This window comes from Burkholderia sp. ABCPW 14, assembly GCF_001523835.1.
Lineage (GTDB): Bacteria > Pseudomonadota > Gammaproteobacteria > Burkholderiales > Burkholderiaceae > Burkholderia > Burkholderia mayonis.
Genome location: NZ_LOVS01000055.1, coordinates 1 through 57,117, shown reverse-complemented (window position 1 = coordinate 57,117; position 57,117 = coordinate 1). Strand labels below are relative to the sequence as shown.

The window sequence follows — 57,117 nt, the reverse complement described above, 5'->3', positions numbered from 1 at the left end:
ATCTCAAACTGGAAAGCGCATACGAGCCCATCTACGACGTGTCGATGCCGGGCGCGCCGCAATCGACGTCGCTCACCGACGCGATCGAGCGCTTCGGCGACGAACTCGGCTTCCAGGCGATCACGCACGTGGGCTGCGCGCCGTTCGATCCGATCGACGCCGTCGCCGACGATCAGGAACTCGTCGCGCTCGACCGGCTCGCGCGCAGCCTGCACGCGATCAACTTCTTCGGCGCGCAGCGGCACGGACTGCTGTTCCTGCGAGTGCACGAACGGCTGCTGAAGAGCGTCAAGTACGACCACGGCAAGCACTTCTCGAGCGTGCTCAAGGGGTTCGGGCTGTCGCCCGAGCGCGTCGTGATCGAACTGCCGGCCGCGGCCGTCGCGCACAAGACGTTCCTCGGCTATCTGACGAAGAGTTATCAGCACTACGGCTTCAAGGTCGCTGACAAGCTGCCCGATCCGGGGCGGATCCTCGCCGTCGAATCGGACATGGCGCGGCCCGACTACATCAAGATGGACGCCGCGATCGCGCTGCGGGAAGGGATGGTGAAGGCGCTCGTCGGCTATGCGCATCGCGTGCGCATTCCGCTCATCTTCGATCACGTCGTCGACGAGACGCAGTTCGAGCTGCTGCGTCAGTACGACGTGCGGCTCGTGCAAGGGCCGGTGTTCTCGCAGCCGGCCGCGGTTTGACGGATCGGGGAATGCTGGGCGCACGGTGCGTCGAGCGGGACGAACGCGATGTGCCGCGCGACTTGCGCGACGCCGCGCAGCGCTGAGCAACGTCGCGCATGAAAAATCGGAACCGTCGTAATCACTGATCGCGCCTCGCGCCGGCTACCCTCGCCGTGCCTGACGCGCTCGATCCACGTGCTGCATGCCCGACACGATGCAGCGCCGGAAAGCGCCTGCATCGCCTCACCGCCCGGCTACGTCCGCGCGACGTCAGGTCAGTCGCCGCCGTCGCCGAACACCGGCAGATCGCCCGCCACGTCGAGACCGGGAATGCGGCTCGCGTACCACGTGTGCGCTTTCGGCCGGATCGCCGACGGATCGTCGAGCGTCGCGTAATTAACCTCGACTGTCGCGGGCGCGTTCGACAGCCGGTATTCGAGCTGCGCGCCGCACCGCGGGCAGAAGCGCCGCTCGCCCCATGCGCTCGACGCGTACACGCGCGGCTCGCCCTTCACATACTCGAACGCGCCGATCGGCACCGTTGCCCACGGGAGCACGGCGGCGCCCGTCGTCCGCTGGCACAGCCTGCAATGGCAGAAACCCGCGTGGGTGGGCGCGCCGACGATCCGGTAACGAATCGCGCCGCACGCGCACCCGCCCTCCAACAATTCCGAGCCCGACATCGTGGACCTCCTGTTCACGTTGCGCATGGATGCTGCGGTGGGAAGCGCTGTCTACGATACAACCGATTGCGGTCGACTGCTGCGTTGCATCGCAGCGTGGAGCGGTGCATCGGATTGCGCCGGGTTGGATGGATCGTGTTGGAACTTACGTGCCGGATCACGTGTGCCGAGTTGCGGGTGCCGGGTTGCGTTCGCCGGGTTGCGTTCGCCGGGTTGCATTCGCCGGGTTGCATTCGCCGGGTTGCATTCGCCGGGTTGCATTCGCCGGGTTGCGGGTGCCGGGTTGCGGGTGCCGGGTTGCGGGCGCCGAGTTGCGAGCGCCGGATTCCGAACGGCAAGCTGCAGTGTTGCCCGCGAGCCGCCGTCGCACGCCCCCGTCTGCAAAGCGAAGGGGCCACGTCGCGTCGAGACGTTCACGCGCGCGATGCCGACACGCCCCACAAGACGCGGCCGTGCCCGCAAGCGACACGGCGTGCCGCTCGCGCGAGCGGCCCCTTGCGGCATCGACAATATTGGCCCGCTCCGCCACGGCCGGCACGTCGAATTTCACGCGTCGGACGACGAAGATGAGCGCGACGCCGACCGGCGGCACTCGCCGCACGCAACACGCCGACAACTTGCATCGACAACAATGCCGACGTCGTTGCCGATTCATGCCGTTGCGGACTCGGCAACGTGCTATGGCCGATCGCGCAGGCTACTTGCTACTTGCTACTTGCTACCTGCGACCGGCAACTGCGACAGCGACAACAACAGCAACAAACCACCGGCGAAAGCCGCAACGCTGAACGATGACAAGCCACCAGCCGCCGCTCGCGCATGACCGCCGGCATTCCGGCCTACGCCGGCTGCCCGAGCCGCCGCGCGAGCGCCTTCAGCTTCGGACCGATCTTGTTGCGAAACACGTCCTCGCCCATCGACGACGCGGGCCCGCTGCAGCTGAGAATCAGCCAGCGCCCCTCGCGCGGCTCGCGAAACGGCACCGCGATCGCATTCACGTCCTCGTGCCAGTCGCGAAACGAATAGCAGCAGCCGTCGGCGGCGAATTCCTCGACCGCGCGCCCCGCCGCCGCGACGAGCGCGGCGCCCGCCCGCCCCTTCCCCGCTGTCTTGCGCAGCTCCGCGAATAGCGCCGCGCGCGCATCCGGTGGCTGCACGGCGAGATACGCGCGCCCCATCGAGCTCGTCAGCATCGACAGCCGCGACCCGGACGCAAGCCCGAGCGTCAGCGCCGTCTCGCTGCGGATCGTCTCCAGGTAGATCATGTCGAGCCCGTCGCGGCAGCCGAGCGACACCGCCGCGCCGATCTCGCGCGCGAGCGCCTGCATGTGCGGCCGCGCGAGCGCGAGCGTGTCGGAGCCCGCGAGCAGCGCATAGCCGAGCGACAGCACGCCCGCGTCGAGCGCGTACTTGCCGAGCGCGTCGTCGTAGCGCAGATAGCCGAGCACGGTGAGCGTGTACGCGAGCCGGTTGACAGTCGCCTTCGGCAGCCCGGTGCGCTCGACGAAATCGCGATTGCCGAGCATCGTCTCGCCGGGCCGGAACGCGCGCAGCAGATCGAGCCCCCGTGCGAGGGCGACGACGAACTTGCGTTCGTCGAGCGTGTCGGCGTCGATGGTCGAAAAATTCATGTGGTGATACACTGGGTTCAATTTGCAAAACATTGTTCCGCATAGCGGAACTATAGTCAAGTGAGGAGATGACGCGATGGCTGCCGCAACCTTTCATTGGGACGATCCGCTGCTGCTCGACCAGCAGCTCGCCGACGACGAGCGCATGGTGCGCGACGCCGCGAACGCTTACGCGCTGGGTAAGCTCGCGCCGCGCGTGACGCAGGCGTTCCGCCACGAAACCACCGACACGACGATCTTCCGCGAAATGGGCGAGCTCGGCCTCCTCGGCCCGACGATCCCCGAGCAGTACGGCGGCCCAGGCCTCGGCTACGTGAGCTACGGGCTCATCGCGCGCGAGGTCGAACGCGTCGATTCGGGCTATCGGTCGATGATGTCGGTGCAGTCGTCGCTCGTGATGGTGCCGATCTTCGAGTTCGGCTCCGACCCACAGAAGGAGAAATACCTGCCGAAGCTCGCGACGGGCGAATGGATCGGCTGCTTCGGCCTGACCGAGCCGAATCACGGCTCCGATCCGGGCAGCATGGTCACGCGCGCGAAGAAGGTGCCGGGCGGCTACTCGCTGTCGGGTTCGAAGATGTGGATCACGAATTCACCGATCGCCGACGTGTTCGTGGTCTGGGCGAAGCTCGACGAGGACGGCCGCGACGAGATCCGCGGCTTCATCCTCGAGAAGGGCTGGAAAGGTCTGTCGGCGCCGGCGATCCACGGCAAGGTGGGCCTGCGCGCGTCGATCACGGGCGAGATCGTGCTCGACGACGTGTTCGTGCCCGAAGAGAACATCATGCCGGACGTGAAAGGCCTGCGCGGGCCGTTCACGTGCCTGAACTCGGCGCGCTACGGCATCGCGTGGGGCGCGCTCGGCGCGGCCGAATCGTGCTGGCACACCGCGCGCCAGTACGTGCTCGACCGCAAGCAATTCGGCCGTCCGCTCGCAGCCAACCAGTTGATCCAGAAGAAGCTCGCCGACATGCAGACCGAGATCACGCTCGGCCTGCAAGGCGTGCTGCGGCTCGGCCGGATGAAGGACGAAGGCACGGCGGCCGTCGAGATCACGTCGATCATGAAGCGCAATTCGTGCGGCAAGGCGCTCGACATCGCCCGCCTCGCCCGCGACATGCTGGGCGGCAACGGCATCTCGGACGAATTCGGCGTCGCGCGCCATCTCGTGAATCTCGAAGTGGTGAACACGTACGAGGGCACGCACGACATCCACGCGCTGATCCTCGGCCGCGCGCAGACGGGGATTCAGGCGTTCTTCTGATGCGACATCCGCGCCGCCGCGGCCTGCGCGCGACGCACCGCGGCGGCGGCACGACTGTACAGCCCCCCGACGCAGCCGCAAACGAAAAAGCCCCGGCACGAACGCCGGGGCTTTTTCGTCATATGACAGCCGCGCCGCGAAGCCGCGCGGCGCGCACGCCGCTCACTTGTTCGGCTGCGGCGTCAGACGCAGGTACGGACGCACCGCGTTGAAACCCTTCGGGAAGCGCTGCTTCAGCTCTTCCGGATCCTGCAGCGACGGCACGATCACGACGTCGTCGCCGTCCTTCCAGTTGCCGGGCGTCGCGACCTTGTAGTTGTCGGTCAATTGCAGCGAATCGATGACGCGCAGCACTTCGTCGAAATTGCGGCCGGTGCTCGCCGGATAGGTGATGACGAGACGCACCTTCTTGTTCGGATCGATCACGAACAGCGAACGCACGGTCAGCGTCTCGTTCGCGTTCGGATGGATCATGTCGTACAGCTCGGAGACCTTGCGGTCACCGTCCGCGATGATCGGAAAACCGACGCTCGTCGCTTGCGTCTCGTTGATGTCGTCGATCCAGCCCTTGTGCGACTCGACGCTGTCGACCGACAGCGCGATCACCTTCACGTTGCGCTTCTCGAATTCGCCCTTGAGCTTCGCGGTCAGGCCGAGCTCCGTCGTGCAGACGGGCGTGTAGTCGGCCGGATGTGAGAACAGGACGCCCCAACTGTTGCCGAGCCATTCATGGAATTTGATGCGGCCGAGGCTCGAATCCTGTTCGAAATCCGGCGCGATGTCGCCAAGACGTAGACTCATGTTGCAGCTCCTTGAACTTGCATGGGTTGGGTGCCCGAGCGCACGGTGCACAAGGGCCAGCTTTTAGCTTAAGTGATCCGGCGGCCGGCGCGAACGATTATTCCGTCAGATATTCATGCCTTTTTATCATTTTCGCCGGCCCCAACTTGACAATCCTGGAAACTTTTTCGTTCCGGATCGGCTCTCTATTGTCATTGCAACTCGTTTACCATGCTACTCAAGCGCGATCTTGCGCCGCCTGCGCGCCGTGCCGCCGCGCTCGCCCGCAGGCACGGGTTTCGCTACGATGTTCGTAGGACAACCCGCTTCGGCAAGAAGGGAGTCGCAATGTCTGAAGTCAACAAGGAGAAACTGATGTCGGATATCAAAACTGTTCTCGCGGACGCGGAAGATCTGCTGAAACAGGCCGCGAGCACCACGGGCGACCGTGCGACCGAACTGCGCGAGAAGGCGCTCTCGCGCCTGAAGCAGGCAAGGGAGAAAGCGGCCGACGTTCAGGTAGTCGTGGTCGAGAAAGGCAAGAAGGCGGCACGCGCCACCGACGACTACGTGCACGAGCATCCGTGGACGTCGATCGGCGTCGCGGCCGGCGTCGGCGTGCTGATCGGTCTCTTGATCAACCGCAAGTAACGCGGCACGCCGCCGCGAGAGACAGCCCCCGGCCCGCCGCATCCGCGCGACGGCCGGGACCATGCGCACCGGCCCGTCGCGGCGCCGGCCGCTCTCCGCGCGCAAGCGCCTCATCCATGACGACAGAAACCTCATCGCACCAGTCCGCGCACGGACCGCTGCGCCGCCTGCTCGGCTCCGTGTTCGCGCTCCTGCAGACCCGGCTGGAACTCGTCGGCATCGAGCTCGCCGAGGAGAAGGAACGCCTGATGGGCGTGCTCTTTCTCGGACTCGCGGCGATGATGCTCGCGACGATGGCGCTCATCAGCCTCACGGTGCTCGTCGCCATCGCGTTCTGGGACACCTACCGCTGGCAGTCGCTCGCCGTCATCACCGCGCTCTATGCGCTCGGCGCGCTCGCCTGCGGGCTGAAGGCGCGCTCGGGATTACGCGACGCGCCCGTCGTGTTCGAAGCAACGCTGAACGAACTGGAAAAGGACCGCGAGCTGTTCCGCGGCAAATCATGAACGCGCGGCCGCGTTCCTCCTCTTCTCGCCAACCTCCCGTCGACGCGCCATGAGTTACTCCGCTCCGGAACAACGATTCCGCACCGCTTCGCAGAAGCGGCACATGAGCGCGGCCCAGTACCGCGCGCTGCGCAAGGAACTGCTGATCCTGCGCTCCGACGTCGAGCGCCTGGAGCTCGCGCAGGCGGGCGCCGAGTTGCGCCAGTCCGTCACGCATTTCAGATGGCTGAAGTTCCTCGTGCCAGGGGTGTCGGGCGGGTCGCTCGGCAAGTCGGCGAGGAGCGTGAACGCGACACTCGGCACGCTCGTCAGCCAGTATCCGCTGTTGAGCTCGCTCGCGTCCGTCGTGCTCGCGAAGCCCATGCGTGCGCTGCTGCGCGCGAGCGCACGCCCTGCGCTCAAATGGGGCGCCGTCGGCTTCGCCGTCTGGGAGGCCTATCAGATATGGAAGCAGGCAAAGAGCAGCGATGACGCGTCCGACGCGCAGGCGCGGCGCGATGAGCGGGCGTGAAGGCGGGTAATACAGACAGATGAATGGCTGTTGACCAGCCCGCTGGCCGACGCGTGCCTACCCCGTTCGCCAACACACGTCGGCATTCGGCGCGTGTCCGTTGAGGGCGGCGCTTCCGGCCACGCGATTCTCCCGCGTGCCGTCCGCATGCAGTACATACACGCCGCAGTTGTCGTCCCGCATCGCGCCATCGACAGTCGGGCTTGCCTCCAGTGCGTATCCGCCGCGCGCGTCGTTGAACATGATCCGCAGCGCATAGACGGCCATGCCGGAATCGGGCGCTCGGCTCATCTCTTCCGGCAATGCGGCAGGCGGCATCTCGCCGAATGCCTCGACATACTGCGCGGCGCGATACAGTGCAGCCATCGCACTCAACCGATGCCCTCGTTCGACATGGCCCCGGTACGACGGCACCGCGAATGCCGCGAACACGCCCACGATCGCAAGCGCAACGAGCACTTCGATCAACGTGAAACCTCGTCGATCCGAATTGCGTTCAGTTTCAGCACATGACATCGCCGCGTCCTCCTCCAACTATGTCGGCCGTCCCACGACCCGGCGCCAGCGGCGCTCGACGCCTCCGCGCTCGACGGCAATCTGCAGTTGCAGCCACTCGACCGTATCGTTCGTCGCACCCACGCCGCGTGCCGTCACGAGGTAGGCGCGTGCGTCGGGGCGCGCCGGCAGCTTCCACGCTTCGATCACGCAGCTCGGCCCTTGCGCCGCGCCCGGCCATCCCGCATACGGCCTGAACGCGCCGCCGCCGTCGAACACGTCCGGTTGCCGCCAACCGGCCGGCTCGCGCGCCGACGCGATATCGCCGCCCGCCGCGGCATAGGGCGCCGCGCCGCTCAGCAACGCATCGGTACAGGCTTCGAGTGCGGCATCCGCTGCACGAAACGCGACCGATCGGCTCGCGACGTTCGACATGCGCCGCATCTCCGTCGTCGCGATCTCGAACCACGCGGACGACATCACGATCAGCGAGGCCGTTACGGCAAGCACCCCCGGCAGCGCGACGCCGGGCGAACCGGGCATCGCCCGCTCGCGTCGCCGCATCACTTTGCGCAGCGCCAAACGCTTTCGGACTATCCGCGCTCGATCTGCCTCCAACACGGCTGCCTGACGCGTCATGCGCGCTCCTGATTGCGAACCGCGACATACCGTCGCAGCGCGAGCCGCGCGCGGGTATCCACGGCGCTCGTCATTCGCCCTTCGCAGTCGACGTAGCGTACCGGGCGCCCCGTCCGCATGCCTCGCACTTGTACGCAAACTGCCACAGCGGCGACGCTGGCCCAGTCCGATGCGGACAACGCCGACGCATCGTTCCACTGCACGGCCCCGCGCAGCCGATAGCGCAGGCGCACGCGCTCGACGCCTTCGACGAGAGGCTGCGCGATGCCAGGTCTGCCGCTGCCTTCGCAATACAGCTCCGGCTCGCCCGTCGATGCACTGACGCGAGCGTAAAAGCGATTGACGATCCGCGGCTGCGCGTCGGCCGCGCCGACGCCCTGCCCGAGGCAATCCGTCGCCTGCCCGCCGGTCGTCGGCCACGTGGAAACGCCATCGCCGACATAGCGAACGACGAGTCCGTCGGAACCGCTCGCCAGCGGATCGCATGCCAGTTGCACGTCGGCTCCGACGGGTCGTCCCGCCGTACAACCGAACAGACCCGGTGCTGGCGGCGCATCGTGCGAGTCGAGAGGAACGAAGCCCGCGATCTGGATCTGCTGCGTGACCAGCGCGAGCGACGCCTGCGCCGCGTCGCGCAAGCGCGCGGCATCGGCCGCCGCCGAATAGGCTGCCCGCTGTACGCGATAGAGCGAAATCGCGGCAAGCAGGATCAGCAAGCCGAGCGCCATGGCGATCATCACCTCGATCAGCGTGTGCGCGCGCCAACGTATCGCTCGCATCATCGGCCGTCCGTTATCGCATACGCGAGCGTCACGCATTGCTTGTCGCCGTCACGCGCAGCCACGGTAGCGCCTTCGCAGCGCGACGGGCTCGCAGCAGCCGCCCCGGCCCGCTCCCATTCGATGCGCACGGTCGACATGCCCGCATCTCCGCCCGTCACGACGAGCTTTCCGCGACGCAGCCCGGACACCGACGCGTTCCAATCGACGCCCACCGGCCCGCCGGCGCGCGCCATCTCGGCCCACGAATCTGCGGCGAGCAGCGCCTGCTCGCGCGTCGCAGCATCGCGCTCGCCTCGTATCGTCGCGAGCAATGCGGCGATCACGCCGAGCGCCGCGATCGCAAGCAGCGCACACGCGATCGCCGTCTCCAGCAACGAGCTCCCTCGCATCGACCGAACGCGCATCATGTCGACGCCCCGCAGCCGCCTTCGACGAACCGCACGCGACCACCCGCCGCGATCCGCAGGCAACGTCGCCAGCGCTGGCCGCGCCACGCATCGGACGCGTCGTTCGGCGCGAATTCGAAACTTCGGAAGCCGCCGATCACCTGACCCGCTGGCGGCGTAAACACCACGTCGCCGCCCGCGCCCGCTACGGCCACTTGTGCATCGTGCGCAACGCGTCGCAACACCCGCGTACCGCGCTCGCCGTCCGCGACGACCACCGCCCAGCCGCATGACCAGTCGATCGCACCGCCGTCACAGGGCCGCCCTGCGACGATGCATCTGGCGGCCGCGTCGCTGCGGCACAGCGTCACGCGCGCGCCGAGTCTGGCAGCCTCCCCACGCGCATACGCCAGCGATGCTCCGAACACCCGAGCACGTGCGTCGACCCGATCGCGCATCCGCGCGCCTGCGAGCGTCGGCGCGGCCAGCGTCGCGGCAAGCGCGACCAGCACGAGTGCGACCATCAATTCGACGAGCATGAAGCCCGTCATCGCTTGCCTGCCGCCTTCCGTTCGCATCGCCAATCTCCGTGACCGATGCGCCGACTCTACCGGGACGGACGAACGCGCACCATCGGCCAAACGGCCGAATCGCACGCTGCAGCCGAACGCACGACAATCGCCCAGGCGAGCACGAACACCGCGCTACGCGGGAGAAACGAATGGAATACGAAACGGAACGGGAAATGGAATGCGCAAGCTCAGCGCTTGCGCGCCGGCTTCGCGGGTGCCGCGCGGCGGAACTCTTCGATCACGTCCGCGAATTCGGACACATCTTCGAACCGGCGGTAGACGGACGCGAAACGCACGTAGGCGATCGTGTCGAGCTGGCGCAGCTCGTTCATCACGAGTTCGCCGAGCTTTTCGCTGCGGACTTCACGCTCGCCGGATGCGAGCAACTGATATTCGATGCGGGCGACCGCCGCATCGATCGCATCGGCCGCAACCGGGCGCTTGCGGAGCGCCAGTTGCATGCTCGCGACAATCTTGCGGCGGTCGAATTCGGTGCGGCTGCCGTCCTTCTTCACGACGGCCGGCAACGCCAGCTCGACCCGCTCATACGTCGTGAAACGCTTGTCGCAGGCCGAGCAGCGGCGGCGCCGGCGGATCGCGGCGCCGTCTTCCGACACGCGCGAATCCACCACTTGCGTATCGTCGTGCCGGCAGAACGGGCAGCGCATGGCCGATCAGCGATAGACCGGGAAGCGCTTCGTCAGCTCGGCGACCTGCGCGCGCACGCGCTCGATCGTCGCCGCGTCTTCCGGATGCTCGAGCACGTCGGCAATCAGGTTGCCGACGAATTCAGCTTCCGGCATGCCGAAGCCGCGCGTCGTCATTGCCGGCGAGCCGAGACGGATGCCGCTCGTCACGAACGGCTTTTCCGGATCATTCGGGATCGCGTTCTTGTTGACGGTGATGTGCGCATTGCCGAGCGCCGCTTCCGCCGCCTTGCCGGTGATGTTCTTCGCGCGCAGGTCGACGAGCATCACGTGGCTCTCGGTACGGCCCGACACGATGCGCAGACCGCGCTTGACGAGCGTCTCGGCCAGCACGCGCGCGTTCTCGACGACCTTCTGCTGGTATTCCTTGAATTCCGGCGACAGCGCTTCCTTGAACGCAACCGCCTTCGCGGCGATCACGTGCATCAGCGGACCGCCTTGGATGCCCGGGAAGATCGCCGAGTTGATCGGCTTCTCGTACTCGGCCTTCATCAGGATCACGCCGCCGCGCGGGCCGCGCAGGCTCTTGTGCGTCGTCGTCGTGACGAAATCGGCGTGCGGCACCGGGTTCGGATAGACGCCCGCGGCGATGAGGCCCGCATAGTGCGCCATGTCGACCATCAGGTACGCGCCGACCGCCTTCGCGATCTTCGCGAGACGCTCGAAATCGATCTTCAGCGCGAACGCCGACGCGCCCGCGACGATCAGCTTCGGCTTGTGTTCGTGCGCGAGCTTCTCGGCGGCTTCGTAATCGATGTCTTCGTTTTCGTTCAGGCCGTAGCTGACGACGTTGAACCACTTGCCCGACATGTTGACGGGCGAGCCGTGCGTCAGGTGGCCGCCGTGTGCGAGGCTCATGCCCATGATCGTGTCGCCCGGCTTCAGCATCGCGAAGAACACGCCCTGGTTCGCCTGCGAACCCGAGTTCGGCTGCACGTTCGCGGCTTCGGCGCCGAACAGTTCCTTGACGCGCTCGATCGCGAGCCGTTCGACGATGTCGACGTACTCGCAGCCGCCGTAATAGCGCTTGCCCGGATAGCCTTCCGCGTACTTGTTCGTGAGCTGCGAGCCTTGCGCCGCCATCACCGCCGGGCTCGTGTAGTTTTCCGACGCGATCAGCTCGATATGCTCTTCCTGGCGGACATTTTCTTGCTGGATCGCTTGCCAGATCTCGGGATCGACGTTCGCAATGGTGCTTTGGGCTCTGTCAAACATACGGTTTCCGTTAAGTGTGTACAGGTTGACCGAAGTGGCCGAGTGCGTCGCGCGGCCGGCGGCGCAGCCGGCTCGACGTGGCGGAGGATTCCGTGGAACGCGAGGCAGGGCAGCCACCGGCAGCGCACGCAACGCGGCGCACAACGGCTGCCCAGGCGAACGGCAAAAGCGACGCCCTGCGCTTCACGGTGGGACGCTCCACCTTTGACCCCGAAAGGTCTTATCGCCAGTCACGCAGGGGATATTGAGCGCGTTAGTGTATTGGATGCGCGATGAATAGGCAACCGCGCCCGGAGCCCGCTTCATATTAAGGGCCAAGTCTCTCGACACCACCGGCGCAGGCATCCGCCGCAGATATCGGGAGCGCGCGCCGCCGCGCCTTGCCGCACCGCCGCAATGCCAGTAGGCTAGCGAGTTCTCCCCAGCAAGCCTCGTTTAAGGAGCAGCAGCAATGATCGTGTTCGTCACCGGCGCGTCGGCAGGTTTCGGCGCCGCCATCGCCCGCGTCTTCGTGAAAGGCGGCCACCGCGTCGTCGCCACCGCGCGCCGCAAGGACCGCCTCGACGCGCTCGCCGCCGAACTCGGCAGCGCCTTGTTGCCGATCGAGCTCGACGTGCGCGACCGCGCGGCCGTCGAGGCCGTGCCGGCCGCACTGCCCGCGGAGTTTGCCGCGATCGACGTGCTCGTCAACAACGCGGGCCTCGCGCTCGGCGTCGAGCCGGCGCACAAGGCGAGCCTCGACGAATGGCAAACGATGATCGACACCAACTGCTCCGGCCTCGTCACGGTCACGCGCACGCTGCTGCCCGGCATGGTCGAGCGCGGCCGCGGCCACGTCTTCAACCTCGGCTCGGTCGCGGGCAGCTATCCGTACCCGGGCGGCAACGTCTACGGCGCGACCAAGGCGTTCGTGCGCCAGTTCAGCCTGAACCTGCGCGCGGACCTCGTCGGCACGCCGCTGCGCGTCACCGACATCGAGCCGGGCCTCTGCGGCGGCACCGAATTCTCGAACGTGCGCTATCGCGGCGACGACGCGAAAGCGGCGGGCGTCTACGTGAACGTCCAGCCGCTCACCGCCGAGGACATCGCCGACACGATCCACTGGATCGCCACCCGCCCCGCGCACGTGAACATCAACACGATCGAGATGATGCCCGTCGCGCAGGCGCCCGCCGGACTGACCGTCCACCGCGGCTGAGCGTGCCGCCGCCGGGCCGCCCGCACGGCTCGACGGGCGGCCCGGCAAAGGCAACATTCCGTTACGAATCAGGGGAATCGGGGTCGTCCGTTCCGGTAGAATGCGCGCCATGACTGAACCCAGCCGACAGCCCGACGCGGCGCCCGATTTCGCGTGGCCGGTCCGCGTGTACTACGAAGATACCGACGCCGGCGGCGTCGTCTACTACGCGAACTACCTGAGGTTCTTCGAGCGTGCGCGCACCGAGTGGTTGCGCGCGTGCGGGATAGACCAGAGCCGGGTTGCCGACGAGACGGGCGCGATCTTCATCGTCCGCCGCGCGGAGCTCGATTACCGCGCACCCGCGCGGCTCGACGACGCGCTGGAAATCGTCTGCAGAATCGCCCGACTCGGCCGCGCGACGGTGGAATTCGAACAACAGGCGTGGCGAGGCGACACGCTGCTCGTCGCGGCCGACGTCCGGATCGGCTGCGTCGACCGCTCGGCGTTCAAGCCGACCGCGATCCCGCCCTCCGTCCTCGCCGCGCTCGAGCGCGGACCGGCCGCGACACGGCCGGCGAGCCGTGTCAACGGCGTACGCGTGAGTGCCGTTTAGACAGAGCCGATGAACTCGACCCCATGATCCGCCACTAAGCAAGGTCCGTCGGAAAGCTTCCGGCGGTCGCCGCCAGAGCGTGCGGCGCTCGGCCGAACGCCCGCCGGACGCGCCGCCGGAGCGCGCCGGGCACATCCTGGCCAGGCCTCCCCGAAGGGACGTTACACAAACCTCTATGAACACTTCTCAAGACCTGTCGATCATTTCCCTCGTCCTCAATGCGAGCGTGCTCGCCCAGGCGGTGATGGGGCTCCTTCTCATCCTGTCGCTGATGTCGTGGACGTTCATCTTCCGCAAATGGTTCGCGATCCGCCGCGCCCGCGCGCAAACCGAGCGCTTCGAGCGCGACTTCTGGTCGGGCGGCGACCTGCAGGCGCTGTACCAGAGCGCAGCGAACAATCGCCACACGATCGGCGCGCTTGAGCGGATCTTCGAGTCAGGGATGCGCGAATTCCTGAAGGCGAAGGAAAAACGTCTGAACGATCCGGCCCTGCTTCTCGATGGCGCGCGCCGCGCAATGCGCGCATCATTCCAGCGTGAGATGGACGTCCTCGAGTCGAATCTGTCGTTCCTCGCGTCCGTCGGCTCGGTGAGCCCGTATATCGGTCTGTTCGGCACGGTCTGGGGGATCATGAACTCGTTCCGCGGCCTCGCGAACGTCCAGCAGGCAACGCTCGCGAACGTCGCGCCGGGCATCGCCGAAGCGCTCGTCGCGACCGCCATCGGCCTGTTCGCCGCGATCCCTGCCGTCGTCGCATACAACCGCTACGCGCACGACATCGACCGTCTCGCGATCCGCTTCGAAACGTTCATCGAAGAGTTCTCGAACATCCTGCAGCGCCAGGCGCAATAAGGAGCACGCGATGGCCGGCACCCCCATTCGTTCCAGCATGCGCGGCGGCCGCTCGCGCCGCTCGATGGCCGACATCAACGTCGTGCCCTACATCGACGTGATGCTCGTGCTGCTCGTCATCTTCATGGTGACGGCGCCGCTCGTCGCGCCGTCGATCGTCAATCTGCCGACCGTCGGCAACGCCGCGCCGCAGGAGCAGACGCCGCCCGTCGTCGTCAACATCCGGGCCGACGGCAAGATCAGTGTCCGCTACAAGGGCGACTCGGGCGCGTCGCAGGAAGACACGATGACGAAGGCCGAGCTCGACAGCTTCATCGCGGCGCGCCAGGCCGACCACCCGGATCAGCCGGTCGTGATCGCGGCCGACAAGACGGTTCAATATGACTCGGTGATGACCGTGATGTCCGATCTGAAGGCGCGCGGCGTGAAGCGCGTCGGTCTCCTCGTCAAGTCGCAATGAAGCCTCGCCAGTCGCGCACCGCCGCCTATCCGCCTCGGCCGCCGCGCGAGCGCGGCACAGGACGCGCGTTCCTGCTTGCCGCGCTGATCCACGTGCTGCTCGCGCTCTTCCTGTATCACGGCGTTCATTGGCAGAACAGCACGCCGGCAGGCGCTGAAGCCGAGCTGTGGACATCGGTGCCGGACACGTCGACGCCGCAGCCGGTGCCGACGCCACCCGTGAAAGTGGCTCCTCCCCCGCCGCCCGTCAAGAACGAGGAGGCGGACATCGCGCTGCAACAGAAGCGGCGCGAACAGCAAGCCGCGGCCGCTCGCGAGGCGCAGCTCGAAGAGCAGCGCCGGCAGCAACAGTTGAAGGCGCAGCAACTCGCCGCGCAGCAGGCCGCCCAGCTCGCCGCGCAAAAAGCCGCCGAGCGCGAAAAGCAGAAGCAGGCCGAGAAACTCAAGCAGCAGCAGCTCGCGGAACAGCAGCGCAAAGTCGAACAGCAGAAGCTCGAGCAACAAAAGCTCGAACAGCAGAAGAAACAGGAACAGCTCGCCGCGCAGAAGAAGGCCAACGCCGAAAAGGCCGAGAAAGCAGCCAAGGCCGCCGCGGCCGCCAAGGCGAACGCCGCCGCGAATGCGAAGCTCGACAAGGAACGCCAGGCCCGCCTCGCGCAACTGCAAGGGATTGCAGGCGGCGGCTCGGGCAGCGGCGAAGGGCTCGCGAGCGGTACGGGCACGGGCTCGGGCGGCAACGCGGCGTCGCCGGGCTATGCCGACAAAGTCCGTCGGCGCGTGAAGCCGAACATCGTGTGGGCGGGCGAGCGCGACAGCCTCGTGACCGTCGTCGCGATCCGCTGCACGCCGTCGGGCGACGTGCTGAGCACGTCGATCCGCCGGTCGAGCGGCAATTCGGGGTGGGATCAGGCGGTGATCAGCGCGATCCAGGCATCGGTGCCGTTACCGCCCGATACCAACGGCCGTACCCCGCCCGAGATTACGATTACCTTCAAGGCGGCGGAATGAGCGCATTTGCGCTTACACTCCCGCCGTCGCACCGGGAACGAATCGGGTATTTTTGAGTCTCTGCGGTTGCGCAGCGTACATACGGGAACAAGAAGCATGAGTTTGATGACGAAGCTAGGTTTCAGGGCACTCGTGGCCTCGTGTTTGATTGCCGTGGGCGGCGGCGCCCACGCGCAGGTGAACGTACTGATCACGGGCGTCGGCTCCACCCAGTTTCCGATCGCCACCGCGAATTTCGTCAATGAAGCGAGCCTGCCCCAGCAGGTCACGTCGGTCGTGCGCGGCGACCTCGCGAGAAGCGGCAAGTTCTCCAACGTCGACGCGGGCAGCACGCCCGTGCCGGAGACGGCGTCGGTCGATTTCGGCGCGTGGAAGGCGAAAGGCGCGAACGCGTTCGTCGCGGGCAGCGTGAACCGCGAACCGAACGGCCAGTACAAGGTCAACTTCATCCTCTACGACACCGTCAAGCAGCAAAGCCTGGGCGGCCTGTCGCTCACGACGTCGAACGACAACGAGGGGATGCGCAAGACCGGCCACAAGATCGCCGATTACATCTACCAGAAGCTGCTCGGCGTGCGCGGCGTCTTCAACACGCGCCTGTCGTACGTGCAGCGCACGGGCAATGTGTACAAGCTGCTGATCTCCGATTCGGACGGCCAGAACGCGATTCCCGCGCTGACGAGCAAGGAGCCGATCATTTCGCCCGCATGGTCGCCGAGCGGGACGAAGGTTGCGTACGTATCGTTCGAGCTGAAGAAGCCGGTCGTGTACATCCACGATCTGCCGACGGGCCGCCGCTACGTGATTTCGAATCAGAAAGGCAACAACAGCGCGCCCGCATGGTCACCCGACGGCCAGATGCTCTCCGTCGCGCTGTCGCTCTCGGGCAATACGCAGATTTATTCCGTCAGTTCGACGGGCACCGGGCTGCGTCGCCTCACGCGCAGCAGCTCGATCGACACTGAGCCGTTCTACTCTCCTGACGGCAAGTGGATCTATTTCACGAGCGATCGAGGCGGTGCGCCGCAAATCTACCGGATGCCCGCCGAAGGCGAGAGCGCCGGCGCCGCTCAGCGCGTGACGTTTACCGGCAGCTACAATACGAGTCCGCGCATCAGCCCGGACGGCAAGCTGCTCGCGTACATCTCGCGCACGGGCGGGGGCTTCAAGCTGTATGTTCAGGATCTGCAAACGGGTGCGGCGAACGCCGTCACCAACACGACGCGCGACGAGTCGCCGAGCTTCGCGGCGAACGGTCAGTACATTCTGTACGCTACGCAATCAGGGGGCCGCGGGGTGCTGGCTGCCGTTCCGTCCGACGGCGGCGCGCCGCCGCAGATCCTGTCCGTTCAGGGCGGCGCGATTCGCGAGCCGTCCTGGGGGCCCTTCATGCAATGACCACAAGGAGAGTAACCATGATGTCGAAGAAACTTCGTCTGGCGTTCGCAGTGCTGATGATCGGTGCGCTCGCCGCATGTAAGTCGGGCGTGAAGCTCGACGAGCATGCGAACCAGGGCGGCGCGGTCAGCACGCAGCCGAATCCCGAAAACGTCGCGCAAGTGACCGTCGATCCGCTGAACGATCCGAACAGCCCGCTCGCGAAGCGCAGCGTCTATTTCGATTTCGACAGCTACTCGGTGCAGGACCAATACCAGGCGCTGCTGCAGCAACACGCGCAGTACCTGAAGAGCCATCCGCAGCGCCACATCCTGATCCAGGGCAACACCGACGAACGCGGCACGAGCGAGTACAACCTCGCGCTCGGCCAAAAGCGTGCGGAAGCCGTGCGTCGCGCGCTGTCGCTGCTCGGCGTCACGGATTCGCAAATGGAAGCCGTGAGCCTCGGCAAGGAAAAGCCGGTCGCGCTCGGCCACGACGAAGCGTCGTGGGCGCAGAACCGCCGCGCGGATCTCGTCTATCAACAGTAAGTAACGGAAGAATCGCTGTATGACGCACCGTTTTTTCTGGCTACGCACGGCCGCCGCGCTGTGCGTGGCAGGTGCGGCCCTCGCGGCCGCGCCGGCGCACGCGGGCCTCTTCGATGACGACGAGGCGCGCCGTGCAGTGCTCGACTTGCGCAGCAAGTCCGACAGCCTGTCGAACCAGCTCGCCGCCGCACAACGGACGATCCTCGACCAGACCAGCCGCCTCGACCAGCTCAACCAGCAGGTCGCGACGCTGCGCGGCGAGAACGAGGATCTGACGAACCGTCTGACGACGCTCGAGCGTCAGCAGAAGGAGTACTACACCGATCTCGATGCGCGTCTCAAGAAGTTCGAGCCGCAGAAGACGACGGTGGACGGCGTCGAAGGCACGGTGCAGCCGGGTGAGACGGACGCGTTCAACGCGGCGTCGCAGCAGTTCCGCAACGGCAACTTCAAGGGCGCCGCGGCTTCGTTCCGCGCGTTCATCGCGAAGTATCCGCAAAGCCCCTATCAGCCGACCGCTCAATACTGGCTCGGCAACGCGCAGTACGCGCTGCGCGACTACAAGGGGTCGACGGCGACATGGCAAGGCCTCGTGAAAAACTATCCGCAGCATCCTCGTGCGGCGGATGCGCTGATCGCGATAGGCACGAACCAGCTCGAGCAAGGCCAGAAGGCGGCCGCGAAGAAGACGTTCGAGCAGGTCGTGTCGCAGTTCCCCGGCTCGAATGCGGCGGAAACGGCGCAGAGCAAGCTGGATGCGATCAAGTGACGGCGAACGGCGCGGCTCATCGACGGGTTGACAAGCCCGCCGAGCGGTCGATATAATTTTGCCTCTTTGGGTCGTTAGCTCAGCTGGTAGAGCAGCGGACTTTTAATCCGTTGGTCACTGGTTCGAATCCAGTACGGCCTACCAAAGAATTCAAGGGCTTAGCAGTAATGCTAAGCCCTTTTTTATTCCGCAATTTCAGTTATGTTCCGCAAAAACACGTTTCGGCGTGCTCTCGGACACCATTCACTCCCCATCCGGAATCACCGCGTCACCCCCGATCGTCGACGTCAGCGCGTCGTCGCAGTGCCCGCGCTTGAACCTGTCGAGCGCGCGACAGAGCATGCAGCCCCACCAGCGCCCGGCGTTGCGCGCCTTCGCGGCGCGCTCACTGATCGTCTCGTTCGGAGACCCGCCGAATAGCGTGTTTGGCTCCGGCCAAGTCTCTTCCTCGTTCGGTCCGCAAGTGGCTCGTCGCATGCGCGCTGCAACGCAGATCACGACGCTCGATCTGCGCCTCACCGCAGCGCTTCGTTCCGCTCGGGTGTGTTGTCGAAACTGCGGCGCATCACGCGCGGCGAGCGCGCTTCTCACGCCCGCCCGGGCATCGCATCCAGACGAAATCGGCAAACGAGCTCGCCGCCTTCAGCGAGCCGTTCGAGTTGAGCACGCGTCATCGCGACAAGACGCGCCGCCAGTTCGTCCGATATGCCCAGCATCGCCTGGCCTCGCTCGCCGTTCTCGCTCAGCAGACGCTGCGCGAGCCGGAGATACCGCTGATTGAATTCCGCGATCTCTTCGAGCACGTCCTTTTTTCCTTCCATGCCTGCCCCGTTTCGATGATGAACGCGCGCGACGCCGCAAACGTTCGCGCAGACGCGATGGTTTATCCGATGCACGTCCGCAAGCGCAGGCTAACGCATGCCGATCGCGGCCATCCGACAAAATACCGCCGCATTCCGCCAAATGACGAGCCACAAGCGCATGCGCGCAACGCATCCGGGACGCCACGGCGTCGCACGGGCCGCCCGAAGACGGCATCGATACGATGTGCGCCGCGCATCGGCATGCCGTCCGCCACCGACTTGCAGTAGCCATCGGTCAATTGCTACGCCGGATCGGACAGATCGATAGGCGCGCTTGCGCGTCCACCGCCATACTCGCCCCCGGCCAGCCGCTCCCCCGGGCGGCGAGCCTTCCGATCGTTCGGAATTGGCCTGCCTGCACGCGCCGTTGCAGGCGGGCCTTTTTTCCCGCTCGCATCGAGCCGCACACTTCGCGACACCCTCGCGCCGAACGCACACATCGCACACGCCGTTGTTTCCCACAACGTTTCGCTTCGCAAACCCCTTCGCAACTTTGATTGAATCGACTTCGCGAGAAGTCTGTCCGATTGAACCTATATTTAGCGTAACCAAACAATTCAAACGGCCCTACCATCGCTTTACCGCGCACGCATCGTCGGCGTCGTTCGCAAGAGCGTCCCGCCGGCTCGCGCGCAAACGTTTAACTTCTTCGATGGAAGGTTCGACGCTCAATGCTGAAAGTCACAAAAGCCGTATTTCCCGTTGCCGGCCTCGGCACCCGCTTTCTGCCCGCGACGAAAGCGAGTCCGAAGGAAATGTTGCCCGTCGTCGACAAACCCCTGATTCAATACGCGGTCGAGGAAGCGATCGCGGCCGGCATCACCGAGATGATCTTCGTCACCGGCCGCAGCAAGCGCGCAATCGAGGATCACTTCGACAAGTCGTACGAGATCGAGGCAGAACTCGAAGCGCGGAGCAAAGAGAAGCTGCTGTCGCTCGTGCGCAGCATCAAGCCGCGTCACGTCGACTGCTTCTACGTGCGCCAGGCCGAAGCGCTCGGGCTCGGCCATGCTGTGCTGTGCGCGGAGAAGCTCGTCGGCGACAGTCCGTTCGCCGTCGTGCTCGCGGACGATCTGCTCGACGGCCGCCCGCCCGTGCTGCGGCAGATGATCGACGTGTTCAATCACTATCACACGTCGGTCGTCGGCGTCGAAGAGATCGCGCCGCAACAGTCGAAATCGTATGGCGTGATCGACGGCAAGCGTTGGGAAGACGACCTCTTCAAGCTGTCGGGGATCGTCGAAAAACCCGAGCCGGCGATTGCGCCGTCGAACTTCGGCGTCGTCGGGCGCTACGTGCTGAAGCCGCGGATCTTCGATCATCTGCGCGCGCTCACGCCCGGCGCCGGCGGAGAGCTGCAGTTGACCGACGCGCTTCAGTCGCTGCTGAAGGACGAGCAGGTGCTCGCGTATCGGTACGACGGCACGCGCTTCGATTGCGGCAGCAAGATCGGCTATCTGAAGGCGACCGTCGAATTCGCGCTGCGTCATCCGGAAGTCGCGACCGAATTCCAGCAGTATCTGAGCGAGCGCTTTCCGGAGCGCGTCGCGGCGTAACGCGTTGCGCTCGCTGCGCGCGAGCGGCGGATGCGGCGCGACGGTGCGCCGTATGTGCCGTATGTGCCGTATGTGCCGTATGTGCCGTATGTGCCGTATGTGCCGTATGTGCCGTATGTGCCGTATGTGCCGTATGTGCCGTATGTGCCGTATGTGCCGTATGTGCCGCTCGTCGGCGGCTCGCAACCGAAGCGCGCGCATCCGTTGCAGCGAAGACGTTCGACGAACAAACCGCGGCTTCCTGCATGAGCAAGTTCTGCGTCGCTCATGCATTCATCGTTCCGTGCAGCGCCGGACATTTCATATGGATCGCGAAATGTCCGGCCATTGCCCGTGAATTTCGCTACTTCTTGAACACGCCGACGACGTCGTCGCCGTCGAACACGAGCAGCGCGTTGATGTGCCGCGCCTCCATCAGCAGCAATGCGTCCTCGACGCGCGTGCCGACGCGCACCATCGCCGGATCGGCCGACATCAGATCCGCCGCGACACGGCGAAACAGCGCATCGCCATGTGTCTCGACCGCGCGCCGGATGTCGCCGTCGGTGATGATCCCCCAAGCCCGTTTCGCATCGAACGATCGCAAGCCCGAGCCGGCCTCGCGTCATCGCCTGCAGCACGTCGATCGCCTGCGCGTCCGCGTCGACGAACGGCAAATCGTGCGCGGCCATTTCGTCGTCGACCTTCGACAGCAGGCGGCGGCCAAGCGAGCCGCCCGGATGAAAGCGCGCGAAGTTCTCCGGCCGAAAGCCGCGCGCCTTCATCAGCGTGACGGCCAGTGCGTCGCCCATCGCGAGCGCCGCCGTGGTCGACGACGTCGGCGCGAGCTGAAGCGGACACGCCTCCTGCTCGACGCTGACGTCGAGATGGCTGTGCGCCGCCTTCGCGAGCGTCGATCGCGCGTTGCCCGTCAACGCGACGAGATGGTTGCGGTTGTTCTTCAGAAACGGAATCAGCTTGATCACTTCGTCGGTCTCGCCCGAATACGAGATCGCGAGAAACGTGTCGGCCGACGTCACCATGCCGAGGTCGCCGTGATACGCCTCCCCCGGATGCATGAAGAAGCTCGGCGTGCCGGTGCTCGCGAGCGTCGCCGCGATCTTGCGCCCGATGATTCCGGATTTGCCCATCCCGCACACGACTACGCGGCCGCTGGAATGCAGGATCGCGTCGACTGCGTCGCCGAACGACTCGTCGATGCGAGCGGACAAGCCCGCGAGCGCCCGCGATTCGATGTCGAAGACTTGTCGCGCGGAATCAAGATAATTGTGATGGTTCATCGCAGAGCAATCGAAGGCCATGAGCCGTGTTGTTGGATGTATTCGCGCGCGCCCGCATTCGTGGGCCTCGCGCAGCACACCGGAGCGGCGACGTACCGCACCGCGAGATCATTGAACGACATCATGCATTCCCCATCGATCCAGCAGCGGCCGATACGCTTCGTCGAGCGACAATCCCGAACGCAGCAGCACGTGCTCGGCCACTTCGCGCGCAACGCCCTCGCCGCCCGCTCGCGAGACAACGTAGTCGACGCGCCGCTTGACGAGCGCGTGCGCGTCGGCGGGCGCATACGAAACGCCGACCGACGCGATCACCGGCAAATCGTTCACGTCGTCGCCGGCAAAAGCGATCGCATCGTCGGCGAGCGCATGCTCCGCCTTGATGCGCACGTAGCCCGCGCGCTTGTCGTCGCAACCCGACACGAACACGTCGAAGCCGAGCTGCTGCGCGCGCCACGCGAGCGGCGCGCTGTGGCGCGCCCGACAGAATGCCGCTGCGAATGCCGTGCGCGCGCAGCAGCGCGACGGCGATGCCGTCCTTCGCATGAAAGCTCTTGATGAACTCGCCATCGCCCGTCACGTGCAGCCGGCCGTCGGTCAGCACGCCATCGACATCGAACAGCACGAGCCGGATCGCGCCGCGATACGCGGGCGCGCTCATCGGATCTCGAGCGCCGGCATGCGCTTGACGAGATCGTCGATCGCCTTCATCTGCGACAGGAAGCCTTCGAGCAGATGCAGCGGCAGCGCGCTCGGCCCATCGCAGCGCGCGCGATCCGGATCGGGATGCGCTTCGAGAAAAAGCCCGGCGATGCCGACCGCCATGCCCGCGCGCGCGAGATCGAGCACTTGCCGGCGTCGGCCGCCCGACGCGTCGCCGAGCGGATCGCGGCATTGCAGGCTATGCGTGACGTCGAAGATCACGGGGCAGTCCGTCGTCTCCGCCATCTGCCGGAAGCCGAGCATATCGACAACGAGATTGTCGTAGCCGAACGAGCTGCCGCGCTCGCACACAATCACCTGATCGTTGCCGACCTCCCGGCATTTCGTCACCACGTGCTTCAGTTGCGCCGGGCTCATGAACTGCGGCTTCTTCACGTTCACCGGCTTGCCGGTCGTCGCGATCGCGACGACGAGATCGGTCTGGCGCGCGAGGAACGCGGGCACCTGCAGCACGTCCGCGACCTCGGCGACCGGCGCGGCCTGCTCGATTTCGTGGACGTCGGTAATCACCGGCACGCCGAAGCGTTCCTTCACCTCGGCGAAGATCTTGAGGCCCTCGTCGAGCCCGACGCCGCGATATGAATGGATCGACGAACGGTTCGCCTTGTCGAACGACGCCTTGAACACGAATGGGATTCCGAGCTTGCGCGTGAGCGCGACGTACTCGTTGCACACGTCGAGCGTGAAGTCGAGACTCTCGAGCACGTTGATCCCGCCGAACAGCACGAAAGGCAGGTCGTTACCGGCCGTCACGCCGGGACTGATTGCTACGTTCATAGGTCAATTCTCCGAATAAATCGTCCCGTACACGCTGCACGGCGATTTCGCGCGGCAGGCCCGCGTTCGGGACGGCGAATCATCGAGACGCGCGCGCAAGATGCGCCGCATAGACCGGTGCCAGTTGCCGGAAAAAGCGTTCGTCGCCGAAGCGCTCGCGGGCTTCGCGTCGCGCCGCGACGGCAAGGCGCGCGCGCAGCGCCGCATCGCGCTCGACCGACGCGAGCAGTTCGCCCGCATCTTCGGCGCCGCGAAATATCACGCCAGTTTGCAAATGCCGTATGACATCGACGTTTCCCGCGCATGCCGACGCGACGACGGGCAAGCCGAGCAGCATCGCTTCGATGACCGACACGGGCATGCCCTCCCATGACGACGTCGACAAATATACGTCCACGCACCGCAATCGTGCGACGACTTCCGCTCGGCCGAGCCAGCCGGTGACCTCGACACCGGCGTCGCGCAGTTCCGCCTTGAGCGCGGCGTCGCCGTCGCCGATCCAGATGAAACGCATGCGCGGATCTTGCATGCAACGCGCGATCTCGGCGAACAGCCGCGGATTCTTCTGCGGGCGGATGCCGCCGACCGTCGCGACCCGCATCACCGGCTCGCACGGATCGCACGGATCGGCCGGCTCGGCGTTCGCGGGCGACGGCATTGCGCCGACCGCGTTCTCGACCACCACGACCGGCTGCCGCAAGTGCGCGCGAATCGCATCGCGTTCGCTGTCCGAGCAAGCGATATACAGGCACCGCTTCACGCACGCGATCCGCTCGAGCGCGACGAACGCCAGCCGCTTCAGCGCCGAAATGTCGCGGCGCATGAACGAGATGCAGTGCGGGCTATAGAAGAACGCCGCCTGTCGCAACGCGAACAGCGACGCGATTCGCCCGAGGAATCCCGCGAACGAAGAATGCAGATGCACGACGTCCGGCCCGATGCCGATCAGCGTGCGCCGGAGTTCGAGCAATGCCGGCAGCAGCGGCACACCCTTCATCTGGATGTGGCGCAGCTTGACCGTCTCGTCGAACAGCGCATGAAAATCCGCGGGCGTGTCGGGCCGGATCGAATAGACGACGTGCACGTCGTGCCCCTCGCGCGCGAGGCGGTTCGCGATCAGGCACACCATCGACAACGTGCCCGTCGCGCTCGATTCGAGGACCTGAACGATTTTCATCCGGGCGCGCCCGCTTCCCGTTGCGCCGTCTTTCGGCAACGTTACACGTTGTCGCGGTTTGGCGGTGTCGACCGTCATTGCGCACCTCGCATCGAAGACACCGCGTCGAGATGCGCGGACACGCCCGATTGCGCGATCACCGCTGTCCATCCGAGCCGCTTCAGCCGCGCGGGATCGTTGCGCTGCGCATGGAGCTGCGCCAGCGGCAGCAACTCGTCGAATATCGATGCACCCGTGACGTGAGACCGGATGCCGAGCGCCTTCACCGCCTCGACATTGGACGGCGCATCGTTGCAGACGATCTTCTTGCCAAGCGCCGCGTATTCGAGCAGCTTCGTCGGCGTCTGATAGCAGTGCGGACGATGATACGGGAAATAGCAGACCGCATATTCGGAACGCTGCACGATCTTGAGCGCATCGCGCTGCGGCACGCGGCCGACGAACTCGATGCCTTCGACGTGCCGGAACGCGTCGTAAATTTCCGGCTCCGGCTGGCCGACCAGCACGAGCGTGTCGCGCGCCGTGCGCGGCGCGTCGCGATACGCGGCCAGCACCTCGTGAAAGCCGCGTTCGCGGCTCATCTCGCCGATGTAGCAGAAGCGTCCGGCCGGGCCGTCGCCCGCCGGTTCGTTCGCGATCCCGAAGATCCAGTCCGGCACGCCCATCGGCAGCAGCAGCGACGGCACGTCGTCACGAAACGCCATCGCGTCGCGCATCCGCTCGTTCTGGAAGATTCGCAGATCCGGCTTCGCGTTCAATGCGCGCTTGACCGCGTCCTTGACGGCCGCGAGCCGGCCGACCGACAGCGACCGGTAGTCGTGAATCACGAACCGTGCGGGCGGCAGCGAACGATAGAAGCCCATGATGCACCACAGGATGCCGTTGCTTCGGTGGCCGAACTGCGCATACGCGTTCGCATCGCCGTCGTGCACGTCGAATCCGCGCTGGCCGAGATAATCCCGGTACGCGGCGATTTCCGGGTAGTTCGCCTTTCCCGGGTGGAGGATGAATACCTTCATGCTGCGCTCTTCTCCTTCTCGAGCACGCGCGCCGGCACGCCCACCGCGACGCCGCCGTCCGGCACGTCCCGCAGCACGACGGCGCCTGCGCCGACGCGCGCGCGGTTGCCGATCCGAATCGCGCCGAGCGCGATGCTGTGCGCGCCGAACTCGACGTCGTCGCCGACAGTCGGCACGCCGCTGTACGTGCCGTCGGGCCGCAGCGTGTTGCCGATCGTCACGCCGTGCCGCATCACGCAGCGCTCGCCGATCTTGCAATAGCCGTTGATGACGAGCCCCGTGCCGTGATACAGCGTGAAGCCCTTGCCGATCTTCGTCTTGACCGGGATCTCGATACCCATGATCCAGTCGCAGACGACGATGTAGAGCGCGATCACCGGCGCGCCGATCACGAGTGTCAGCTTGCTGCGGCACGCGAGATAGTTCGCGATCCGGAAGAACACGACGACGCAACGCGTCTTGAAGAACGCGTTGCGCCGGCAATCGTCGACGATTGCCTCGATCATCTGTTTCAAGGACGTGCGCATGTCAGTGCCTCATCGAAAACACATTCCTCGCCGCACGCGGCGCGATCTCGCCCGTGCCGAAGTAATCGATGCCGTCGATCAGGAACGAATGAATGTACTTGAGGAGCCGCGCGCGATCGAATTCCTTGTAGAAGCAGCGGCCGAGCGACACGACCGGCTTGCCGTACAGGAGCGCCTCGAGTCCGACCGTCGAATTGATCGTGACGACCGAATGCGCGTGCTTGATGAGATCGGTGGTCGGCGACGTGACGAGGTCAAAGTGATAGACGCACTGCATGCGCACCACTTCGTCGATCACGGCGGTGTCGCACTCGGCCGGATGCAGCTTGACGATCAGATCCACGCTCTCGTTCGCCGCGTGCTCGAACGCGAGCCGAATCGCCTTCAGGTTGTCGACATCCGAATGCAGCTTGATCTGCGTATCGCCGGACACCTGCAGCGGCAGGAACACGTAGCGCAACGCCGACAACTCCTTCACCGTCAGCGCTTTCGCCTGAGTCGGCGCAACCGTCCCATTGGTCGCGCGCACCGTGTTCAAACGTTTGCGCGCGACGCCGCGCGTTGCGAGCTTCAACGCATGGTTGACGGCCGACATCGCCTTGCGCTTCCACGACGTGCGCGCCTGCGGCAGCGGCCTGGCCTTATACCGTTCATAGCGCGCGAGCCAGCGGCGATGCGCGTCTTCGGTCGGCATCGGCAGCGCGTCGATCACAGCCGGATTGCGGCTGATCGACGACAGCGCGTTGACGCCGAGCCGGTCGACGAACAGCTTGTCCGGCAGATTCGAGATTTCGACGAACTTCGCCGGAATCCCGTGCGCCGCGCACGCATGCGCGACCGCTCGGCAGACGAGCTGCTGACCGTTCCACATCAGGCACTGCGAAATCAGATGGCGGCGGAATAGGCCGGACATCGCCGCGAAGATCGCCGTCGCGTCGGCGCGTGCGAGCTCGGGCGTCATCTGCCCGTTCAGCACTTCGATCGACGCGTCGGAACGGATCGCGCCTGCGGCATCGCGCGCGGCGGATGCCTGCGCGCCGCGCCGCAAATAGACCGACCGGAATCCCGCACCCAGCGCCATCAGATGCGCGACCGGCTCGCTCGTCGCGAACAGAAAATCGAACTCCTTTCTGATCGACTTCACGAGCCGCGCGGTGAAGTAATAACGCTCCATGGAATCGACGACGACGACAATCATGATCTGCGCTCAACAAAAAAATGGAAGAAACGTCATGCGCCGGCACGCCGACGCGACACGCTGCCGTTCATCACGCTGAACGTCAGCGCGATGCCGGCGATCATCAGCACGGCGCCGGAAAACGAGAACAGGCGCACGCTCGCGAGCACCGGCAGGTTCGCGAGCTTCGCCGTACACAGCGCGCCGGCGAGCACGGCGCCGGACCCGAGCTGAAACAGGAAATCGATGCGCTGCGCGCGCGCCGCGAGGAAGATCTGCGACAGCGGCACGTAAATCATCTGGAATGCAAAGAGCGGGATCATGCATTGAAACAATGCGATCGCGCCGCTCCAGCGCGCGCCGAAAAAAAGTTCGACGAGCGGGCCGAACAAGAGCGCGCCGCCTGCCGCATAGCCCGCCGCGAGCAGCGCGAGCGACCGCGCATATGCGCCGAACACTTTCGGCACCATCGCATGTGCGTCGTCTCGCGCCATCGCGGCCATTGCGTCGCGCCGGAACACGCCGCCGAGGCTCTGCGCGATCAGCGACACGGGAAAGAAGCCGAGCCGATACGCGGCCGCGAAATAACCGGCGCTCTGCGCATCGAACCAATGTGGAATCACGATCGCGAGCGCATAGGTCAGCACCGAACCGCAGAGCGTCGAAGGCAGGATGTACTTCGCGAACCGGCTGTGCTCGACGAAGAACGCGCGCGTCACGGCAAACGAATAGCCGCGCCGCTTGCCGTGCAGCGCGACCGCGATCAGCAGCAGCAGCGCGACGAGCGCCGTCACCGCCGTATATGCGCCGAATGCGTCGATCGGCCCGAGCGTCGGCATGAACACCATGGCTGCGATGCAGACGAGAAACGATCCGTTCACGGCAATCCGGCTCGCGGCGATCCAGCCATAGCGTCTCAGGCTGTTCAGATAGCCGCCCGCCGCCAGTTGGACGAACACCGCGAAACCGTAAGCGGCGGCGACGTACAGCTCCGTGCGACCCGTGATGAAGATCGCCGCACAGCCGAGCGCGACGAGCGCGATGCTCAGCGCCATCACGTTGACGAACGCGTTGAACGAATCGGCCGGGCTGTCGCTCACGCAGGCGAGCTCGTAGCGGCACGCGAGCAGCGTGCCGGCGAACGTCGCCAGCGCGAGCAGATAGTTGAAGTGGCCGAGCGCCTCCGGCCCCTGAAAGCGCCCGATCAGCGAGATGCAGCCGAAGAGCGCGATCTGCCCGGCGACGACGCCGCACAGCGACACGATCGAATCGCGGACGCGGATCATCTGCGCGTCCCCGCGTTCGAATACGCGCGCGATGCGCACGCGGTTCCGATCCGACGGCGACCGGCATCGCATCCGCTTGCCCGCATGTCGGCGTCACGCATCCTGCTTCGCTCCGTATTCGTACGCGACGTAGCGATAGCCGCCGTACTTCGATCCGTACCCGTACTGGCCGAGGCGCGGATTGATCCCGTTGAACACGACGCCGCTCAGGCGCACGCCGTTCTGCGCGAGCCGCTTCGCCGATTCGGAGATCTCGCCGAGCTTCGTCGAGCCGGCGAGCGCGACGAGGAACGCGGTGCCCGCCGTCGCGGCGAGGATGCCCGTATCGGCCACAGCGAGCACGGGCGGCGAGTCGATCACGACGACGTCGTAGCGCTTCGAGAACGCATCGATCAACACCGGCACGCGCGCGTTGAGCAGCAGTTCCGCCGGATTCTTCGGCATCGTGCCCGTCGAGATGAAATCGAGTCCGTCGATTACGTCGCGATGCAGCACGTCGTCGAGCTGCACGGTATCCGCGATCAGCTCCGAAAAGCCCTTGCCGCGCGCGAGGCCGAGATAGTCGTTCAGATGCCCCTTGCGGATGTCGCCGTCGATCAGCAGGACGCGCTTGCCCGCCATCGTCAGGACGGCGGCAAGATTCGCCGATACGAACGACTTGCCGACGCCGGGCGCAGGACCCGCGATCACGACGACGTTGTTCTTCGCGTCGAGCATCGCGAACTGCAGCGCCGTGCGCAGGCTGCGCAGGCTTTCGACGGCCGGCTCGTCCGGATGCACGACGGACAGCAGCGACATCGCGCGCTCCCTGCGCTTCGCGCGCTCGGTCAGCACCCGCTGCTGTTCGCTGCGCGGCACGGTCGCATAGACGTTCAGACCCAGGCGGCGCTCGATCTCGTTCGGATCGGAGATGCCATGGAACAGCATCGACCGGCCGACCGCCGTCCCGCAGCCGGCGAGCACGCCGAGCAGCAGCGACGCGAGCGCGACGAGCGCCTTCTTCGGCTTGACGGGCACTTCGGGCACTGCGGCCGTATCGACGAGCCGCACGTTGCCGACCTTGCCCGCGCGCACGAGCTGCAACTGCTGCATGTTGTTCAGCAGCGCCGTGTAGAGATCGGTGTTGACCTTCACGTCGAGCATCAGCCGCACGATCTGCTGCTGCAGGTCCGGCAGACGCCTGATCTGCTGCTCGGCCGTGCCGCGATAGCCGTCGAGCGCCGCGATCTGCCGATTGATCGCGACGACGCCCGGGTGTTTCGGCGTGAAGCGCGACAGCAGCTCGTGCCGCTTCTGCTGCAACTCGAGCAGGCGCGTCTTCGCATCGGCGGATTGCGCGAGCGCGAGCTTCGCCTCTTCGGTCAGATCTACGGTGCCGTGCTCGTCGCGCAATTTCGTCAGGCGTGCTTCGGAATCGGTGAGTTGCCGCTTGAGCGTCGGCAACTGCCCGTTGAGGAACTCGAGCGATTGCGCGGCTTCCGCCGACTTGCGCTGGATGTTCTGCGCGATGTATTGCCGCCCGATCTCGTTGAGCGCGCTGCTGACGAGCTCGGGATCGGTGTCGCGCAGGCTCGCGACAACGACGTCCGATTGCTTGACGCGCTCCTGCACGTCGAGGTTGTCCTGCAGATCCTCGATCGTGCGCAACCGCGAGTTGCGCACGAGCCTGAACGTCGCGCCCGGCTGCGCGGCGACCGAATCGACGCGCAGCGCGATCGTCCCCCCGGCTGCCGGAAAGCGTTCGAGCTTGCCGACGACGCCTTCGACGCCGCGCTCGAGATCTCCGCCGTCGAGCCGATAGCGGCGCGCATCGAGCAGCGTCAGCTCGAACGCATCGCCTTCGAGCGAGCGCGGCACGTCGAACACCGCGACGTCGATGCGCTCCCGGCCCCACGCATAGCCGCCAAAGCCGGCGAAGCCCGGATTCGACAGTCCTTCGTTTCGGCGTGCGAGCCAGTTGCCGATGACGGGAAAGCGCTTCGGCTTCGCATCGATGAAGAGCGTCAGGTTGTCGACCGCGCGCGATACGACGAGCCGCGACGCGAGAATCTGCGTCTCGGCCGCCGCCGACGATTTCACGTCGAAGAGCGACGACACGTCGCCGAGCAGGCTTTTCGCGGCGGACGTGTCGGGGCTGTCCTCGACCTGGATCAGGATGTCCGCCTGATAGACCGGCTTGCTGAGCACCGCATACGCGCCGCCGATGACGAGACAGCCGAACGCGATCGCGGCGATCAGCCATCGGCTTTCGATCAGGATGTCGAGAATGGCGATGAAATCCGTATCGCCGTCGCCCTCGGCGGGCGCTTGTGTACCGGATGGATTGGAATTCATGTATCGGGATCTTGGGGATTCGGTTCCGCGCGTGCGCGCGGTCGTTCACACGAGCCGCAGCCGCGACAGCCAGCCGTTCACGCCGAGCTCGATGAGCCGTGCGGAACGCTCGAACACGAAGCGCGGTTGACGATAGGGATCGTGTACATCGAAGTTCTCGTGCTCGCCGATGCGAAACACCTTGCCGCGCGCGAGCGGATATTGATCCTCGACGAGCCGGCGCTGAGCGCGGTCCATCACGAGAATCAGGTCCGCCGACGCGCACTGCGCGCGGCCGAGCTGCTGCGCGCGATGCGCGGAGAGGTCGATGCCCCGCTCGCGCATCACGTCCTGCGCGAGCGGCGCGGCCGGCATGCCGACGAGCGCGTTGAAGCCCGCCGACGTGACCGTGCGGCCCGGCAACGCTGCGGCAAAGAACGCGGCCGCCATCGGGCTGCGACAGAGGTTGCCTTCGCAGACGACGAGAATCGATTCGATCATTTGGTCACGACCGCCGCGGTCAGGCCGGCGTTGATCGCCGGCAGCAGCAGGCTGAGCACGCGGCTGAACCGCACGAGAGCGTTGCCGTCGACGTAGACGATGTCCTTCGGCTCCAGCTCGAACTGGTTCGCGAGCACCATCGCGACGGGCGAACTCGCGTCGAGCCGGTAGACGTGCGGCTTCGCATCAAGCGAGCCGCGGATCACGTACATCTGCGCCGCATCGGCCGTCGACGCGTTCAGGCTGCCCGCCTGCGACAGCGCCTCGCTCAGCGTCAGCCGGCCGTTGCGCATCGGCAGCGCGGTAACCGGCTTGTTGACCTCGCCCATCACGAACACGCCGCTCTCGTCGCGCGGCGCGATGCGAAGCAGGTCGCCGTCCTTGAGGACGACTCGCGACGCATGGGTCCCTTGCGCGGCGCCCGACAGATCGATCCGCTGCTCGACGCCGTTGCGCACAAGGATCACGCGGCTCTGGTCCGCGCTCGCCGAGAAGCCGCCGGCGCGGCCCACTGCATCGTACAGCGTCATCGGAATGTCGTTGAGCGGCTGCGAGCCGGGCGTACGCACTTCGCCTTCGATGTAGACCTGCTTCGCGCGGAACGACGCGATGCGCACCGTCACCTGCGGGTCGCGAAACGTCTCCGCGAGCTTGCGCGCGAGCCGCGCCTGGACCTGCTCGGGCTTGAGACCCGCGACGGCGATGCGCCCCGCGTACGGATACTGAAGCGTGCCGTCCTGATCGACGACGAAGCCCGCCGGCGCATCGGCCGCGCGTGCGGTCGTCTGCTGCTGCGTGCCGAGCGCCGCCGCGAGCTCGGGATGATCCCAGACCGTGATCTGCAGCACGTCGCCGCGCCCGATCGTGTAGCCGGACGCCGGCGACGCGAGATCGGGCGCGCCGTGCGCGCCGCGCTGCGTATCGCGCAGCGTCCGGATCAGATTCAGGTCGATGTCCGTAATCGGAATCGACAACGGCTCGCCGCGCGGTTCACGGCCGGCTTCGGCCGACGCGCTCGATACCGGCACGTTCGCCGGCTGCTTCATCCGCATGCCGGGCGCGATGCCGCATGCACCGAGCGCCGCGCATAGCGGCACCCACATCGTCAACAAACGCACGCGTGCGCCGTACGTGCGTCTCGGCGGCGCGTCGCCGCCGGCTTCCCCCAGACTACCCATCTATACCTCGATCCACTTTCTGGTTCTGGCCTGTTCCGGCCGCCGATCGTCGCGCGGAAGGCATTCAATACGCGCCCGATCCGCGCAGGACCACGTTGACCGTCTTCAACAGGATGTACAGGTCGCGGCGAAGCGACCATTCCTTCACGTACGACACGTCGAGCGAAACGCGTGTCGCGTAATCGGTGTCGTTGCGGCCGCTCACCTGCCACAGCCCCGTCATGCCGGGCTTCGCCGCGAGGTAGTAGCGGACATCGTCGCCATAGCGCGCAAGCTCGGCCTCGACGATCGGTCGCGGCCCGACGAGACTCATCTCGCCCCTCACGACGTTCAGCAATTGAGGCAGCTCGTCGAGACTGCTGCGACGCAGGAAGCGGCCGATCCGCGTGATCCGCACGTCGTGCTTCAACTTGAATTCGCGCTCCCACTCCGCGCGCGCCTGCGGATCGCGCTCGAGCAGCGCCTTCAGCACCGCGTCCGCGTTCATCACCATCGAGCGGAACTTCAGGCACTTGAAGCGGCGGCCGTCTCGTCCGATCCGCACGTGTCCGAACACGGCCGGCCCGCCGTCGCGCTTGACGAGGAGCGCGATCACCGCAAGCACGGGCGACAGCGCGGCGATCAGGCACAACGCCGCGGCGACGTCGAACGCGCGCTTGACAATCCGCTTCGCGACGCCTGACGTCCTCATGCGTTGCGCGACGTGCCCCATCTGGTCGAACGTCGCGGCCTTCACCTTGCGGCTCGCGCGCTCGACGAGGCCGAAGATCGCGAGCGTGACCGCGCGAAAGATCAGCAGCCCGATGCCGCTCGTCACCGTCCAGTACACGAACCACGCGCTCGACAGGATCTGCGCACGGCGCAGCACGTACAGCAGCGCGACGGTGCCGCCCTGCACGACGAGCCAGGCGAGTGCGGTGCGGCTGATCAGATGCGCGGGCGAGCGTCGCTTCGACGTCTCGTAGATCCCGCACGCGGGAAAGACCGACAGCGACAGCGCGGCGGCGAACGCCACCAGCGATCCGTCGAAGATCTGCGCGTGCGAACTGCCGGACGCCTCGATCAGAATCGGGAGAAACGCGCCGATTACGATCAACGCAATGTCGACGACTCGGGGAAATAGCGCTGGCATAGGTGAACCTCGATTGCGTTTCGTCAATAAATTGTTTCGTACTTCTACATTCATGCCCGATATGCCCGCGTCTCGCACATCGCATCATCAATGAATCCGAACCCGAATTGACGGACGTCCGGCCTTCGTCGCCCGAAGTCGATCGAGCGTCGCCCACGGCTTCGCACGTGAGCGCGGCGAAACGCGGGTTGGGGATGAAACGACGGACGCGGCGTACCGCTTGTTATGAAACCGACGTGCTCAGGTGCGAGACGAAGTCGGTGCATGCGAGATCCGCGTCCGAGCCGCGGCTGCGCTCGATCGCGCGATATTCGGTCGGCGACATCGACAGATGCTGACGAAACAGCTTCGCCAGGCGATCGCCGCTGCCGAGACCGGTGCGCCGCGCAATCTTGTCGACCGGAAGATCGGTGTGCACGAGCATGTGGCGCGCGTGTTCGAGCCGGACTCTCTGCACGAACTCCGACGGCGTCACGCCGATCTCCTGCTTGAACCGCCTCAGGAAATTTCGTTCGCTCATCGCCGCTGCATGCGCGGTGTCGGCAATCGAAATGCGGTTTGCGCTGTTGTCGCGCAGTTGCTGGACTGACGCGCGAATCAGTTTGCTCGCGCGCGCCTCGCGCGACGCAAACGCCGACTCGGCAGGCCGTGCGTTCATCGCCGGACATAGGCACTCCGCGACTTCGTGCGCGGGGCCATCGCCGCAATCGTGCCGAATGATCGCCAACGCGGCCGAGAATGCCGCGCGTTCCGCCGCCGTCGGGCGGGATTTTCCGGAGGATGCGGCGCCGGATAGCATCGCGTCGATCGACAGGTCGTCCGCCGCCGCATCGCCGCGCTCGCGGTTCGCGAGTCCCATCAGGCGCTTCGTGCCGCTCGAGGCTCCGACATGGGCACGCGCGCAGCACAACCAATCGGATACCTTCTCGTCGTCGCGATCGACCGCATCCGGCTCGCCGATCGCGAAGATCGCATGCACGCTTTCGATCGCGCGCTCATGCAGCGGCTGGGTCCAGACGGGTATGCCGGACGACGAATACACCGCACCGCCCTTCGCCGACAGCAGCAGCATTTCGTAATCGCCGCCGGGTTCCGCGCCGGCGTGTCGAATGCGATTGGCGAGATTGAATATTTCCGCCATGCGACCCGCCTGCATCAACGAAAAGCTTTCAAACAAGACGACAGCGATTCCTTTTCGGTAGCACACGCCTCCGAAAGCTGCACCACGACTCACGTGTGCTCCCATCCGACCAATGTTGAACGCGCATTCCATCCCGCCGGCCCTTTCCACTCATCCACTCATTCGGCAATGTCCATTCTGCAGCGCATCATATTCCTTCAAATAGATGCAACAACCTTTCTGTCCGATTACGATGCAATGTTGGCGGATTAAATCTGGATGCCGATTCCGCCATTTATCCATCGCGTCAATTCGATTTGGCGCGAGCTTTGCGCCGAAAGGCGCTTGCGGGCTAGTCGATTTCGGACAATCATTCGGCAACCGAATCATCGCCTGCATGCGAAGCTGCCGATAAAGACGGCGGATTTGTGCGGGCGCCGCAGATACTGCACCCCATCCACCGTACAGGCGAATCCGGCGTGTCGTTCGGGTTCGATGGGTCTGCAGCTCCACCGCTTTCGCGGCCTCTCGTCACCACGCCGCGCGGTTATTTTTTGTCGGATGAATATGACGGAATCGCGCACCGGGAAGTGCGCCGCATACGTCGCCGCAGCGACGACTCTATCGAATTTATCTCCGGATCGCATGTCTTTTTACATTTGGAATTGATCTTCCATTACCGGTCCGCGAATATCGTTGCGTATTTTTTCGATATCGATCTCACACTTTTCGATAATGGGCGGCCGAAGCAAATTTCACATCGCGCACACTGGGCGCGGTCGACGCGGTTCGGCAATTTCATTTACACCCGCTATGTGCGCCACACGCATGAATTAACACGATGTGCGCCGATCGAACAAATGCGGCCACTGCATGCGCTTTCGTCGCACGAAACTGCAGCCATTCGCGTCATCCCTCTACAATAAGGCGTTTTTTCCCAAGCGAATGCAAGCAATGTGGTCTGCCATCAGCGATCTCGGCGATGCCGCCTTGACTCTTCCTCTTTCCGCTGTCTGCTGCGCGTGGCTCGGCCGCTCGTCGCCCGAGCGGCGTCACGCGATGTCGTGGCTCACGTTGCTCGCGGCGGGCATGCTCGTCGTCGGATTGACGAAGATCCTCTATGCGGGCTGCGGCGTGCAGATTCGCGCGATCGACTTCCGCGTCGTCAGCGGCCACACGATGCTCGCATCGGCGGTGTGGCCGATGGCGCTCCTGCTCGGCCTGCAATGGCTGCGCACGGACATCACGCTGACGGCGGGTCTCGCGCTCGCCGCGCTGATCGGCACGGCGCGCGTGTTCGACGAAGCGCATACGACGTCCGAAGTGATCGCGGGCTGGGCAGTCGGCACGCTCGTCACGCTGTCGTTCGTGCGCTGGAAGGGGACGCCGGCCGTATCGCCGCGCTTGCGGCCCTACGCGTCGGTTTCGATGCTGGCAGTGCTGGCCATTGCCTACGGCAGGCACGCGCCGATTCAGTCGGCGATCGAGCTGTATTCGCCGTTCCTGTGCCGTCAACTCCCATGGTGACCGGCGGCTGCGCCCAAGGTTAGGCGCCGATCGCCAACACCCTGTCTCAATCGGACAGGGGCGCGTGCGACGTCGCACGCGTCGCTATACTCCCAGGCACCGTGCCGCATCGATGCCCGAAGCGGGCCGACGACGTATTTCGCACTGCATGCGAAGCGCGCCGTCGGCGTATGACGCGTACGAAGACGCACGCGAAAGAGTCGCGCGACAGGCGTCGGCGGCACGCGCGACGGCAGTGTCCGTACCGAGTGCGTGCGTGCCGACGGCCTCGCCTCGGCAGCGCGCCGCGCGGCGCACGCGCGTTCGACGCGCCACCTTCGAGCGATGCAGTTCGGGGATGCGCGCGCCGCTCACGAACAACGGAGTTTCCATGCGACGCACGAGCGTTCCCACCCTGCTCTTCGCCGCCAGCGCCTGCTTCTTCTCGCTAAACGCTTTCAGCGTGCGCGCAACCTTCACGGCCTATGCGCTGATCGCCATCCTCGCACTGTTCCGCGCGCCGACGCTGTTCGCGCGCCAGCGCCGTCTGCCCGCCATCGCTGCATACTGGATGCTCAGCGTGAGCGTCGCATTCATCGTGTCGGCGTTCGGCGATTTCTACGCGAACTTCTACGTCAAGTTCGTGCTGATCGAAACCTACATCGCGCTCGCGTTCTGGTTGTTCGCAAGCGGCGTGCTGTCGATGCGCTCGCTCGAACGGACATGCGAAACGCTGATCTACGTGCACGCCGCGTTCTTCGTCGTTCAGCTCGGCTGCTACCTGATCTCCGGACATTTCATCGACTTCGACAGCTACGTTCGCGAAAGCGATTCGGAAGCGCTTTACGCGACGAAGGCGCTGAGCGACAGCCTCATCTCGATCCGCGCGCTCGGCCTCTACTCGGAGCCGTCGTTCTACGCGATGACGGTCGTACCCGCGGGCGTCGTGCTGCTGCTTGCGAAGCGGCGCATGACGGCGGCGGCGATCGTCGCGGTCGCGACCGCGCTGCTGTCGTTCTCGATCGCGGCAATCATCATCTGCGCGCTGCTGTTCGGCGTGCATTTCCTCGCAGGACGCACGCCGATCCGGATCAAGCTCGTGATCGTCGCCGTCGCGATCGCGATCGCGCCGGCGATGTACGGCGTGTACGACCAGCGCGTGAATCAATCCGCCGATTACGACGCGGTCGGCAGCCGCACGCTCGTGCTGCGCGAGCTGAGCGCGCGCGACGCGCTCGCCGACGTGTTCGGCACCGGCCTCTTCTGGGACGAGCGGAACAACGTCGGCAAGACGCATCTGCGCGGCTATCAGGTGCGCGACAGCTCGTTCTATGTGTATCTGCTGTTCAGCACCGGCATCGTCGGCGTCGCCGCGTTCTTCGGCACGCTGTTCATGCTGTTCCGTCAGCGCGGCCGCCGACGCTACCTGCTGTATTTACTGCCGCTCCTGCTCTTCAAGTTCCACGCGCTATACGGCATGCTGTGGCTCACGCTGTTGATGTTCGTCGTCGCCGCCGGACACGCCGAACGTTCGCCCGAGCGCCGCGAGCGGCCCGGTACCGGCCGGCTGAGCGCGACCGGCGCATCGTGCCCTTAGCGTCTGCCGCCGCGCGCGTGCCGATTCGCAAAGGAGAATATCGATGACAACCCGTTGGATGCTGGCCGGCCTGTTCTGCGCGTGCGTCGTTGCATCGTCGGCCGCTCAAGTGCCGCCTGCCGCGCCGCCCGGCAGCGTGATCGCGCACAGCGCGGCGGCGACGCGCGTGTTCCTCGGCTCGCCGTCGCTCGCGATCCTGCCGGACGGCGCCTACGTCGCGTCGCACGACATGTTCGGACCGTCGGCGCTGCCCGACGAGGTGCACGTGTTCGCGTCGCACGACGAGGGGCAGACCTGGGAAAAGCTGAGCGTCGTGGCAGGTCAATACTGGTCGTCGCTCTTCGTCGTCGACGGCGCGCTCTACCTGATGGGCACCGATCGCTCGATGGGCACGCCGGTGATCCGCCGCTCGACCGACGGCGGCGCGACATGGACGACGCCCAGCGACGCGCAGACCGGACGCTTCGCGCTTACCGGCCGCTACATCACAGGGCCGGTGCCGGTGCTCGTCGAGCGCGGCCGCGTGTGGCGCGCATTCGAAGTCATCGAAGGCGGCGACCTGCGCTCGCTCGTGCTGTCCGCGCCCGTCGACCGCGACCTGCTCGACACGCGCAACTGGCGCGCGACCAAGCCGCTGCCGTCCGACCATTCGTGGCTCGACAACAACTTTCTGGCGTGGGAGGAAGGCAGCGTCGTTTCGACGGGCGAGCGCGACCCGGCGATCGTGCTGCGCGTGAACACGAAGCACGGTCCGGAGATGGCGGCGCTCGTCCACGTGCGTGCGGACGGCCGGTCGCTGTCGTTCGATCCCGCGCGCGACTTCGTCGACTTTCCGGGCGGCGGCAAGAAATTCACGGTCCGGTTCGATCCCCGCTCGGAACGCTACTGGTCGCTCGCGAACGCGGTGCCGAACGCGGACGGCACGGCGAATCTCGAGCGCGTGAGAAACACGCTCGCACTCACGTCGTCACCCGATCTGCGCCACTGGACCGTCGAGCGCGTGCTGCTGCAAAGCGCGGACCGCCTGCGGCATGGCTTCCAGTACGCGGATTGGCAATTCGAAGGCGACGACATCGTCGCGGTCGTGCGGATGGCGTTCGACGACAGCGAAGGCGGCGCGCAGAGCCAGCATGATTCGAACTACGTGACGTTCGTGCGGGTGCGCGATTTCAGGCACGCGGCGTCGCCGAAGCGCGCCGAAAACGGTTCGCGTTGACGCCCGGCATGCGCCTTTCGTCATGCGATGCGGCACCGGCCGGCGCATCGCGCGCCGGACGTTGCCGAACTCAGCCGACGGCCACCGCGAGTCCTGCGTCCGCTTGCTGATTCGCGAGCGGCTCGATCCTGAGCGTATCGACGCGCACATTCGCCCCTGTCGGCACCCACACGCGAACCTCCAGATCGCTGATCGACGACGCAAGCTCGAAATCGAACTCGGCGATCGGCCCGTTCTTCTCGCCGGACGTCACGTCGTGCCGCATCAGCACCTGCGCGCCGCGATCCCACGTGACGTCCATCCAGCCGCCGTCCGGCGTGTCGCACCGGCCTTCGAGGCTCACGACGTAGTGTCCCGCCGGCAGCGACGCATAAGGCCCGAACAGCAGGAAGCCCTCTTGCCCGGCGCTTTCCATCGCCCCGGCTTCACGCAGACCGATCTGCGTATACAGCCGGATGTCGGCGCCTCGATAGACTCTCGCGACGCTCGCGTCCGTCACCGTGAATTCGAGCGACAGCGGCGTGAATCCATGCTCGTCGAACCCGCGCTGACCATCGACTGCCGGCATCGCGACGAGGCGATAGCGGCCGCTCGCGCTCGGCGCGACGATGCGCATCGGCAGCGCCAGCGCGTCTCCCGGCGCGACGAGATTGACGGGCAGCGGCATCGGCTCCAGCTCTGGCTCCGGAGCCGATGCGACGACCCGGCCGGCGTCGTCGAGCCAGCGATACGACAGGTGGATCGGATTCAGGCTCGAGCTGACCCAGGTCTGCGCCGACGCGTTTTCCAGGCACACGGGCAAATCGAATGTCTCGCCGACCGTCAGTTGGCCCAGCACCGCCTCGGTTTGCAGCCGGCCCGCGGTGTCGCGCAGCGTGACGGACACCACGTCGCCCACTCGCTGGCAGTCGAAATCCACGGGCAGGCTCATGTAGCCGACGCTCGGCGCCGCACGCGGCATCGCGACCTGGAACGGCACGAGCTTCTCGTAGTAGGCGAGCTCGTTGGTGCGCTCGTCGCGGCTGTCGGAGAACACGAATCCGGCCACGTACTGCCCGTCCGGCAGATTCGCGGCGAGGTAATAGCGCATGCAGTACGTCCCGCGCATCAAGCCGACGAGCGGCCGGTTCAGCAGCGAATTGCTGCTGCCGAACGCCCAGCGCTCGTCGCCGTCCATGATCTGGATGCCGATGCCCAGTTCGGCGACGTCGACGTCGATCGAGAACACGATCGAGAAGCGCAGGATCTGCCCGTGCGAATACGTATCGCCGCCTTCGAGCGTCGCCGACACGAGCGAGAACTCCGGCATCGAGTACGCGCGGCTCGTCACGGGCTCGTACGGCTGCCAGCGGGCGACCTCCCCGGGTGCGGCGACGATCGTGCGATGCGCACGCTCGCGCTGCCGGCGCTCGCGCAGCACGCGGTAGAACTCGATATCGAGCGCGTTCAGCGTTTCCAGGTGCTTGCGCAGCGACGGCGTGATCTGTCCGACGTCCGGCCGCACGCGCGTCGCGTTCACCTTGTCGATCCGCTGCGGCGCGGATAGTCCGATCAGTGCGGCGACGTCCGACAGAAACGCCGGCATCTCCTCGTAAAACCCCCACACGTCGTATTGCTCGACGCTCGCGAGGGCGGCGGCGATCTTCTCGTCGTCCGTGCGCGGACGAACGCCGGCAATCGCAGCGAAATGCTCGACGTACGGATTCCTGATGTCCTTGACGAACTCGGGTTCGAACGAGCGCTCGACCGATGCGCTGAAATTCTCGTCAGGATCGTCAGGCAGCGCGGCGAACCGCCCGGCCTGCTCCCAGAGCTCCGGCAACTGCTCGGCTTCGTGGTTATTCATCAGGAAAAAGAGCCATGAAATCGCGCGGTCGATCGGCTCGCGTAAGCATGTCAAATATTGATACCGCGGATCGAGCCCCGTCCCCTGAAACGAGATGTGGGCCGAAATGACCGAATACTCGCCGCCGTAGCGCCGAATCAAGTCACGATGTCTTCCGATCAGGTTCGGCGTCACGCAGCCCGCGCCCAACGCCTTGCTCAGCCACGCATTGACCGCCTGCCCGGCTGTCTTGGGCAGATGATCGAAAATGACGCGGCCAGCAAAAACCTGCCGTTGCTCCTTCATGGTGGGAAATCCCCTCTTATGTCGCCGCGAGCATTGATCTCGATTCTGCGAAATTCTGACATAAAAACTCGGCGTGTCATTTGTCGGAATCGCGTCGTTTTTCGCGAATGTCGCCGGCTCGCATCAGTCGGTCTCGATACCGCGACGGCATCGCGAAAACGGCGACCGCGCGCCCTGTCGGCACCAGCACCAGCACCAGCACCAGCGCCCGCGTGCGCGCCTGCGACGGGTCCCGCCGATGCGTGTCGACGGTCCATCGACATGTGGCTGTCCTATCATCACGAAGCGCCGTCGTCCCGCTCCGGATCGCGCGCCGCCGCGATCGCCTCCCACCCCGTGCACAGGAAGCGCAACATGACAAAAGCCGCTCTCGTCGCTCTCGCCGTGCTGGCCTCGCTGAGCGTGCTGCCCGCGCTCGCGGCGGCGCAGGCCGCCCCGTCCGCCGCGCTGCTCGCGGACAATCCGGCCGCGGGCAAGCCGCCTGCCACGGCCGGCCGCCCGCCGATCGACGCGCCGGCAGAAATGCGCTTTCAGCAAAAGGGCGCGGGCAGCGTGCCGCGGCCGCTCGCGGTGAAACTCGCGGACATCATCAACGGCGCCGATTTCGGGATGCGGTGCAACGGCTCGAACGACGACACGGCGGCGCTCAACCGCGCGCTCGCGTATGCGGCGAGCGTCGCGCCCGCCGTCGTGAACCTGCCGCTGTCGAGCACGCGCTGCGTGATCACGGGCACGATCACCGTGCCGGAGAACGTCGCGCTCGCCGGCGCCCGCGGGCAGCGCGCGAGCCTGTCCGCCGGCGCCGCGAACCTGAATCCGATGATCTCGCTCGCCGGCAACGGCTCGGCGATCCGCGACCTCTACATCGACGCGTCCGCATCGGGCGCCAATTCGCGCGGCGCGACGATCGCGGTCAAGAACGTCGTTGCGCCCGTGATCGCCGGCGTCTATATCCAGGGGCCGTTCGTCGGCATCGATCTGAACGGCAATCAGGCGCTCGTCGAGCAGACGATCGTCAACGGCGTCAAGGGCGCGGGCAGCATCGGAATCCGGGTCGGCGCGCTCACCGCGCACGCCGAGACGGTCGACGCGCGCATCGCGCACACGATCGTCATCGGCGATCGCGCCCAGCCGGGCGACGTCGCGATGCAGGTTCTCGACGCGGGCGGCCTCCTCGTATCGGAATCCGACATGCTTTTCACGAAGATCGGCACGCAGATCGTCCCCGGCGCAAATCAATGGGTCGCGTGGGCGAGCCTGAACAACACGTACGTCGGCGACACGAACGCCGTGAACGCACTCGAGATCGATACGGGCGCGCCGACCGGACGCGTCGAAGGTCTCGAATGCAGCGCGTGCTGGACCGCGTCCGCGCAGTCGGACAACATCCTGATCAAGAACACGGGCGGCGGGCTCGTATCGGAGATTCACTTCAACGGGCTGCGCAACTACAACGGCGCGTCGAACGGCGCGAACGTCAGGGCGGGCGCATTCGTCACGTTCGACGCGAGCCGCTTCTGCGGAAACGGACGCGGCGACGGCGCGGCGGCGAACATCGTGTACGGCCCGAGCGTGAGTTCGTATGCAGTGCGCGGCTCCGAGCTCGGCGGCAGTTGCGGCGGGCTCTTCAAGGCGGCGCCGCAGCACGGGATCGTGCTTGCCGGCGACAACGCGGGCGGGCTCATCAGCGGCAACGATTTCAGCGGCTCGAAGACTCCGATCGCGGGCGCACCGACGGGCAACAGCATCGTGTCGTCGAATCTCGGCATCGACACCGCGCCCGCCGCGATCGCGAGCGCCGCGACGCTCGACGTGCACACGGCGCCCGTCGTGATGCTGACCGGCAGCGCGAAGATCAGCACGATCAAACCGACGTGGAACGGGCGCGCGTTGAAGCTGATTCCGACGAAGGGCGCGGCCAGCTTCGCGACGGGCGGCAATCTTTGCAATGCGATGACGTCCGAGCAGAACGTGCCCGTCGATGCGTATTTCAACGGGCGCTGCTGGAATCTGAAGTGAGCGACGCGGTCGATGTGGCGTGTGCGCACTGTGCTCCGTGTGAGCAGCGCCGCTTGCGCGATCGTTCACGCAACGCAATACCCGTCGCCTTCGATGCGGTCGCATCGGCATCGCGCGCGATCGTGTCGATTGCTTGGCCATCCTTGAAAACCGTCGTCGGCGTGATGCACGCTGCATCGCGCGTTCGCCGTGCGCGAACGCCGCCGATTTTCCGGCTCAGCGCGTCGACTGCGCGCGCAACGCGGATTGCCGCGGCGCGCCGCCGAAGCGCATCCGAATCGACGCGAGCTCGCGCGGCAGGCGCGCGGACCGCGGACGCGAACGCGGCATCTCGACGAAGCCGAGGCGTTGGTAGAGCGCGCGGGCACGCACGTTGCTCGTCAGCACGTCGAGCACGACATCCCTGCCCGCTTCCGCACGAAACATGCCGGCCTGCATCGCATCGTCGAACAGCGCGCTGAATGCGCCGCAGCCGCGTACGCGCTCGTCGGTCGCGCAATGCGCGACCAGCGTCTGCGTGCGCTTCGGCGCGGGCAGCTCGCTTTCGAGCACGAGCCCGCGCAGCAGCATCCGGATCGTGCGCACAGGGCCGAAGAAGCGCAGCAGCATCCACGCAACGTGCAGATCGTCGAAGGCGGTCGAGCGCCCGTCGTGCGCGGCGAGAACGGCGCCGACCGCGCCGTCCCCGGCGACCGCGACGCGATGACGCCGCCACGAAAAGCGCCCGTACTTCGACGCGAATGCGAACGCCAGAAATGCGATGCATCGCGCGGGCGGCTCGCCGAGGAAGTAGCCGAATTCCCTTACGCCGGATTCGAATACGAGCAGCGCGCACGCATGCGCATCGCTCGCGGCGGCCGCGCGAAAATGCCACGAAGACATGCGCCGCGCGGCTTCGCCCGGAGCGCCGCGATCGCTGCGATCGCCGTCGACAGGCCGGCGCGTCATCGGCGCTTCAGCGTGCGAGCCGCACGAGCGCCGCGATCGTGCGCTCGATTTGCTCGGGCTCGTGCGTCGAGCAAATGAAGAAGCGCAGGCGCGCAGCCTTCTCTTCAACGGCCGGATAGAAGATCGGCTGCACGTTGATGCCTTCGTCGAAGAGCGCGTTCGCCCATTGCGCGGCCTTCAGCGAGCTGCCCGTGATGACGGGCACCACCGCATAGCCTTCGCTCGTGCCCGTGTTGAGGCCGGCGTCGCGCGCCTGCGTGAGGAACTGCAGCCCGCGCTCGCGCAGCGTCGCGATCCGCTGGGGCTCGGCCTGCAGGCGTTCGAGCGCGGCGAGCGACGCGGCCGCGAGCACGGGCGACAGACCGACGCTGTACAGAAAGCCCGGCGCGAGATGGCGAAGAATGTCGATGAGCGGCTGGCAGCCGGCGATGAAGCCGCCGCAACCGGCGAGCACCTTGCTCAGCGTGCCCATCCAGAGATCGACGTCGGCGGAACGCACACCGCAGTGCTCGCGGATGCCCTTGCCGTCTTTGCCGAGCACGCCGAGCGAATGTGCTTCGTCGACCATCAGGAACGCGCCGTAGCGCTGCTTGATCTCGACGAAACGCGCGAGGTCCGGCAGATCGCCGTCCATGCTGTAGAGCCCTTCGATCGCGACGAGCACGTGCCGGTATTCGCGCCGCACGCGCGCGAGCAACGCGTCGAGCGCGCGCCAATCGTTGTGCGCAAAGCTCAGGCGCTTCGCGCCGCTCAGCTGCGCGCCCTGCACGATGCTGTTGTGCGCGAGCGCATCGTGCACGACGAGGTCGCCCGGCCCGAACAGCGAGCCGATCACGGTCACGTTCGTCGCATGGCCGCTCACGAACACGACGCAGTCGTCGGTCTCGTAGAACGTCGCGAGGCCGCGCTCGAGCTCGCGCTGCACGGGCCGCTCGCCCGCGACCATCCGGCTCGCGGACGCGGACGTGCCGTAGCGGTCGATCGCGTCCTTCGCACGCGCCGACACGATGGGGTCGCCCGCGAGGCCCAGGTAGTTGTAGTTCGCGTAGTTCAGGTATTCGCGGCCGCCGATGTGCGTCGTCGCGCCGGCGACGCCCTCGTGCACGCGAAAGAACGGCGATTCGACGCGCAGCTTCTCGCCCATCTCGCGGATGATCCGGACCTGCTGGTACTGCGGCATCGCCTCGAACCAGCTTCGCGGATCGCTTGTCGCGTGCGTGGCGGCGGAAGGCGGCGCACGGCGCGCGTCGCCGTCGTCGGAGACGCGATCCAGTTGCCGCTTCAGTGCTTTCGCCGCGAGTTGCTGGCGCAGGTGATCACCCAATCCCATCTGAACCGTTCGCCTGTTTCGTCAATGAAGACCACATATTACGCGACGAACTCGGCCCATTCCCATGCGCCATTCGTCGACAGCAGTTTCTCGACGAGCCGGAAGTTCATCTCGTGGCTCGGCCGGAACGCCGACACGCGGCCGAGCAGCGGCGCACCGGCGAGCGCGAGGTCGCCGATCAGGTCGAGCACGCGATGGCGGACGAACTCGTCCGGCTGCCGCAAACCGCCGACGACGCGCGAGCCGACGATCGACGCCGTGCACGACGGCCGCGCGCCGCGCAGGATCGGCACGCCGCGCAGATAGCCGCCGACGATCACGGGGATCGCCCATTTGACGCGCCCATACGAGCGCGACGGCGCGATCTCGGCGGCGAACACGTCGGGCGTCAGCACGCCGCTCCAGTGCATGTCGCCGAAGCCTTTCAGGTCGTTGCGCACGCTGAGCTCATAGCGCGCGGCGGGCTCGATGCGCATCTCGCGGCGCGCGGCGCCGTCGCCTTCCGTTGCGACGACGGGCTGCAGCACGCGAATGAAACGCTTCGGCGCCGGCAGCGCCGTGCGTCCGCATGCGCGCAGCGCGTCGACCCACGGCCGCGCGCTGCCGTCGAGGATCGGCACCTCCTCCGCATCGAGCTCGACGGTCGCGTGATCGATCTCGCAAGCGAGCAGCGACGCGAGCAGATGCTCGACCGTGCGCACGCCGACGCCGTCCGCGTTGCGCAGCATCGTGCAAAGCGGCTGCGCGCGGCGCAGCGCGGGGTCGGCTGCGAGCGTCGCGAGCGCGCGGCCGTCCTGCATTCGCCGGAACACGACGCCGTGCGCACACGCGCGTGCGTCGGCAGGCAGGATCCGCACGCGCACGCGCCGCCCGGTGTGAAGCCCGTGGCCCGACAGCGCAAGCTCGCGCGCGAGCGTGCCCTCGCGCGCCTGCCAGCCGGCCGGCGCGCTCATGCGGTCACCAGCGTCTTCGGCGTGCCCGCGGCGGCGGCGGGCTCGTCGTCCCCGACTTTCAGTACCTCGCGCGCGTCGCCGTCGAGCGCGTGCTGCGCGGCGATCGCGGCGAGCCGCGCGTCGTCGCCTTCGCCCGAGCCCGACGGGCCGGCCGCCGCGCCCGAGATCATGTCGACGATCCGCCCGGCGAGCGAATGCACGGTCGCACCGTCCGCGATCGACATCACCGACAGCTTGACCTCGAACGTCTCTTCGACCGCCATCCCGAGCTCCATCCCCATCAGCGAATCCATGCCCATCTCGAGCACCGACTTGTCGAGCTCGATCCGCTCGGTCGACAGATGCAGGATGTGCGCGATCTGCGCGCGCAGATTGTCTTCGACGACGCCGACCGCCTCGTCGCGCGGCAGTGCGGCCACTTGCTCGCGCAGCCGCGTGCCGCCGTCGCGCGCGGGCTCGCTCGCGCCGCGCGCGCGCAAGAGCGCGTAACGGCGCGCGCCGGCGGCGGGCATCCCGCGCGACACCGCGTGCCAGTCGAGCCGCACGACGGCCTCGCCCGCGTCGCCCGCGAGCAGCACGCGCTCGAGCGCGGCGAGCGCCTCGCCGGACGTGATCGACACGCCGCCGATCCGCGCCTGCAGCGCCTCGCGCGTCTCGGCGTTGCGTGCGAGAAAACCGACGTCCTCGAGCGGCCCCCACGCCATGACCGTGCCCGCGAGACCCGCCGCGCGGCGCTGTTCGACGAGCGCCTCGACGAAACTGTTCGCGGCGACGTAGCTCGCCTGCCCCGGATTGCCGAGATAGGTCGTCGCCGACGAATAGACGATGAAGAAGTCGAGCGCGCGCGCGCGCGTCGCGCGATGCAGGTTCCACGCGCCCGCAACCTTCGGCGCGAGCACCGCGGCGATGCGTTCGTCGTCGAGATTGCGCACGAGGCCGTCGTCGATGTGCATCGCCGAATGCAGCACGCCCTTCAACGGCGCGCCGCGCGCGTCGATCTCGCCGATCGCGCGGGCCAGCGCCGCCGCGTCGGTCACGTCGCACGCGATGACGTGCGTCCGCACGCCGAGTTCGTCACGCCAGCGCTCGACTTCGTCGCGCAACGGTTCGGCGAGCGCGCCGCCGCGGCTTGCGAGCGTCAGGTGCCGTGCGCCGCGCGACACCATCCAGCGCGCGCTCGCGAAGCCGAGACCGCCCGTGCCGCCGACGACGAGATATGCGGCGCGCGGATCGAGCCGCAGCGAGAGGGCGTGCGTGGAAGCCGTGCCGCGCGTCGGCGCGGGCGTGCCCGCCGGATACGTGACGAGCACCTTGCCGATCTGCCGCGCCTGCTGCATGTAGCGAAACGCGTCCTCGACGCGCGCGGCCGGGAACGCGCGATACGGCAGCGGATGCAGCGCGCCTTCGGCGAAGCGCGCGATCACGTCGCCGAACAGGCGCTCGGTCAAATCGGGCCGCGCGCCCATCAGTTGATCGGCGTCGATGCCGAAGTAGCTGATGTTGTTGCGGAACGGACGCAGGCCGATGTAGCTGTTCTCGTAGAAGTCGCGCTTGCCGAGCTCGAGGAAACGGCCGAATGGTCGCAGCGTGTCGATGCTGCGCACCATCGCCTCGCCCGCGAGCGAGTTGAGCACGACGTCGACGCCCTCGCCGCCCGTCAATGCGCGAATCTCGTCCGCGAACGACAGGCTGCGCGAATCGAGCACGTGATCGGCGCCGATGAGCCGCACGAACTCGCGCTTCTCGTCGCTGCCCGCCGTCGCGAACACTTCCGCGCCGAAGTGGCGCGCGAGCTGGATCGCCGCGATGCCGACGCCGCCCGCCGCGCCGTGCACGAGCACCCGCTCGCCGCGGCGCAGCCGCGCGAGCTCGGCGAGTGCGTAGTACGCGGTGAAGAACGTCGTCGGAATCGTCGCCGCTTCTTCGAACGACAGCCGCGACGGCTTGTGCGCGATCGCGGCCGCTCGCGTCCGCGCGCGCGTCGCGAACGACGCGGGCGCGAAGCCGAGCACCGCGTCGCCGGCCGCGAAGCCGTCGACGTCGCGGCCGACGCGCACGACGCGCCCCGCGAGCTCCATGCCGATCGTCGCGCCGGCGAAGCCCGCCTCGACCGCCTCGTCGGACAAGAGTCCCATCGCGTACATCACGTCGCGGAAGTTGAGGCCGGTCGCCACGGGCTCGATCTCGACTTCGTCCGGCTCGAGCTCGCCCGCCCGCAGCGGGAACCATTCGAGATTGCGCAGCGAGCCCGGCGCGTCGAACGCGAGCACCGCGGGCGGCTGCTCGCCGATCGCGTCGGCCGCGCGCGCGTCGATCTGCGCGGCGCTCAGCATCCGCGGCACGAAGCGTCCGCGCGGCGTGAGGAGCACCTCTTCTTCCGCGTCGTGCGCGAGCAGCTCGCGCACGAGCGCATCGAGCGCGGCGCCGCAACCGGGATGCACGTCGATCAGCCGGCACGACAATTCGGGATGCTCGTTCGCGAGCACGCGGCCGAGCCCCCAGAGGCCCGCCTGCGCCGGATCGAGCGGCGCATCGAGCGCGAACGGCGCGCTGCCGCGCGTGACGACCGACAGCCGCACGCTCGCCGTCGCATCGACGACGCCGAGCTCGCGCACGAGCCGCGCGAGCGCGACGACGCCCGTCCGCTGAGCGTGCATCATCGCGGCGCCGTCGGCGTCGGCGGCGAGCGCCGCATCGGGCGCGACGAACACCAGATGATGCGGCTGCGCGGGCGACGCGACCGTGACGATCTCGGTCATCCGGTGCAGCAACACGGCCTCCGCATAGCAGCCGGTGCGCGCGAGCGCGCCGGCGAGCGCCGCACCCGCGTCGCCGTCGTCGCCCGTCGCGACGAGCCACCGCTCCGCATACGCGGCGGTGTCGAGGCTGTCCCATACGCCGCCGTCGAGTGCCTCGCGCGCGTCGCCCGCCTTCGCGGCCGGCTTGCGCGCGACGACGAACGTCGGCGCGCCTTCGAGATCGAGCGATTGCTCGAGGTGGCGCGCGACATCGCGAAAACCCGCGTGCGAAAGCAGCGACTGGATCTCGGCCGGCGCGAGCGGCGCGGCCTGCGACGCGCTCGCGCCGCTTGCGGCGCGCGCGAACACGATGTCGGCGAAGCGGCTGCCGCGCGTCTCCGCGAGCACGACGAGGCCGCCCGGCGCGAGGCGCTCGAACACGACGCTCAGGAATGCGAGCGGATCGTGCTGCGCAGCGAGCGCGCGATCGATCAACACGATGTCGTAAGGCGTGCGGTCGTCGGTGACGATCGCCGCGCCTTCGCCCGTCTGCAACGCGACCGTCTGCATCGACGGATGCGCGGCGGCGTCGAAGCCGGCGAGCTGCGGCGGCGTGCCTGCGATCGTGTAGTCGCAGCGCGCGGCGGACGGCGCGACACCGAGCGGCCGCAGCATGTCACGTCCGGGCGCGCCGATCTCGAGCACGCGCAGCCGGCGCGGCGAGCGCCTGCTCGACGCAGGCTACGATCAGCGCATGCGCGTGGCCCCACGTCGGCGACGCTTCGTGGAAATGGTCGACGAGACTGCCGCCCGTCGGCGACAGCGCCTGCGCGGCCGCCGTCTCACCGCGCAGCACCGCGGGCAGCACCGCGCCGCAGTGCGCGAGCAGCGTCAGCTCCGCGACGTGCGCGGGCGACTCGGCGAGCAGACCGCGCCATAGTTCGTCGAGCGCGGGCATCGCCGCGCACGCCGTGTCGTTGCGCACGAGACGCGTGCCCGCCCACTGCGCGAGCCCGTCCTCGACGAGCATCGCGGCAAGGCGCGCGACGAGCCCCGCGCGCTCGTCCGCGGGCGGCACGGGCTGCCGGAACACGTCGATCGCATCGAGCGCGCGCAGCGCATACGCGCTTGCGAGCACGTCGAAGAGCGGCAGCATCTCGGTCAGGTGACTCGTGCGTCGCGCGAGGTCTTCGCGCGACGCGAGCGTCGCGATCGCGCTCTCGACGAGCCGCCCGGGCGCGGGCAGCGCGCTCGCGTCGAACGACGACGGCAGCGGCTTCGCGTCGAGCGCATAGACGAAGCGCGCGGGCGGATTCAGCCGGCGGCCGACGAGGTCGACGCGCCGAAACCGGCACGCGGCGAGACGCGCGACGATCGCGCCGCTCGCGTCGAGGAATTCGAACGACGCGACGATCGAGTGCGGATTGCGCCGCTCGATTCGCGCGAGCACGCGCGCGACGATATCGCCGCGCAAGAAATCGATGCGCCCGAGTTGGACCGGCACGTATGCCGCGTGCGGCGCGCGCGCGTCGTGGCCGCCGCTTTGCGCGAGCAGCGCGAAGAGCGGATGAAAGCCGCTGTCCATCAGCGCCGGATGCAGCAGGTAGGCGGCGAGTTCGGCGGCGTCGCCACAGGCCTGCGGCGCGGCGATGTCGGCGAGCGCCGCGTCGCCTGCCATCCTCAGCGCGCGCACCCAGCGGAACGCCGGGCCGTATGCGAGGCCGAGCGCGGCCGCGCCGTCGTACAGCGCGTCGGCGCTCGACGCGGGCTGGGCGAAGAGACGCGCGAGCGCCTCGGGCGACACGGCGCTCGACGCCTTCAGCGTATTGCCGCTCTCGAGCAGCCGGCCGACGACGTTCTCGACCCACGGCGCGTCGCACATCCGGTCGCGCGTCTCGATCTTGAACGATGCGGTGCGCGGCTCGATCGTGAAGCGGAACAGCTTCGCCTGCTGCCCCTGGAACACGACGGGCGCGCGGATCTCGAGATTCTCGAGCGCGCAGTCCGACGTGCCGAAGAACGCGCACGCGGCGGCGAGCGCCATCTCGACGTAGCCCGCGCCGGGAAACGTGACGCCGCCATCGACGACGTGATCGGCGAGCATCGGCACGCGCACGGGATCGAGCTGGTTCTCCCACGCGAACGCGTGCTCGCGCAGCCGGTAGCCCAGGAGCGGATGCGCGCGGCGGCGATTGACGAGGCCGTAGCCTTCGGGGCTCGGATCGAGCCAGTAGCGCTCGCGCTGCCATGGATAGGTCGGCAGCGCGACGCGCGGCGCGTCGGGCGCGAAGCGGTCGGGATCGATCCGCGCGCCGTGCGCGACCGCCGAGGCGATCGCGTGGCGCAGCATCTGCGCGCCGTCCTGCTGGCGCTTGAGCGTCGGCAGCGTCGTGCCGGACAGCTTGAGCGCGGTCAGCGTCTGCTTCACGTACGTGCGCAGGATCGAATGCGGCGATACTTCGATGAACAAACGAATGCCGTCCGCCGCGAGGTGCGCGATCGCATCGCCGAAACGCACCGGCTCGCGAATGTTGCGCCACCAGTAGCGCGCGTCGAGCGCGTCGCCCGCAAAGCGCTCGCCCGTGACGGTCGATACGAAGCCGCCCGTGCCCGCGCGCGGCGCAACGCCCGCGAGCTTTTCGAGCACGACCGGCTCGATCCGCTCCATCTGCTTGCTGTGGAACGCGTAATCGAGATCGAGCAATTGGAAGAACTGATCGTTCGCGCGCAGCGATGCGTCGATCGCCTGCAATCCGTCGAGCGGGCCCGCGAGCGTCACCGATTGCGGACTGTTCACGCCGGCGATCTCGACGCTCGACGCGAGCGACAACTGCGCGATCAGCGCACGCGCGGCGTCCTCGCCGACGCCCGCCGCGGCCATGCGTCCGCTGCCGCGGGTCAGCGCCTGCGCGCGGCTGCGGATCTTGATGACACGCACCGCGTCGGCGAGCGACAGCGCATCCGCCGCCCATGCGGCGGCGATCTCGCCGACGCTGTGGCCGGCGACCGCGTCGAAGCGCACGCCGTGCGCGTCGAGCACGCGCACGATCCCCACTTGAATCGCGAACAGGAGCGGCTGCGCGTGCTCGGTCGCGGCGAGCCATTCGGCGCTCGCGCCCGCGCACATCACGTCGACAAGCGATGCGCTGCCGTCCGCGCACCAAAGCGCGTCGACTTCGGCAAGCGCAGCGCGGAACACCGCGTCTTGCGCGTACAGTTCCTGGCCCATCCCCGCCCACTGCGAGCCGTTGCCGGAAAACAGGAGCGCGACGCGCGCCTCGTGCTCCGCCGCATGCGCCTGCGCGACGCACGCGGGCACCGACGCCCCGCCCGGCTGCGCCAGCGCGGCGAGCGCCGCGCGGCCGTCTGCGACGCTCGCGGGCGCGACGACCGCGCGCGCTTCGAACCATTGTCTGCGCCGCACCGCGTTGGCGGCGAGCGCGTGCCACGCGCAGCCGTCGTCGAGGCGCTGCAGATAGCGCGACGCCAGCGCGGCCAGCGCCTGCGGCGCGCGCGCCGTCAAGACGAGCGGCGGCGGGGCCTCGTCGACATCCGGCGCGCTCTGCTTCGTCGCGTCGCCCTGCCCGTCGTCCGCTGCGGCTGCGGGCGCTTCCATCAGCACGACGTGCGCATTCGTGCCGCCGAAGCCGAACGAGTTGACGCCGATCGTGAGCGGCGCGTCGCGTTCGCCGAGCGGCGTGTAGCGATCGACGACGCGCAGCCGCCCGCCCGCGAAATCGATATTGGGATTCGGCGTCTCGAAATGCAGCGAGCGCGGAACCGCGCGGTGCCTGAGGCAGCACACGGCCTTGAAGAGGCCCGCCATCCCGGACGCGGTTTCGAGATGGCCGATGTTGGTCTTCACCGAGCCGATCAGGAGCGGATCGTGCTCCGGGCGCTGCGCGCCCGCGACTTCGATCAGCGCGCGCGCCTCGATCGGATCGCCGACCGCGGTGCCGGTGCCGTGCGCTTCGAGATAGACGAGCGAACGCGGATCGATGCCCGCGCGCCCGTACACGTCGCGCAGCAGCGCGGCCTGCGTCGCCGCGCCCGGCACGCTGATGCCGCCCGGCGAGTAGCCGTCCGAATTCACGCCGGAGCCCGCGATCACCGCGTGGATCGTGTCGCCGTCGGCAAGCGCGCGCTCGAGCGGCTTCAGCAGCACGAACGCGCCGCCTTCGGCGCGCACGTAGCCGTCGCCCGTCGCGTCGAACGCGCGGCAGCGGCCGCGCGGCGACAGCATCGACGCCTTCGAGAAACTGACGAAGCCGAACGGATGCGCGAGCAGATTCACGCCGCCCGCGAGCGCGAACTCGGCGTCGCCCGATTGCAGCGCCTGGATCGCCTGGTGCAACGCGACGAGCGACGACGAGCATGCGGTGTCGATCGACATGCTCGGCCCGCGCAGATCGAACAGATAGGACACGCGATTCGACGCGATGCTGAGCGTGTTGCCGGTCGCCGAATACGGATCGACCGAATTCAGGTCGTCCATGCTGCGATTGCCGTAGTCCGGGCTCGCGACGCCGACGTACACGCCGCAGTTGCGCCCGCGCATGTCGGCGGGACGCACGCCGGCATCCTCGAACGCTTCCCACGCAAGTTCGAGCAGCAGGCGCTGCTGCGGATCCATCTGCGTCGCCTCGCGCGGCGAAATGCCGAAGAACGCTGCGTCGAAACCCGCAACATTGTCCAGGACGCCCGCGGCGAACGTGTAGCTTTTACCCGGTTCGCGCTTCGACGGATGTCGATAGAAGTCCGTACCGAATCGCTCCGCGGGCACCTCGGTGACCGCGTCACGCTCGTCGCACAACAGCCTCCAGAACGCGTCCGGACTTTCCACGCCACCGGGGAAGCGACACGCCATCCCAACAATTGCAATCTTTACATTCATCGTTGTGTCGTTTTTTCCGATGCATTCGTCGCAGGGCTGCCCGTCTCTTCCGCTTCGGTCGCGCGAAGCAGGATCGAACCGAGCTCTTCGACACGCGCATCTCGCCGACAGGCGTCCGGGGTTCCGAAATTCCGCCAGATAAAGTAGTCGCTGCGCTCGGGCGCGACACCCAGCCTACCGAAAATATGCGGCAGCGCCGGGACATGGTCGCCATAAAAGCACACGACCGTGTCACGCCGCCGAGCGCGCAGATGCTCGAGCAGTCGCCCGATCATTGCATCCGCATTTACGACGTGACGCAAGTAAACAGTTAAATCGCGCCATTCGGCGCCGTCGCCGAACGCATGGCGCGCGCGCGATTCGCCGGGCTCCACCGTCTCCAGATGCAGCGGGCCGTGGTTCTCCATCGTCATCGCGAATGCGAAGAGCGGCTTGGCGCGCGGTGCGTCGAGCTCGGCGATCAGCGCCTCGGCGACGGCCGCGTCGGCCACGTACGGGCCGGCGCGCGGCGCGCGAGCAAAATGCCGGATGTCGAGGAAGCGCTCGAAATGCATCAGCGGAAACACGCGGTCGCGGCCGAAGAAGTCCGCGTAATACGGATGGATCGCGACCGTCCCGTAGCCGCCGCGCCTGAACCAGCCGGCGAGCGAATCGCAGGCGCGGCGCAGGAACGCGTAAGGATAGAAGCGCGCATAGCCGAGGCGCTCCGACGCGAGCCCCGTCAGCATCGCAAACTCGGTGCGCATCGTGTTGGCGCCCCACGCGGGCACCGCAAGCTCGCCGTAAAACATTGACTCGCGCCGCGCGCGATCGAAATGCGCGAAGAGCGACGGCTCGATGCCGCTCGCCGCGCGCCGCGCATCGAAGAACGATTCGCTCTGGATCACGATCACATCCGGGTACGCGGCGGCCCGGCCGTCGGCGAACGGACTCGCCGCCGCCGCGCGCTCGAACGCGCGCAGCGTCGCCGGCCGCAGCCCGTTGAGCAGATACGCGACGAACGTCGCGAAGAAGCCGTTGCGCCGCTGGTCGACGCTCGCGTCGAGCGTGAGCGTCAGGCGCTTCGCGAGCAGGCAGCCGCAGACGAAGCATGCGGCGATCGCGGCCGCCGCCGCGCCGAACGGCCGCGGCGCGAGCGGCGTCTCGGCCCGATAGCCGGCCGCGAGCAGCGCGATCCCGACCGCGATTGCGGCAACCTTGCCCGCGCTCAGGAACGGCAGATACAGGCGCGGATGCGAGAACAACTGGCTGAAGAGGCTCAGATCGGTGAACACGAACGGCTCGCGCAGCGATTCATGCTTCGCGTTGCTGACGACCGCCATCAGGCCGACAAGCGCGACGGCGACGAATGCCGAGAACAGCACGCGCGCGGTGACGAACAGCACGCAGCCGCCGACGAACGCGAACGCGAGCACGTGCAGCGCGAAGGCCGGCGGCGGCCGACGCCACGGCGCGCGCGGCATCGCGAGCGCATCGAGGGCGAACGACAGCGCGGCCGCAATCGAGAAGGTGAGCGCGAGCCCGCCGCCCACGCTAGCGCTCCTCGCGCGGCAGATACGACAGCCTGCCGAGGATCGCGTCCGCGAGCGTAGCGGGCAGCAGCGGCAACAAACGCATGCCGAACGCGAGCAGCCCCGGAAACGCGATCTCCGCGCGCCCGGCTGCGAGCTTGGCGCGGATGTGGGCGGCCGCCTTGTCGGCGGACCACAGGAACGGCTTGTCGCCCGGGAACACGTCGCTCATCGCGGTCTTCACGAAGCCCGGCAGGATCACGGACAGCCTGACGCCGTCGCGCGCAAGCAACGGACGGACCGAATCGGCATATGCCTTGATCGCTGCCTTGCTCGCGCAATAGGCGGGCGAAATCGCCATGCCGCGCAGCGCGGCGAGCGAGCTGACGAGTGCGACTTGGCCACGCCCACGTCTACGCATGCGCGCAAGAACCGGCAAAATCGTGTGCATCGTGCCGTAGAAATTCGTGTCCATGACTTCGCTTATTCGTGCAAAGTCTTCACATTCGCCAGACGATGCAAGGGTACTCGCAACGCCGGCATTCGCGATTAAGAGATCGATTGGATGTGACTGGTCGAGGCGCGATAACCACTTCCGCGTCTTCTCGGAATCACGCACGTCGAGGATCACAGTGACCACTTCAGCCCCGGCATCGCGACAGAGCTGCGCACAAGCTTCGAGACGCGTCGCGTTCCGCCCCACAAGCCCCAACGCCACACCACGTTCGGCATAACACCTGGCGAGCGCTTCGCCGAGCCCCGCGCTGGCGCCGGTGATCACTATGCAGCGAGAAGAACGCGCAGTCATCGGTCGACGTATCCTGCGAGTTCACTAGCCACGAGCGGCCTCTTTCAATTGAGGAGGCAGTATATGTTGCTGGGGCAAAAAGCTTGGCTCGGAGGATACGGACGTCTGTCCGGCAGCAAACGGAGACATGGCCGCCTCAAGACGGCGAACCGCACCGGCTACCGCCATCGCGATGCCCGAGCGGCTGTAGAAATCGCCGTTAATCTGAGTATGGCGGATCACATAGTCGATGAACGCCTGATACAGTGCCGTGTCTGGGCCTTCAGCCTGTTGCCAGAAACTGTCCAGACTTCCCTGCCAGGTCATACCAGGCATCGAATAGACCGCCGTCCCAAGTGTCATCAGCGGTCGATCGTGATGGAGTGCGGACAAACCGACCGTGCTGTTGACGACAACTACACAGAGGTGGCTTCGCTCGTTCGGACAGTTTTCTGAGATTTTTAAGTGGAACGTCCGAGGCAATCATGCTGCCGATTTGATCGCAGGCAGCGTCGCGAAGTATGCCTCATCCGGCGTCTGATCCGCCAG

48 protein-coding genes, 1 tRNA gene, 4 pseudogenes and 1 riboswitch (1 of these 54 only partly in view) are annotated in these 57,117 nt (G+C 66.8%); of the genes and pseudogenes, 21 read left to right on the top strand and 32 right to left on the bottom strand.

Annotation, left to right across the window (positions count from 1 at the left end; genetic code table 11):
- Positions 1–695, top strand: the 3' portion of a protein-coding gene (locus WS62_RS07740) for an EAL domain-containing protein (protein ID WP_066569714.1). 112 nt of this gene lie to the left of the window's left edge; 695 of the gene's 807 nt are visible here — the last part of the coding sequence; its start codon lies beyond the left edge, outside the window; it ends in the stop codon at positions 693–695.
- A 257-nt stretch (positions 696–952) separates the two neighbouring features.
- Here the strand turns inward: WS62_RS07740 and WS62_RS07735 are convergent, their stop codons facing one another.
- Both WS62_RS07735 and WS62_RS07730 read right to left on the bottom strand, forming a co-directional pair.
- Positions 953–1,360 (bottom strand): GFA family protein, encoded by a 408-nt coding sequence (locus tag WS62_RS07735; RefSeq protein ID WP_066569705.1) that lies wholly within the window; start codon positions 1,358–1,360, stop codon positions 953–955.
- Positions 1,361–2,199: 839 nt separating this feature from the next.
- Positions 2,200–2,991 carry an IclR family transcriptional regulator gene (locus WS62_RS07730; RefSeq protein ID WP_066569697.1) on the bottom strand — a complete coding sequence of 264 codons (792 nt, stop codon included), beginning with the start codon at positions 2,989–2,991 and terminating at the stop codon, positions 2,200–2,202.
- A 76-nt stretch (positions 2,992–3,067) separates the two neighbouring features.
- Between WS62_RS07730 and WS62_RS07725 the strand changes: the two genes are divergently transcribed.
- On the top strand, positions 3,068–4,255 hold the full coding sequence (locus WS62_RS07725) for an acyl-CoA dehydrogenase (RefSeq protein WP_066569694.1): 1,188 nt from the start codon (positions 3,068–3,070) through the stop codon (positions 4,253–4,255).
- A 162-nt stretch (positions 4,256–4,417) separates the two neighbouring features.
- Here the strand turns inward: WS62_RS07725 and WS62_RS07720 are convergent, their stop codons facing one another.
- Complete coding sequence (locus WS62_RS07720) at positions 4,418–5,056, bottom strand: peroxiredoxin (RefSeq protein WP_059470430.1); 639 nt, start codon at positions 5,054–5,056, stop codon at positions 4,418–4,420.
- Between the two features lie 327 nt (positions 5,057–5,383).
- Between WS62_RS07720 and WS62_RS07715 the strand changes: the two genes are divergently transcribed.
- The 3 genes from WS62_RS07715 (at position 5,384) to WS62_RS07705 (ending at position 6,703) form a co-directional block, all read left to right on the top strand.
- Positions 5,384–5,686, top strand: a complete 303-nt coding sequence (locus WS62_RS07715) for a DUF883 family protein (RefSeq protein ID WP_066487133.1) — start codon at positions 5,384–5,386, stop codon at positions 5,684–5,686.
- A gap of 116 nt (positions 5,687–5,802) precedes the next feature.
- On the top strand, positions 5,803–6,192 hold the full coding sequence (locus tag WS62_RS07710; protein ID WP_066569687.1) for a phage holin family protein: 390 nt from the start codon (positions 5,803–5,805) through the stop codon (positions 6,190–6,192).
- A 103-nt stretch (positions 6,193–6,295) separates the two neighbouring features.
- Positions 6,296–6,703, top strand: a complete 408-nt coding sequence (locus WS62_RS07705) for a DUF3318 domain-containing protein (protein WP_162499459.1) — start codon at positions 6,296–6,298, stop codon at positions 6,701–6,703.
- Positions 6,704–6,760: 57 nt separating this feature from the next.
- Here WS62_RS07705 and WS62_RS07700 read toward each other — a convergent pair whose 3' ends face one another.
- The 7 genes from WS62_RS07700 to glyA all read right to left on the bottom strand — a co-directional run bounded on the left by WS62_RS07700 (position 6,761) and on the right by glyA (position 11,499).
- Positions 6,761–7,219 (bottom strand): type IV pilin protein, encoded by a 459-nt coding sequence (locus tag WS62_RS07700; RefSeq protein ID WP_066570004.1) that lies wholly within the window; start codon positions 7,217–7,219, stop codon positions 6,761–6,763.
- A gap of 18 nt (positions 7,220–7,237) precedes the next feature.
- Entirely contained in the window at positions 7,238–7,741 is a 504-nt protein-coding gene (locus tag WS62_RS07695) for a pilus assembly PilX family protein (protein ID WP_066570002.1), read from the bottom strand.
- A 92-nt stretch (positions 7,742–7,833) separates the two neighbouring features.
- On the bottom strand, positions 7,834–8,619 hold the full coding sequence (locus tag WS62_RS07690; protein WP_066569683.1) for a PilW family protein: 786 nt from the start codon (positions 8,617–8,619) through the stop codon (positions 7,834–7,836).
- A complete protein-coding gene (locus tag WS62_RS07685; RefSeq protein ID WP_082720785.1) occupies positions 8,616–9,026 on the bottom strand; it encodes a hypothetical protein in 411 nt (136 codons plus the stop codon). The genes WS62_RS07690 and WS62_RS07685 overlap by 4 nt, the downstream gene beginning before the upstream one ends.
- Positions 9,023–9,583: a GspH/FimT family protein gene (locus WS62_RS07680; RefSeq protein WP_066569999.1), complete on the bottom strand. Its 561-nt coding sequence runs from the start codon at positions 9,581–9,583 to the stop codon at positions 9,023–9,025. Before WS62_RS07680 ends, WS62_RS07685 begins: the two co-directional genes overlap by 4 nt.
- Positions 9,584–9,765: 182 nt before the next feature.
- The gene (nrdR, locus tag WS62_RS07675) at positions 9,766–10,245 is read right to left on the bottom strand and encodes a transcriptional regulator NrdR (RefSeq protein ID WP_066569679.1); all 480 of its coding nucleotides are present in this window, start codon (positions 10,243–10,245) and stop codon (positions 9,766–9,768) included.
- 6 nt (positions 10,246–10,251) lie between these two features.
- A complete protein-coding gene (glyA, locus tag WS62_RS07670; RefSeq protein ID WP_066569676.1) occupies positions 10,252–11,499 on the bottom strand; it encodes a serine hydroxymethyltransferase in 1,248 nt (415 codons plus the stop codon).
- Between the two features lie 142 nt (positions 11,500–11,641).
- Positions 11,642–11,743: riboswitch (ZMP/ZTP riboswitch) on the bottom strand.
- Positions 11,744–11,950: 207 nt separating this feature from the next.
- Here glyA and WS62_RS07665 point away from each other — a divergent pair.
- The 9 genes from WS62_RS07665 (at position 11,951) to WS62_RS07625 (ending at position 18,453) form a co-directional block, all read left to right on the top strand.
- Complete coding sequence (locus WS62_RS07665; protein WP_066569674.1) at positions 11,951–12,697, top strand: SDR family NAD(P)-dependent oxidoreductase; 747 nt, start codon at positions 11,951–11,953, stop codon at positions 12,695–12,697.
- Between the two features lie 100 nt (positions 12,698–12,797).
- Positions 12,798–13,292, top strand: coding sequence for a tol-pal system-associated acyl-CoA thioesterase (gene ybgC / locus WS62_RS07660; protein WP_066569673.1), 495 nt, complete (start codon positions 12,798–12,800; stop codon positions 13,290–13,292).
- A 175-nt stretch (positions 13,293–13,467) separates the two neighbouring features.
- A complete protein-coding gene (gene tolQ / locus WS62_RS07655) occupies positions 13,468–14,145 on the top strand; it encodes a protein TolQ (RefSeq protein ID WP_059470440.1) in 678 nt (225 codons plus the stop codon).
- Between the two features lie 10 nt (positions 14,146–14,155).
- Positions 14,156–14,605, top strand: coding sequence for a protein TolR (gene tolR / locus WS62_RS07650; protein WP_066569672.1), 450 nt, complete (start codon positions 14,156–14,158; stop codon positions 14,603–14,605).
- Positions 14,602–15,612: a cell envelope integrity protein TolA gene (gene tolA / locus WS62_RS07645; protein WP_066569671.1), complete on the top strand. Its 1,011-nt coding sequence runs from the start codon at positions 14,602–14,604 to the stop codon at positions 15,610–15,612. Before tolR ends, tolA begins: the two co-directional genes overlap by 4 nt.
- 96 nt (positions 15,613–15,708) lie before the next feature.
- Positions 15,709–17,010: a Tol-Pal system beta propeller repeat protein TolB gene (gene tolB / locus WS62_RS07640; RefSeq protein WP_066569665.1), complete on the top strand. Its 1,302-nt coding sequence runs from the start codon at positions 15,709–15,711 to the stop codon at positions 17,008–17,010.
- 17 nt (positions 17,011–17,027) lie between these two features.
- Entirely contained in the window at positions 17,028–17,540 is a 513-nt protein-coding gene (pal, locus tag WS62_RS07635; protein ID WP_066487154.1) for a peptidoglycan-associated lipoprotein Pal, read from the top strand.
- A gap of 19 nt (positions 17,541–17,559) precedes the next feature.
- Entirely contained in the window at positions 17,560–18,309 is a 750-nt protein-coding gene (gene ybgF / locus WS62_RS07630; protein WP_010106059.1) for a tol-pal system protein YbgF, read from the top strand.
- Positions 18,310–18,377: 68 nt separating this feature from the next.
- Positions 18,378–18,453: transfer RNA gene (locus WS62_RS07625), tRNA-Lys, on the top strand.
- 443 nt (positions 18,454–18,896) lie between these two features.
- On the opposite strand, the gene WS62_RS07615 is transcribed toward WS62_RS07625, so the two are convergent.
- Positions 18,897–19,130 (bottom strand): flagellar transcriptional regulator FlhD, encoded by a 234-nt coding sequence (locus WS62_RS07615; protein ID WP_066569660.1) that lies wholly within the window; start codon positions 19,128–19,130, stop codon positions 18,897–18,899.
- Positions 19,131–19,843: 713 nt separating this feature from the next.
- Between WS62_RS07615 and galU the strand changes: the two genes are divergently transcribed.
- Both galU and WS62_RS07600 read left to right on the top strand, forming a co-directional pair.
- Positions 19,844–20,728 carry a UTP--glucose-1-phosphate uridylyltransferase GalU gene (gene galU, locus WS62_RS07605; protein ID WP_066569657.1) on the top strand — a complete coding sequence of 295 codons (885 nt, stop codon included), beginning with the start codon at positions 19,844–19,846 and terminating at the stop codon, positions 20,726–20,728.
- Between the two features lie 30 nt (positions 20,729–20,758).
- Positions 20,759–20,977, top strand: coding sequence for a hypothetical protein (locus WS62_RS07600; RefSeq protein ID WP_066569655.1), 219 nt, complete (start codon positions 20,759–20,761; stop codon positions 20,975–20,977).
- 94 nt (positions 20,978–21,071) lie between these two features.
- On the opposite strand, the pseudogene WS62_RS07595 reads toward WS62_RS07600, so the two are convergent.
- The 13 genes and pseudogenes from WS62_RS07595 to WS62_RS07535 form a co-directional block, all read right to left on the bottom strand.
- Positions 21,072–22,008, bottom strand: a pseudogene (locus WS62_RS07595) (KpsF/GutQ family sugar-phosphate isomerase).
- Between the two features lie 108 nt (positions 22,009–22,116).
- Positions 22,117–22,669: pseudogene (locus WS62_RS07590) on the bottom strand (KdsC family phosphatase).
- Positions 22,666–23,508, bottom strand: coding sequence for a 3-deoxy-8-phosphooctulonate synthase (gene kdsA, locus WS62_RS07585; protein WP_066569651.1), 843 nt, complete (start codon positions 23,506–23,508; stop codon positions 22,666–22,668). The pseudogene WS62_RS07590 and the gene kdsA overlap by 4 nt, the downstream one beginning before the upstream one ends.
- Before the next feature lie 79 nt (positions 23,509–23,587).
- Positions 23,588–24,685 carry a glycosyltransferase gene (locus WS62_RS07580; protein ID WP_197422783.1) on the bottom strand — a complete coding sequence of 366 codons (1,098 nt, stop codon included), beginning with the start codon at positions 24,683–24,685 and terminating at the stop codon, positions 23,588–23,590.
- A 74-nt stretch (positions 24,686–24,759) separates the two neighbouring features.
- Positions 24,760–25,704: a glycosyltransferase gene (locus WS62_RS07575; protein WP_066569645.1), complete on the bottom strand. Its 945-nt coding sequence runs from the start codon at positions 25,702–25,704 to the stop codon at positions 24,760–24,762.
- A complete protein-coding gene (locus tag WS62_RS07570; RefSeq protein ID WP_066569642.1) occupies positions 25,701–26,231 on the bottom strand; it encodes a serine O-acetyltransferase in 531 nt (176 codons plus the stop codon). The genes WS62_RS07575 and WS62_RS07570 overlap by 4 nt, the downstream gene beginning before the upstream one ends.
- A 1-nt stretch (position 26,232) precedes the next feature.
- Positions 26,233–27,429, bottom strand: coding sequence for a capsular polysaccharide export protein, LipB/KpsS family (locus WS62_RS07565; protein ID WP_066569639.1), 1,197 nt, complete (start codon positions 27,427–27,429; stop codon positions 26,233–26,235).
- A 32-nt stretch (positions 27,430–27,461) separates the two neighbouring features.
- Positions 27,462–28,694 (bottom strand): lipopolysaccharide biosynthesis protein, encoded by a 1,233-nt coding sequence (locus WS62_RS07560; protein ID WP_066569994.1) that lies wholly within the window; start codon positions 28,692–28,694, stop codon positions 27,462–27,464.
- A gap of 93 nt (positions 28,695–28,787) precedes the next feature.
- Positions 28,788–31,028 (bottom strand): polysaccharide biosynthesis tyrosine autokinase, encoded by a 2,241-nt coding sequence (locus tag WS62_RS07555; RefSeq protein WP_066569637.1) that lies wholly within the window; start codon positions 31,026–31,028, stop codon positions 28,788–28,790.
- Between the two features lie 45 nt (positions 31,029–31,073).
- Complete coding sequence (locus tag WS62_RS07550; protein WP_066487183.1) at positions 31,074–31,508, bottom strand: low molecular weight protein-tyrosine-phosphatase; 435 nt, start codon at positions 31,506–31,508, stop codon at positions 31,074–31,076.
- Positions 31,505–32,686, bottom strand: a complete 1,182-nt coding sequence (locus WS62_RS07545) for a polysaccharide biosynthesis/export family protein (RefSeq protein ID WP_066569636.1) — start codon at positions 32,684–32,686, stop codon at positions 31,505–31,507. The genes WS62_RS07550 and WS62_RS07545 overlap by 4 nt, the downstream gene beginning before the upstream one ends.
- 64 nt (positions 32,687–32,750) lie before the next feature.
- Entirely contained in the window at positions 32,751–33,818 is a 1,068-nt protein-coding gene (locus WS62_RS07540) for a sugar transferase (RefSeq protein ID WP_066569634.1), read from the bottom strand.
- A gap of 223 nt (positions 33,819–34,041) precedes the next feature.
- A complete protein-coding gene (locus WS62_RS07535; RefSeq protein WP_066569992.1) occupies positions 34,042–34,974 on the bottom strand; it encodes a helix-turn-helix domain-containing protein in 933 nt (310 codons plus the stop codon).
- Between the two features lie 443 nt (positions 34,975–35,417).
- On the opposite strand from WS62_RS07535, the gene WS62_RS37310 reads away from it, so the two are divergent.
- The 4 genes from WS62_RS37310 to WS62_RS07520 all read left to right on the top strand — a co-directional run bounded on the left by WS62_RS37310 (position 35,418) and on the right by WS62_RS07520 (position 39,257).
- Complete coding sequence (locus WS62_RS37310) at positions 35,418–35,864, top strand: hypothetical protein (protein ID WP_197422789.1); 447 nt, start codon at positions 35,418–35,420, stop codon at positions 35,862–35,864.
- Between the two features lie 28 nt (positions 35,865–35,892).
- Positions 35,893–36,465, top strand: coding sequence for a phosphatase PAP2 family protein (locus tag WS62_RS07530; protein ID WP_066569990.1), 573 nt, complete (start codon positions 35,893–35,895; stop codon positions 36,463–36,465).
- Between the two features lie 370 nt (positions 36,466–36,835).
- The gene (locus WS62_RS07525; RefSeq protein ID WP_066569988.1) at positions 36,836–38,041 is read left to right on the top strand and encodes a hypothetical protein; all 1,206 of its coding nucleotides are present in this window, start codon (positions 36,836–36,838) and stop codon (positions 38,039–38,041) included.
- 43 nt (positions 38,042–38,084) lie between these two features.
- On the top strand, positions 38,085–39,257 hold the full coding sequence (locus WS62_RS07520) for a sialidase family protein (protein ID WP_066569633.1): 1,173 nt from the start codon (positions 38,085–38,087) through the stop codon (positions 39,255–39,257).
- Between the two features lie 70 nt (positions 39,258–39,327).
- On the opposite strand, the gene WS62_RS07515 is transcribed toward WS62_RS07520, so the two are convergent.
- Positions 39,328–41,388, bottom strand: coding sequence for a hypothetical protein (locus WS62_RS07515; RefSeq protein WP_066569624.1), 2,061 nt, complete (start codon positions 41,386–41,388; stop codon positions 39,328–39,330).
- A 354-nt stretch (positions 41,389–41,742) separates the two neighbouring features.
- Between WS62_RS07515 and WS62_RS07510 the strand changes: the two genes are divergently transcribed.
- Positions 41,743–43,407 (top strand): hypothetical protein, encoded by a 1,665-nt coding sequence (locus WS62_RS07510; RefSeq protein ID WP_066569987.1) that lies wholly within the window; start codon positions 41,743–41,745, stop codon positions 43,405–43,407.
- A gap of 216 nt (positions 43,408–43,623) precedes the next feature.
- Here WS62_RS07510 and WS62_RS07505 read toward each other — a convergent pair whose 3' ends face one another.
- From WS62_RS07505 to WS62_RS37955, 7 genes and pseudogenes are all read right to left on the bottom strand, one after another.
- A complete protein-coding gene (locus WS62_RS07505) occupies positions 43,624–44,355 on the bottom strand; it encodes a GNAT family N-acetyltransferase (protein WP_066569622.1) in 732 nt (243 codons plus the stop codon).
- Positions 44,356–44,362: 7 nt separating this feature from the next.
- Positions 44,363–45,685: an aminotransferase class I/II-fold pyridoxal phosphate-dependent enzyme gene (locus WS62_RS07500; RefSeq protein ID WP_066569616.1), complete on the bottom strand. Its 1,323-nt coding sequence runs from the start codon at positions 45,683–45,685 to the stop codon at positions 44,363–44,365.
- A 38-nt stretch (positions 45,686–45,723) separates the two neighbouring features.
- Complete coding sequence (locus tag WS62_RS07495) at positions 45,724–46,638, bottom strand: UDP-3-O-acyl N-acetylglycosamine deacetylase (RefSeq protein ID WP_066569614.1); 915 nt, start codon at positions 46,636–46,638, stop codon at positions 45,724–45,726.
- Positions 46,635–54,270, bottom strand: a pseudogene (locus WS62_RS07490) (SDR family NAD(P)-dependent oxidoreductase). The gene WS62_RS07495 and the pseudogene WS62_RS07490 overlap by 4 nt, the downstream one beginning before the upstream one ends.
- Entirely contained in the window at positions 54,267–55,802 is a 1,536-nt protein-coding gene (locus WS62_RS07485) for an LTA synthase family protein (RefSeq protein ID WP_082720781.1), read from the bottom strand. Before WS62_RS07485 ends, WS62_RS07490 begins: the two are co-directional and overlap by 4 nt.
- Position 55,803: 1 nt before the next feature.
- Positions 55,804–56,589: an SDR family NAD(P)-dependent oxidoreductase gene (locus tag WS62_RS07480; protein ID WP_066569607.1), complete on the bottom strand. Its 786-nt coding sequence runs from the start codon at positions 56,587–56,589 to the stop codon at positions 55,804–55,806.
- Between the two features lie 132 nt (positions 56,590–56,721).
- Positions 56,722–56,988, bottom strand: a pseudogene (locus tag WS62_RS37955) (capsular polysaccharide export protein, LipB/KpsS family); the annotation flags it as partial.
- Positions 56,989–57,117: the final 129 nt, after the last annotated feature.

Excerpts from the sequence above, each read along its gene's own strand:
- nrdR (WP_066569679.1), bottom strand. The coding sequence starts at position 10,245 with ATGCGCTGCCCGTTCTGCCGGCACGACGATACGCAAGTGGTGGATTCG.
- WS62_RS07575 (WP_066569645.1), bottom strand. The coding sequence starts at position 25,704 with ATGAAGGTATTCATCCTCCACCCGGGAAAGGCGAACTACCCGGAAATC.
- WS62_RS07500 (WP_066569616.1), bottom strand. The coding sequence starts at position 45,685 with ATGGGATTGGGTGATCACCTGCGCCAGCAACTCGCGGCGAAAGCACTG.
- ybgC (WP_066569673.1), top strand. The coding sequence starts at position 12,798 with ATGCGCGCCATGACTGAACCCAGCCGACAGCCCGACGCGGCGCCCGAT.
- WS62_RS07710 (WP_066569687.1), top strand. The coding sequence starts at position 5,803 with ATGACGACAGAAACCTCATCGCACCAGTCCGCGCACGGACCGCTGCGC.
- WS62_RS07520 (WP_066569633.1), top strand. The coding sequence starts at position 38,085 with ATGACAACCCGTTGGATGCTGGCCGGCCTGTTCTGCGCGTGCGTCGTT.
- WS62_RS07720 (WP_059470430.1), bottom strand. The coding sequence starts at position 5,056 with ATGAGTCTACGTCTTGGCGACATCGCGCCGGATTTCGAACAGGATTCG.
- galU (WP_066569657.1), top strand. The coding sequence starts at position 19,844 with ATGCTGAAAGTCACAAAAGCCGTATTTCCCGTTGCCGGCCTCGGCACC.
- WS62_RS07535 (WP_066569992.1), bottom strand. The coding sequence starts at position 34,974 with ATGCAGGCGGGTCGCATGGCGGAAATATTCAATCTCGCCAATCGCATT.
- WS62_RS07600 (WP_066569655.1), top strand. The coding sequence starts at position 20,759 with ATGCGGCGCGACGGTGCGCCGTATGTGCCGTATGTGCCGTATGTGCCG.
- WS62_RS07685 (WP_082720785.1), bottom strand. The coding sequence starts at position 9,026 with ATGATGCGCGTTCGGTCGATGCGAGGGAGCTCGTTGCTGGAGACGGCG.
- WS62_RS07615 (WP_066569660.1), bottom strand. The coding sequence starts at position 19,130 with ATGGAAGGAAAAAAGGACGTGCTCGAAGAGATCGCGGAATTCAATCAG.
- WS62_RS07705 (WP_162499459.1), top strand. The coding sequence starts at position 6,296 with ATGAGCGCGGCCCAGTACCGCGCGCTGCGCAAGGAACTGCTGATCCTG.
- WS62_RS07550 (WP_066487183.1), bottom strand. The coding sequence starts at position 31,508 with ATGATCGAATCGATTCTCGTCGTCTGCGAAGGCAACCTCTGTCGCAGC.
- WS62_RS07700 (WP_066570004.1), bottom strand. The coding sequence starts at position 7,219 with ATGTCATGTGCTGAAACTGAACGCAATTCGGATCGACGAGGTTTCACG.
- WS62_RS07560 (WP_066569994.1), bottom strand. The coding sequence starts at position 28,694 with ATGATCCGCGTCCGCGATTCGATCGTGTCGCTGTGCGGCGTCGTCGCC.
- WS62_RS07515 (WP_066569624.1), bottom strand. The coding sequence starts at position 41,388 with ATGAAGGAGCAACGGCAGGTTTTTGCTGGCCGCGTCATTTTCGATCAT.
- tolB (WP_066569665.1), top strand. The coding sequence starts at position 15,709 with ATGAGTTTGATGACGAAGCTAGGTTTCAGGGCACTCGTGGCCTCGTGT.
- WS62_RS07525 (WP_066569988.1), top strand. The coding sequence starts at position 36,836 with ATGCGACGCACGAGCGTTCCCACCCTGCTCTTCGCCGCCAGCGCCTGC.
- WS62_RS07665 (WP_066569674.1), top strand. The coding sequence starts at position 11,951 with ATGATCGTGTTCGTCACCGGCGCGTCGGCAGGTTTCGGCGCCGCCATC.
- WS62_RS07690 (WP_066569683.1), bottom strand. The coding sequence starts at position 8,619 with ATGATGCGAGCGATACGTTGGCGCGCGCACACGCTGATCGAGGTGATG.
- WS62_RS07715 (WP_066487133.1), top strand. The coding sequence starts at position 5,384 with ATGTCTGAAGTCAACAAGGAGAAACTGATGTCGGATATCAAAACTGTT.
- glyA (WP_066569676.1), bottom strand. The coding sequence starts at position 11,499 with ATGTTTGACAGAGCCCAAAGCACCATTGCGAACGTCGATCCCGAGATC.
- tolA (WP_066569671.1), top strand. The coding sequence starts at position 14,602 with ATGAAGCCTCGCCAGTCGCGCACCGCCGCCTATCCGCCTCGGCCGCCG.
- WS62_RS07545 (WP_066569636.1), bottom strand. The coding sequence starts at position 32,686 with ATGGGTAGTCTGGGGGAAGCCGGCGGCGACGCGCCGCCGAGACGCACG.
- WS62_RS07510 (WP_066569987.1), top strand. The coding sequence starts at position 41,743 with ATGACAAAAGCCGCTCTCGTCGCTCTCGCCGTGCTGGCCTCGCTGAGC.
- ybgF (WP_010106059.1), top strand. The coding sequence starts at position 17,560 with ATGACGCACCGTTTTTTCTGGCTACGCACGGCCGCCGCGCTGTGCGTG.
- pal (WP_066487154.1), top strand. The coding sequence starts at position 17,028 with ATGATGTCGAAGAAACTTCGTCTGGCGTTCGCAGTGCTGATGATCGGT.
- WS62_RS07530 (WP_066569990.1), top strand. The coding sequence starts at position 35,893 with ATGTGGTCTGCCATCAGCGATCTCGGCGATGCCGCCTTGACTCTTCCT.
- WS62_RS07580 (WP_197422783.1), bottom strand. The coding sequence starts at position 24,685 with ATGAAAATCGTTCAGGTCCTCGAATCGAGCGCGACGGGCACGTTGTCG.
- WS62_RS07540 (WP_066569634.1), bottom strand. The coding sequence starts at position 33,818 with ATGCCAGCGCTATTTCCCCGAGTCGTCGACATTGCGTTGATCGTAATC.
- WS62_RS07555 (WP_066569637.1), bottom strand. The coding sequence starts at position 31,028 with ATGAATTCCAATCCATCCGGTACACAAGCGCCCGCCGAGGGCGACGGC.
- tolQ (WP_059470440.1), top strand. The coding sequence starts at position 13,468 with ATGAACACTTCTCAAGACCTGTCGATCATTTCCCTCGTCCTCAATGCG.
- WS62_RS07565 (WP_066569639.1), bottom strand. The coding sequence starts at position 27,429 with ATGATTGTCGTCGTCGTCGATTCCATGGAGCGTTATTACTTCACCGCG.
- WS62_RS07730 (WP_066569697.1), bottom strand. The coding sequence starts at position 2,991 with ATGAATTTTTCGACCATCGACGCCGACACGCTCGACGAACGCAAGTTC.
- WS62_RS07695 (WP_066570002.1), bottom strand. The coding sequence starts at position 7,741 with ATGCCCGGTTCGCCCGGCGTCGCGCTGCCGGGGGTGCTTGCCGTAACG.
- WS62_RS07505 (WP_066569622.1), bottom strand. The coding sequence starts at position 44,355 with ATGACGCGCCGGCCTGTCGACGGCGATCGCAGCGATCGCGGCGCTCCG.
- kdsA (WP_066569651.1), bottom strand. The coding sequence starts at position 23,508 with ATGAACGTAGCAATCAGTCCCGGCGTGACGGCCGGTAACGACCTGCCT.
- WS62_RS07735 (WP_066569705.1), bottom strand. The coding sequence starts at position 1,360 with ATGTCGGGCTCGGAATTGTTGGAGGGCGGGTGCGCGTGCGGCGCGATT.
- WS62_RS07480 (WP_066569607.1), bottom strand. The coding sequence starts at position 56,589 with ATGACTGCGCGTTCTTCTCGCTGCATAGTGATCACCGGCGCCAGCGCG.
- WS62_RS07680 (WP_066569999.1), bottom strand. The coding sequence starts at position 9,583 with ATGCGAACGGAAGGCGGCAGGCAAGCGATGACGGGCTTCATGCTCGTC.
- WS62_RS07495 (WP_066569614.1), bottom strand. The coding sequence starts at position 46,638 with ATGAGCGCGCCGGCCGGCTGGCAGGCGCGCGAGGGCACGCTCGCGCGC.
- tolR (WP_066569672.1), top strand. The coding sequence starts at position 14,156 with ATGGCCGGCACCCCCATTCGTTCCAGCATGCGCGGCGGCCGCTCGCGC.
- WS62_RS07570 (WP_066569642.1), bottom strand. The coding sequence starts at position 26,231 with ATGCGCACGTCCTTGAAACAGATGATCGAGGCAATCGTCGACGATTGC.
- WS62_RS07725 (WP_066569694.1), top strand. The coding sequence starts at position 3,068 with ATGGCTGCCGCAACCTTTCATTGGGACGATCCGCTGCTGCTCGACCAG.